Here is a 55,571-nt window from a genome sequence, read left to right on the forward strand (position 1 = left end):
CCATGCCCCTTGAGGGTGAGAGGCTCCCAGTAGACCACTGGGTCGATAGGCCGGATGTGGAAGCGAGGACGAAAGACTCGTGAAGCTGACCGGTACTAATAGCCAATGACTTGATACAACAATTTCTGCTTGCGTCCACTGTGCGGTTCCCGGGTCATCACCGGTGTGTTGATAACCCAATAGAGTTACGGCAGTCATAGCGTGAGGGAAACGCCCGGTCCCATTCCGAACCCGGAAGCTAAGCCTCACAGCGCCGATGGTACTGCCCTGGTGACGGGGTGGGAGAGTAGGACGCTGCCGGACATTCATTCGCGAAGGCCCACCCCGTACCGGGGTGGGCCTTCGTCGTTTCCCCCCGTTCAGGTGGCGACTCACGTGATGCGCCCTCGGCTTGCGAGCGCTCCTGTCCGCACTGGGCTGCCGGGGAGAGGTGACGTGCCTGACGACACCGGATCACCACGCGACACCCGCGTGGATGAGACAATGGAACGACAAGTCCATCGTGGAAGGAACCGACCAACGTGAACGATCAGCAGGGTGGCGGCGAGCGTCAAGACCGACGCTCCGAACGCGACGACCGCAACAGCCGCGGGAACCGCGACCACTCCGGACGCGAGGGTCGGTCCAGCGGGCGTCCGAGCGAAGCTCGAGATGCCGGACGTGGTTCGTACGGTCAGCGCGACGGAGGCCCTCGCGGCAACCGCGAGAGCGGTCCTCGTGAGGGTGGCTTCCGTGGCGGCCGCGATGGTGGAGAGCGTCGTTACGGCGACCGGCCCGCCTTCGGCCAGCGCGACGGCGCTCCCCGCGAAGGTGGTCAGCGTGGTGGCGGACAGCGAGACGGTGGGCGCCCGCCCTACGCTTCCCGTGAGGGTGGCTTCCGTGGCGGCCGCGATGGTGGAGAGCGTCGTTACGGCGACCGGCCCGCCTTCGGCCAGCTAGACGGCGGCTCCCGTGAGGGTGGACGCCCGGCCTATGGGCAGCGTGACGGCGGTCCCCGTGAGGGTGGCTTCCGTGAGGGTGGCTTCCGCGGTGGACGGGACGGCGCGGCTCGCGGAGGTGCCCCCCGAGAGGGTGGCTTCCGCGGTGGACGCGATGGCGCGGAGCGTCGGTCCGGAGAGCGCCCTGCCTTTGGCCAGCGTGACGGAGCTTCCCGTGAGGGTGGTTTCCGTGGTGGCCGTGATGGCGGAGAGCGCCGCTACGGGGACCGGCCCGCCTTCGGCCAGCGCGATGGCGGCTCCCGTGAGGGTGGGCGCCCCGCTTTTGGACAGCGCGATGGCGGTCCCCGCGAGGGTGGCTTCCGCGGTGGACGGGACGGCGCGGCTCGCGGAGGTGCCCCCCGAGAGGGTGGTTTCCGTGGTGGCCGTGATGGCGGAGAGCGCCGCTACGGGGACCGGCCCGCCTTCGGCCAGCGCGATGGTGCCCCGCGTGAGGGTGGCTTCCGCGGTGGACGCGATGGCGCGGCTCGCGGAGGTGCCCCCCGTGAGGGTGGACGCCCCGCCTATGGTCAGCGTGATGGTGCCCCGCGTGAAGGTGGCTTCCGTGGCGGCCGCGACGGAGCCGGCCGCGATAGCAGCAGCCGACCCAGCGTAGGCCGGCACGACAGCGGTGCCCGCGACAGTCGTGCCCGCGACGGCGGTTCCCGTGAGGGTGGCTTCCGTAGCGGACGGCCCGACAGCGGCGCTGTGCGTCGGGATGGACAGGACGACTCACGTCGCGATGGCTTCCGTGAGGACCGTCGCGAGGTTCCGGTCGGCCCGGAGATCCCCGACGAGGTGACGATCAGTGACCTCGACCGTGAGGCACGGGCCCACCTGCGTTCGCTCTCCAAGCAGAACGCAGAGACCGTCGGACGCCACCTCGTCATGGTCGCGCGTCTCTTCGACGCTGACCCCGAAGCCGCCTACGAACACGCCCAGGCGGCCGTCGCTCGCGGCGGACGTGTCGACATCGTGCGCGAGGCAGCAGGCCTCGCGGCCTACCGCACCGAGCGCTACGCCGAGGCGTTGCGCGAGCTGAGGACGGTCCGCCGCCTCAACGGGTCCTCCGAGCACCTGCCCGTCATGGCAGACTGCGAGCGCGGCCTCGGTCGCCCCGAGCGTGCCATCGCCCTCGCCCAGACACCCGAGGCAGAGTCCCTCGACGTCGAGACGAAGATCGAGCTCTCGATCGTCGTCGCGGGTGCGCGCATGGACCTCGGCGAGTCCGACGCGGCACTCGTGACGCTCCGCGAGATCGACGTCACCGGAGTCTCTCGCGTCCAGCACGTCCGCGTGCTCCAGGCGCAGGCCGACATCCTCGAAGCCCTCGGACGCGACGACGACGCAGCGGCCATGCTCGAGGGCGTCACGCCTGCCGAGCTCGCCGCCGCGGTCGGCGAGATCGAGGTCGACGAAGAAGTTCTCGTCGTCGACCTCGACGACGTCGACATGCCCGACGACGAGGAGCCAGCCGAGTCGGAGTCCGACGAGGAAGGCTCCAACGACGAGGGCTCCGACCGGAAGGAGCTCGCCGTCGAGGACGCGCCGGGCAGCGACTCGGACGACGTCGTAGCGGATGCCGAGCCGACGGACGACGTGGCCGACAGCGCCGAGACCGACGCCGCGGTCGCCGAGGGGGCGCTCGACGCCTCGGCCACGGCCGAGGTGACCGACGCGGTCGCCTCCGACGCACAGGCATCGGACTCGGGTGACGACGCGGAGGAGCGTGCATGAGCGCGGGCCTCATCGGTTCGGACGCGCCGCTCGCTGAGGCATTCGACCTCGCACTGGTCGACCTCGACGGCGTCGCCTACCGCGGTCACGAGCCCATCGACCATGCGGCAGAGGGCCTCACGGGTGCGCGGGAGCGCGGGATGCACCTCGTCTTTGTGACGAACAACGCCTCTCGCGAGCCCGAGGACGTCGCAGGGCAGCTCACGGCCCTCGACATCCCGACCGTCGCCAGCGACGTCATGACGGCGGCCCAAGCCGCCGCCCAGGTCCTTGCGTCCCGGCTCCAGCCGGGCGCGAAGGTCCTCGTCGTCGGGGGCGCTGGCCTACGCACTGCGGTGCTCGGGGTCGGCATGACGATCGTCGAGTCTGCCGACGACAAGCCGGACGCGGTCGTTCAGGGCTTTGCCCCCGACCTCGCGTGGCGGGACCTTGCCGAAGCGGCCTACGCGGTCGGCGCAGGTGCCTGGTTCGTCGCGTCCAACCGCGACCTTTCGCTCCCGACGGCGCGAGGCTACGCGCCCGGCAACGGCGCCCTCGTGGGCGCCGTCGTCGCCGCGACGGGCGTCGAGCCCGACTCCGCGGGCAAGCCGTCCCCGCGGATGTACGAGCTCGCCGTCGAACGTGTCGGTGGCGCGCGGCCGCTCGTCGTCGGCGACCGGCTCGACACCGACCTCGCGGGAGCACGCTCGGGCGGGTACGTCGGGCTGCACGTGCTCACGGGCGTGAGCACCGCGCGCGACGACATCCTCGCGGAACCGCACCTCCGTCCGCACCTCATCGGGGAGGACCTCCGCTCCCTGCTCGTCGCACACCCGGAGCCCGTGCTCCACGACGGGTGGTGGACGAGCCGCGGGATCGCAGCACGCGTGAGCGGCGGAGCCCTCGAGCTCGACGACACGCACCCAGAAGCAGGCGCCGAGCCGGTCGACCTCGTCCGCGCGGCATGCGCAGCGGCCTGGGCATCGGCCGACGCCGGCGCCCCGCTCGACCCGGCCGCCGTGCCCGACCTGCCCGTCGGCAGCCACTAGACGCGACGATGACGGCCCTGTACCCACAGCATCGCGGGTGCAGGGCCGTTTCTCGCGACGTCCGCTAGCGTGGACGCGCGAGACACGCCACGCGCGAGACACACCACGCGAGAGGACACCCAGACGATGAGCGACGGCCCCACCGGCGACGCGACGGTCGACGCTGCGCTCGCCCCGCTCGTGCACCTTGCGCAGCGCCCCCTCGCCGACCACCCCGACGTGCTCGACGATCTCCACCAAACCTTGCACAGCCACCTCGTCGACGAGCCCACGGACGAGGCGCACCCCCAACCGTGAACGCCCCCGAGAACACGCCCCGTGCGATCGCACCGGCCCCCGACGGTCCCGCCCCCACGACCGGTGCCGCACCCCTCGTCGACGCCCGGCTCGACGTCGCGCTCGTCGCCCGCGGACTTGCCCGCTCGCGAGCCCGCGCGGTCCAGAACATCAGGGACGGCCGCGTGCGCGTCGACGGCATGATCGCCTCGCGGCCCGCCCAGCTCGTCGCACCGCACGCACAGGTGACGGTCGACGACGCACCCGACGACGAGCTCGTCTCCAGGGCGGGCGGTAAGCTCGCCGGTGCGCTCGCCGCCCTCGACCGTCTCGCCGCAACAGGCGTGCCGACACCGGATCCTCGCGACCTCGACTGCCTCGACGTCGGTGCCTCGACGGGCGGCTTCACGCAGGTTCTCCTCGAGCGAGGAGCGCGCGCGGTCGCCGCAATCGACGTCGGCCACGATCAGCTCGTCCACGAGCTGCGAACCGACCCCCGCGTCACGGTGCGCGAAGGCCTCAACGCGAGGGAGCTGAAGGCCGCCGACCTCCCGTTCGCGCCGGGCCTCGTCGTCGCTGACCTCTCGTTCATCTCGCTCACCCTCGTCCTGGCCGCGATCCGTCAAGCAGCTCCGGACGCTGACCTCCTGCTCATGGTCAAGCCCCAGTTCGAGGTCGGGCGCGGCCGGGTCGGCCGCGGCGGCGTCGTCCGGGACCCAGCGGCTCACGTGAGCGCGGTCCTCGACGTCGTCGAGTGCGGCGCTCGCCACGGTGCGCGACTGCGCGGCGTCGTCGCCTCTGCCGTCCCAGGACCTGCAGGCAACCGAGAGTTCTTCTGCTGGTTCGCTCCCGACGCACCTCACGACCCGGCCGCGGCGCGCGCGGACGCGGAGCCGTCGGTGAGCGCCGCAGTGGCAGACTCGACCGCGACGACCGTCCACACGGTCCCCGTACCTCCCACGACCGAAGCTGGACGGTGAGCACATGACCCGCACCGCGATCGTCGTCGCCCACGGAGGGCGGCCCGAGGCGCTCGTCGCACTGCGTGAGACGCGCCACGAGCTCGAGGCCGCAGGCTTTGACGTCGTCCTTCACGACGACCACGAGCATCTGCCGGTCCACGGCGACCTCGAAGGCAGCCGGGGCGAGAACGTCGCCGACGCCGAGATCGTCGTCGTGCTGGGCGGCGACGGCACGATCCTGCGCGCCGCCGAGCTCACCCGCGGGACGACCGTGCCGATCCTCGGCGTCAATCTCGGCCACGTCGGGTTCCTCGCGGAGTCTGAGCGCGAGAACCTCCGGGCTGCGGTGCAGCGCATCGGAGCGTGCGACTACGAGGTCGAGGAGCGGGGGATCGTCGAGGTCGCCGTCCGCACCCCGCAAGGCGAGACCCTGACAGGGTGGGCGCTCAACGAGGCGACCGTCGAGAAAGCCGACCGTGAACGCATGATCGAGGTCGTCGTCGAGGTCGACGGACGGCCCCTGTCGTCGTTCGGGTGCGACGGGGTCATCGTCGCGACCTCCACCGGGTCGACCGCCCACGCCTTCTCCGCCGGCGGTCCCGTCGTCTGGCCCGACGTCGACGCGATGCTGCTCGTCCCGCTCGCCGCCCACGCACTGTTCGCGCGCCCGCTCGTCGTCGGACCACGCTCCGCCTTCGCGATCGAGGTCGTCCCCGCGTCCCAGGCCTCGGGAGTGCTCACGCTCGACGGGCGCCGACGCGTCGACGTCGCACCCGGGTCCCGCATCGAGGTCACGCTCGGGAGCGAACGCGTGCGCCTCGCTCGTCTCACCCATGCGCCCTTCAGCGACCGGCTCGTCAACAAGTTCGACCTGCCCGTCGTCGGCTGGCGTGGAGCCGCCCGCGCCGCGGCCGCCTCGCAGCGCGCCACGAGCCCCCGCACAGCCCACCAGGAGGCATGAGCGTGCTCGAGGAGATCTCGCTCGAAAACATCGGCGTCATCACGCACGCCCGCATCCCGCTCGCGCCCGGCCTCACAGCCATCACGGGCGAGACAGGAGCCGGCAAGACCATGCTCCTCACGGGCCTCGACCTGCTCATGGGTGGCAAGGCCGATCCCGGCCGCGTGCGCACGGGAACAGAGCGAGCCGCCGCGGAGGGCACCTTCGTGCTCGCCCCGGGCGCGCCTGCGCGCGAGCGCGTCGCCGATGCCGGCGGAGAGCTCGACGACGACGGCACGCTCGTCGTGCTGCGCACGGTTGCCGCAGCCGGCCGCTCCCGCGCGCACCTCGGCGGACGCACCGTGCCCCAGACCGTCCTCGCCGAGATCGCGGGCGAGCTCGTCACCGTCCACGGGCAGGCGGACCAGCTCCGGCTGCGATCACCACGCCGGCAGCGCGAAGCCCTTGACGCCTACCTAGGACGCGACCACCTCGCGCTCCTCGAGCGCTACCGCGACGCCTGGGCGGAGCGCACCGCGGTCGGGGAAGAAGCCGCACGCCTCGTGGCCGAGCGGGACGACCGGGCCCGCGAGGCCGAGCTGCTCCGCCTGGGCCTCACCGAGATCGAGCGTGTCGAACCGCGTGCAGGCGAGGACACCGAGCTCGACATGCTCGTCGAGCGACTGAGCAACGTCGAGGAGATCCGAGCCGGCGCAGCCGACGCGCACGCGACGCTCGTCGGCGACGACAGCGGTGACGACCGCCCCCACGTCATCTCGCTCGTCGACCACGCGCGCCGGGCCCTCGAGCACGCGGGCGAGCACGACCCAGCCCTCGCGGACCTCGCCGAGCGGATCGCCGAGGCCGGCTATGCGCTCGCCGAGGTCGGAACGGAACTCTCGTCCCACCTCGCGGGACTCGAGGCCGACCCCGCCGCGCTCGAACGCGCTCATGAGCGGCGCGCCCAGCTCACGGGCCTCACCCGGTCGTACGGGCAGGATGCGGCCGCAGTGCTCGAGTGGGCGTCCCACGCGGGCCTGCGCCTGCTCGAGCTCGAAGGAGGCGACGAGCGGCTCGTCGCGTTGCGCGAACGACGCGACGCGCTCGACGCGCTCCTCGCCGACATGTCCGCTGACCTGGGCGAGGCACGGCGACGCGGCGCGAACGTCTTCGCAGACGACGTCACAGCCGAGCTCGACGGGCTCGCGATGGCAGGCGCGAGCCTCCTCGTCGACGTCGCCGACACCGAGCTGGGGCCCTACGGCGCCAACGAGGTGACGATCTCGCTCGTCCCGCACGCGGGCGCCCCCGCGAGCCCCTTGGGCCGCGGTGCCTCGGGCGGTGAGCTCTCACGCGTCATGCTCGCGGTCGAGGTTGTCCTCGCCGCGAGCCGCTCGGGAGAGACCCCGTCATTCGTCTTCGACGAGATCGACGCAGGGATCGGCGGCCGCGCTGCGCTCGAGGTCGGAGCACGACTGGCCCGGCTCGCTCGCGACGCACAGGTCATCGTCGTCACCCACCTTGCGCAGGTCGCGGCATACGCCGACCAGCACGTCGTTGTGACAAAATCGACAGCCGCCGACGGCGACGTCGTCACCCAGTCCGACGTCCGCACGGTCGTCGGGGACGAACGCCTCGCCGAGCTGGCTCGCATGCTGTCGGGGCAGGACTCTGACACGGCGCGCGCACACGCGGCGGAGCTTCTCCGCAGCACTGTCGTGGGATGATGACCGCGATGAAACTCAGCTTCCGTCGGGGTGAGCCCCCCGAAATCGCCCCCGGCATCTACGGCCCCGTTCGCGTCGATGCGCGCACGAAGGACCTCACGAAGCGCCTGCGCCCCGGCGACATCGCGGTCATCGACCACCTCGACATCGACCGCGTCGCCGCCGAGGCGCTCGTCGCCGCGCGCCCGTCAGCAGTTCTCAACGCCGCGCGCTCAATCTCCGGCCGTTACCCCAACCTCGGCCCCGAGATTCTCGTCGCCGCCGGGATCCCGCTCATCGACGATCTCGGCCCCGACATCATGTCGATGCCCGAGGGACGCAAGGTCCGCGTCGAGGACGCCTCGGTCTTCCTCGGCGACGCCTTCGTCGCCGAGGGCGTGGCGCAGGATGGCGAGAGCATCACGGCGGCCCTCACGGAGGCGCGCGAGGGACTGTCCTCGCAGCTCGAGTCGTTCGCGGCCAACACGATGGACTACCTGCGTCGCGAGCGCGAGCTTCTGCTCGACGGCGTGGGCGTTCCCCAGATCCGCACGTCGATCGAAGGCCGCCAGGTCCTCATCGTCGTGCGCGGGTACCACTACCGTGAAGACCTCGCGACGCTCCGGCCCTACGTCCGTGAGTTCCGGCCGATCCTCATCGGTGTCGACGGGGGCGCCGACGCGATCCTCGACGAGGGCTGGAAGCCCGACCTCATCGTCGGGGACATGGACTCGGTCTCGGACAAGGCACTGACGAGCGGCGCCGAAGTCGTCGTGCACGCCTACCGGGACGGGCAGGCGCCCGGTCTCGACCGCGTCGAGCGGCTCGGCGTCCAGCACGTCGTCTTCCCCGCGACCGGAACGAGCGAAGACGTCGCCATGCTGCTCGCCGACGACAAGGGTGCCGAGGTGATCGTCGCAGTCGGCACGCACGTCACACTCGTCGAGTTCCTCGACAAGGGACGCTCCGGCATGGCCTCCACCTTCCTCACGCGGCTGCGTGTCGGCGGCAAGCTCGTCGATGCCAAGGGAGTCTCACGCCTCTATCGCCAGCGCATCTCCAACGCGCAGCTGACGATGCTCGTCGTCGCGGGCCTCGTCGCGCTCGTCGTCGCCCTGCTCTCGACCGCCGCCGGCCAAACCCTCTTCGGACTCGCCGGCGCACGCGTCGACGACGTCTGGAGCTGGTTCGTCGGGCTCTTCGCCGGGCCCTGAGCCCACCCCGCCGTGCCGCACCGCCCATCGACCCGAGGACTCCTCCCGCTGTGATCGACTTCCGTTACCACCTCGTCTCGCTCATCTCTGTCTTCCTCGCGCTCGCCGTCGGGATCGTCCTCGGCGCGGGACCGCTCAAGGAAGCGATCGGCGACCAGCTGACCGGGCAGGTCGAGACGCTGCGCGCCGACAAGGAGAAGCTGCGCGACCAGCTCTCGACCGCCGAGAGCGATCTCGTCACCCGTGACGCGTTCCTCGCCGCAACCGCTCCGCAGCTGACCGCAGGGACGATCACGGGCCGTCGGGTCGCCTTCATCGAGCTTGCTGATGTCGACGACGCAACGGTCGACGCACTCTCGACGCACCTCGTCGCTGCAGGCGCACAGATCGCCGGCACGGTCCAGGTCTCCGAGCAGTGGACGAGCGAGAGCCAGGCGCGCTACCGCCAGGCCCTCGTCCCCTCGCTCACCGACTACCTCCCCAACCGGAGCACCGGCGGCTCGCACGACGCCGACCTTGCGCGCGCGCTCGTCCTCTCGCTCGTCCAGCTCGCTCCCGAGGGCGACGTGTTCTCGCCCGACGCGCTCCAGCTCCAGCGGCTCCTCGCAGCCGGCGACTTCGTCACGTACTCCGAGGGCGTGCAGCCCGCCGACATGATCGTCGTGCTCGCTCCGGGGACGGTCGACCCCGACGTGACCCCGACATCACCGAGCTCGCAGGACGCCACGACCCTGCTCATCCAGCAGGAGCTGCCGCGTGCGGCAGCCGAGCTTGCGGAGGGCTCCCTCGTCGCCGGCGCAGGCGATGCGCCTCTCGTGCGCGCGATCATCGAGGGCGACGACGCGGACCTCGTCACGACCGTCGACGACATGAGTGCGATCACCGGCCAGATCTCGGTTCCGCTCGCTCTCGCGGCGCGCGCGGCAGGGACGGTCGGGCACTTCGGGACCGGGCCGGGGGCCACAGCGGTCGCCCCAGCGGTTGTGCGCCTCGCCGAGATCGACCGGACGGCGCGCCGAGCAGCCGCGCCCGAGGTGCCCGCGGATGACGAGGCCGACGGCTCCGAGGACGGTGCAGTCGGAGGCGCTGAGGCCGACGCCGACGCTGACGCTGACGCCGACGCCGGGGCAGACGCCGAGGCAGGCGACGAATGAGTGCCCGCAGGATTCTCGGCGCCGTCGCCGGCGGCATCGTCGGCGCGGTGAGCACGCGAGTCGCCCGCTCCGGCCTCGACGGCGTGAGCAACGACCTCGATCCCACGCTGTGGCAGCGCACGAACTACGCCGGTCGTCGGGTCGACCTCAAGGCGGGCCCCGCGCTCGCCGTCGGTCTCGCCGATGCGGCCTTCGCTGCGGGCGCCGTGGGCGGCGCACCCCGTACGGCGGCGGCGAGCATCGTGGCGACGCTCGGCGCCGGCGCAGCGGGCCTCAACGACGACCTGCGCGAGTCGCCCGAGGACAGGCGCAAGGGGCTTCGCGGCCACCTGGGTGCGCTGCGCGAAGGCCGTGTGACGACGGGCCTCGTCAAGATCGGGGGGATCGGCGCGTCCGCACTAGTCGCCGCACTCGTCATCGACGCGGGCCGTGGTCCCCGCGCAGGCGGCCGACGACTCTGCGAGATCACGCTCGACACGGCCCTGATCGCAGGCTCGGCGAACCTCGTCAACCTCCTCGACCTTCGGCCCGGACGAGCCCTCAAGGCGTCGATCGGCTCGAGTGTCCTTCTCGCGTCCGTCGGACAAGGCCTGAGCGCCCTTCCCGCTCTCGGTCCCGTCGCGAGCGCGCTCACCGGCGACCTCGAAGAGGACGACATGCTCGGTGACTGCGGCGCCAATGCTCTCGGCGCACACCTGGGGGTCGCCGCGACCGGTCTCCCACGACCCGTGCGCGCCGTGCTTCTCGCGGGCGTCGTCGGACTGACGCTCGCCTCGGAGCGGGTGAGCTTCTCTGCGGTCATCGAACGGACTCCGGCGCTCGCCGCGGTCGACGCCTGGGGTCGACGGCGGTGACGACGAGCTCGCACCGACGGCTCTCGGGGAGCCTCGTCGGCGCGGCAGCCCTCATCACGGCCGTCACCGCGCTCTCGCGCGTCCTGGGCTTTGTCCGGTGGGTCGCGCAAGCGGGGACCGTCGGCTACGACTCCGTCGGCACGGCGTACGCGTCGGCCAACACGATTCCCAACGTGCTCTTCGAGATCGTCGCCGGCGGCGCGCTCACGGGGGCGCTCGTCCCATTGCTCGCGCTGCCGCTGGCCCGCGGGCTGCGCGCCGAGACGAACCGCACCGCTTCCGCAGCGCTCACCTGGGCTCTCGCAGCCCTCGTTCCCCTCGCCGTGCTCGTCGTCGTGCTGGCCGGGCCCGTGGCCCGCCTGCTCGCACCGGACGACCCCGCGACGGTCGAGCTCACCGCGACTTTCCTGCGGATCTTCGCCATCCAGATTCCGCTCTACGGGGTCGGGGTAGTCCTCTCCGGAATCCTCCAGGCGCAGAAGAAGTTCTTCTGGCCGGCGTTCGCCCCCGTCCTGTCCACGCTCGTCGTCCTCGCGAGCTACGGAGCGTTCGCGCTCACTGCCGAGGGCCTCCACAACGACCCGGCTGCTCTACCGGATGCCGCGATCGCGTGGCTCGCGTGGGGCACGAGCGCGGGCGTCGCAGCGATGAGCCTGCCGTTGCTCGTCCCGGTCCTGCGCTCGGGCGTGAGCCTGCGGCCCACGCTCTCGTTCCCCGACGGTGTCGCACAGCGCGCCCGTCGTCTCGCGGGGGCAGGAGTGGGTGCGCTTCTCGCTCAGCAGCTCGCCGTCGTCGTCACCTTGCGGCTCGCGGGGACGTTCGGCGGGACAGGAACCTGGCCCGTCTTCCAGTACACGCAGGCCGTCTATCTTCTGCCCTACGCCGTGCTCGCGGTTCCTCTTGCGACGAGCGTCTTCCCGCGCCTGGCCGAGAAGGCGGGGGAGTCCGACACTCATGCGTTCTCCGCGCTCACGGCGGGCACGACGCGCGCGGTCGCGGCGCTCGCCGGACTCGGCGGTGTCGCTCTGATCGCTGCAGCCCCCGCCGTCGCGGTCGCCTTCAGCAGGGTCGGGCACGGTGAGGAGGGCGTCGTGCTCGCCATGGGCCCGGCTCTCACGGCGATGGCCCCCGGGCTCGTCGGGTTCTCCGTGCTCTATCTGGCGACCCGTGCGCTGTATGCGCTCGAGCGCGCGCGGTCGGCGATGGTCGCCGGGTCGCTCGCGTGGGTCACGGCGGCGCTCGTCTCGTTTGTGCTCGTCCAGACGACGACGGTCGGGGCCTCGGACGCACCGGGGACCCTGCTCGCCCTCGCGCTGAGCCACGCGATCGGCATGACGTGCGGTGGGATCGCCGCGCTCGTCGCGCTGCGCCGGGTCCTCGGACCACCGGCACTGGCGGGAGTGATGCGCACGACGGGAGCCGTCGTCGTCGGCGGAGCGGTTGCAGCCGTGGCCGGACGGGCGACGGTCGACGCAGTCGTGGGAGCGCAGTCGGGTCTCGCCATCGCGATCGGCGGCGGTGCGCTCGGTGGCCTCGTCGGGATCGTCATTCTCGGGTGCGTCCTCGCGGTCGCTGACCGTCGGACGTTGCGCGCGGCCCTCGGCCGCGCCGGTCGTGGCAGGCTGAACGCATGACGGAGCGTGACGACACCGGTGTGCGGGGGAGGCGAGTTCTCCAGGTGCTCGGGACGAGTGCGGGTGGCGTCGTGCGGCACGTGGCGCAGATCAGCGAGGAGCTGCGCGCCGCGGGCGCGCTCGTCCGTGTCGCCGGGCCCGCCTCGGTAGCTGACGGGCTGGCTGACCTGCCCTGGACCGACGTGCCGATCGCCGCACGTCCCGGGTTCGGTGACGCGCGTGCCTGGGCCCGGCTCCGTGCGGTGACCGGGAGCGCTGACGTCGTCCATGCGCACGGTCTGCGGGCCGGGGCGTTCGCGGTCCTGGCAGCGCGCAGCCGCGTGCGACGTCCGCGCATCGTCGTGACGCTCCACAACCGTCCTGTCGGCGGGGCGCGCGTGCAGCGGGTCGCGCACGTGCTCGAGCGCATCGTCGCGCGCGGCGCGGACGTGGTCCTTGGTGTGTCGAGCGACCTCGTCGCGAGCGCGTCGGAGCGCGGGGCACGGTGCACCGAGCGAGCCCTCGTCCCCGCGCCGCCGCGTGCGACGGCGCCCGGGGACCACGCACCTGCCGACCAGGCGACGGCTCGTGCGCGTCTGGGGCTCGAGCCGAGCTCCGTCGTCGTCCTCACGGTGGGGCGCCTTGCGCCCCAGAAGGGGCTCGGAACACTCCTTGACGTCGCCGGGCTCCTCGTCGCGGACGACGCCGTACGCGGCTTCACGTGGTTCGTCGCCGGGGGAGGGCCGCTCGAGGGTGAGCTCGCACGCGACATCGCCGCGCGTGGCCTGCCCGTCCGGCTCCTCGGCGCACGGGACGACGTGCCGCAGTGGTACGCGGCAGCCGATGTGGTCGTCTCGACTGCGGTCTGGGAAGGCCAGCCGATCGCGCTCCAGGAGGCTCTGCGTGCCGGCGCGCCCCTCGTCGTCACCAACGCGGGCGGAACGTGTGACGTCGTCGGTGACGCAGCGATCGTCGTCCCGGTCGGCGATGCGCGCGCGATCGCCGACGGTGTCACGACCGTTCTGCTCGACCCCCGCAGGCGCGAGACGCTGCGGAATGCCGCGCGTGAGCGCGCTGCGACGCTCCCCACGCCGGTCGACGTCCTCGACCAGCTCGTGCGCCTCTATGCGAGCACATCACCAGCAGTGTGAGATCACTCGCACCGCGCGTCGTCCTGCGAAGTGGCAGGACGTTGTTAGAGTGGAGTTCCGTGGCAGAGCATGCGAATCGACTCTCCGGGCGGTCGGAATCAACGACCCGGCACATCTTCGTTACGGGAGGCGTCGCCTCCTCTCTCGGTAAGGGGCTGACCGCCTCGAGCCTCGGTCGTCTGCTCCGTGCACGCGGTCTCAGGGTCACGATGCAGAAGCTCGACCCGTACCTCAACGTCGATCCCGGAACGATGAACCCGTTCCAGCACGGTGAGGTCTTCGTCACCGAAGATGGCGCCGAGACCGACCTCGACATCGGTCACTACGAGCGCTTCCTCGACGTTCCTCTCTCCGGCAAGGCCAACGTGACGACGGGCCAGGTCTACTCGCACGTCATCGCGAAGGAGCGTCGCGGGGAGTACCTCGGCGACACGGTCCAGGTGATCCCGCACATCACCGACGAGATCAAGTCGCGCATGCGGGCGCAGGCGAGCGACGACGTCGACGTCATCATCACGGAGATCGGTGGCACGGTCGGTGACATCGAGTCGCAGCCGTTCCTCGAGGCCGCACGCCAGGTGCGTCACGAGCTCGGTCGCGACCTCGTCTTCTTCCTGCACGTCTCGCTCGTGCCGTACATCGGTCCGTCGGGCGAGCTCAAGACGAAGCCGACGCAGCACTCCGTGGCGGCCCTCCGCTCGATCGGCATCCAGCCGGACGCGCTCGTGCTGCGCGCCGACCGCGACCTTCCCGTGGGCATCAAGCGCAAGATCGCACTCATGTGCGACGTCGACAACGAGGCGGTCGTCACGTGTGCCGACGCCCCGAGCATCTACGCGATCCCGCGCGTCCTGCACTCCGAGGGCCTTGACGCGTATGTCGTGCGCCGCCTGGGTGTGCCGTTCCACGACGTCGACTGGGCCGAGTGGGACACGCTCCTCACGCGCGTCACGCAGCCCGACCACCAGGTCGAGGTCGCGCTCGTCGGCAAGTACATCGACCTTCCCGACGCCTACCTCTCGGTGACCGAGGCCCTGCGCGCAGGCGGCTTTGCCAACAACGCGAAGGTGACGATCCGCTGGGTCGCGTCCGACGAGTGCCAGACGCCGCAGGGCGCTCAGGAGGCGCTCGAGGGCGCCGACGCCGTCCTCGTGCCCGGAGGCTTCGGCGTCCGCGGCATCGAGGGCAAGATCGGCGCGCTGCGATGGGCCCGCGAGAACAAGGTCCCGACGCTCGGCATCTGCCTCGGACTGCAGGCCATGGTCATGGAGTACGCCCGGACGGTCGTCGGCCTCGAGGGCGCGTCGTCGTCCGAGTTCGATGTCGACACCCTCCACCCCGTCGTCGCGACGATGGAGGAGCAGCAGGCGTTCGTCGACGGCGCAGGCGACCTGGGCGGCACGATGCGCCTCGGCGCCTACGACGCGGTCCTCGCCGAGGGCTCCGTCATCGCGGGCGTCTACGGCTCCACCGAGGTGTCCGAGCGTCACCGTCACCGCTACGAGGTCAACAACGCCTACCGCGACCAGATCGCCGAGGCCGGCCTCGTCTTCTCGGGAACGTCGCCTGACGGTGCCCTCGTCGAGTTCGTCGAGCTTCCGGCCGACGTGCACCCGTACTACGTCGCGACGCAGGCGCACCCGGAGTTCAAGTCGCGTCCCACGAATGCCCACCCGCTGTTCGCGGGGCTCATCGCCGCGGCCCTCGTGGTGCAGGACTGACGTGGACGACCCGCTGTTCGACCGCCCGGCCCCCCGTCCGACGACCGGGAGCCGGGCGGTGCACCGCGGTCACGTCTGGGACGTCGTCTCCGAGGATGTCGACCTCGGTGACGGCGTCGTCGTCACGCGCGAGGTCATCGACCACCCCGGGGCTGTCGCTGTCATCGCGCTCGACGACGAGGGGCGTGTGCTGCTGCTCAGCCAGTACCGCCACCCGGTGCGGGCCGAGCTGTGGGAGCCACCTGCTGGGCTCCTCGACGTCGACGGCGAGGACGCGTGCGCCGCTGCGGCGCGCGAGCTCTACGAAGAGGCGGACCTGCGAGCCGCACGGTGGGACGTCCTCGTCGACTATTACACGACCCCGGGTGGGTCGAACGAAGCCCTGCGCGTCTTTCTCGCCCGGGACCTCACGGTCGTGCCGGAGTCCGAGCGCCACGAGCGTGAAGACGAGGAGCGCGACATGGTTCCCGTCTGGGTGCCGGTTGAGGACGCCGTCGACGGTGTCCTCGCGGGGCGCTTGCACAACCCGTCGGTGGTGGTTGGAGTGCTTGCCCTCAACGCGGCCCTCGCCTCGGACCTGACGACGTTGCGCCCGGCCGACGCGCCGTGGCCCCAGCGGCGTCTGGGCCCGGTTCCGGGAACCCGTTCGCTGCCCTGACTCGGGCCCTCTGACTCGGGCCCGCTGACTCGGGCTCGCGCGCGTCAGACCGCGTCGCGGGCCGGTGCGGGGATCTGCGCCCGCACGTCGTCGCGCGTGCGCGTCGCGAGCACGAGCCGCACGACGACGACGGTCGTGAGAGCCGCACCGAGCATGTGGGCGAGCACGAGCACGACGGGAAGTCCGGTGAAGAACTGGAGGTAGCCGATGCCCGCCTGCGCGAGGATCATGGCACCGACCTCGCCGAGGGCGCGGCGGACAGCGGCGCCCTCGGCGAGGGAGCGAGCACCCCACACGACGAGCAGCGCGACGACGACGACGGCTGCGACGTAGACCCACACGCTGAGCCCGTGGAGCTTGGCGGCGTGCGCCGGGTCGATCGCAAAGCGGTACCCGACGGTCGTGTCGCCGGAGTGAGGCCCAGCACCCGTCGTGACGACACCGAGGACGAGCATCGGGACGGCGAGCCAGCCCGTGATGATCGCGACGGTGCGGACCGCGCGCGGCACGACGAGCCGTACGGGACCGTCGCCCTCGGAGAAGCGCACGAGGAGGTAGGTCGAGACTGCGACGAGCCCGAGCGAGATGACCATGTGCGACCCGACGATCGCCGGGTGCAGGTCGACGAGCACGGTGATGCCGCCGACGACGGCCTGGACGAGCACGCCGATGATGGGCCACAGACCGAGGCGCCGGAAACCGGGGGAGCGGTCGCGCATGCGCCAGACGGCCAACGCCGCGAGGCCAGCCGAGATGCACAGCACGAACGTGAGCGTGCGGTTCCCGAACTCGATCGCCGAGTGGTAGGTGGCCTCGGGGTGGTAGACGGGTGTGAACCGGCCGGGCTCGCACTGGGGCCACGTCGAGCAGCCGAGGCCTGACCCGGTGAGCCGGACGAGCCCGCCCGAGACGATGATCCCGATCTGCGTGACGAGGTTCGCCACGAGAATGCCTCGCCGGTGGGAGTCGACCCACGCGAGGATGCGTCGGAGCCGAGTCGGGCTGGCGAGCGTCGGGCGGGAGTCAGTCGTGGGAGCAGGCGTCGTCACGGGCCCTACGGTATGCCCGCGCGCACGCGTGAAGCCACTTCCGCCCCGACCGGGTGGGTCACGTCACGCACGGGAGCTCGTGGCTCACGACCAGCGGAACGTCCGCGAGGTCGCCCAGGTGAGCAGGCCTGTCCAGCCGAGGAGCACGGCGACGTCGCGCCACGCGACGCCGTCCCCGAACGCGCCGCGCAACGCCTCGCCGAGTGCACCGGAGGGAAGGAAGCGGGCGATCTCCGAGCCGATCCCGGGGAGCCAGTCGGTCGGGACGAGCACGCCTCCGACGAGCGTGAGCGCGAGAAGCAGCAGGTTGGCGAGTGCGAGCACGGCCTCGAAACGCAGCGTGCCCGCGATGAGCATCGCGAGCGCGGTGAACGCGGCCGTGCCGAGGACTCCGACACCCGCGGCCGCGACCAGGTCGAGGGGTGCGGGGCGCCATCCGAGCCCGAGTGCGACGCCCCCGAGGCCGACGGCCTGGATGACGAGTACGACGAGCACGGCACAGATCTTGCCGCCGAGCAGCCCGACGCGGCCCAGGGGCGTCGTGGCCATGAGACGCAGGACCCCGCCTCGGCGGTCGAAGGACGTGGCGATCGCCTGGGACGTGAAGGCGGCGGCCATGACGCCGAGCGCGAGGGCGCCAGGTGCGACAAGGTCGACACGGGGACCTTCGGCGCGCTCGAGGCCGACGACGTCGGTCGCGGCGAGCGCGACGAGGGCGATGAGCGGCATGAGGATCGTCACGAGGATCTGTTCGCCGTTGCGCACGATCGAGGCGAGCTCGAACTCGGTCTGCGCGCGCAGCCGCGCGAGCGCGGGGGCTGCGCCGCGGCGCGCGTCGACGGACGTGGGGGCCGGTCCGGGGGTCATCGCATGGTCCGTCCGGTGAGGTCGAGGAAGTAGTCCTCGAGCGAGCGGGTACCGAGGTCGAGCCGCGTGACGAGAACGTCCTCCGCGGCGCAGAACGCGAGGATCGCCGCGAGCGAGCGGGGATCGAGGGCTCCGTCGATGCGGAGCGACTTCGCGTCGGGAGCAGTGACGTCCCAGCCCTCGCCGCCGAGGTGCTCCCGCAGCCGCGCGGGAACCGTCGGGTCGAGCGGCGCTGCGGTCGACATCGTCGCGACCTGGCCCGCGCTCTGGGCCGTGAGGACGGCGGGCGGACCTTGTGCGACGACGCGCCCGTGGTCGACGACGATGACGTCGTCGGCGAGCTCGGCAGCCTCGTCCATGAGGTGCGTCGTGAGGATGACGGAGGTGCCCTGAGCGCGCAGTGCGCGTGCGAGGTCCCACACGGCGAGCCGGCTCTGGGGATCCATCCCCGCGCTCGGCTCGTCGAGGAAGACGACCTCCGGACGGCCGACGAGCGCGCAGGCCATGGCGAGGCGCTGCCGCTGGCCGCCCGAGAGCCGGCGCACGGACGTCGCCGCGAAGGACCCCAGCCCGAGGCGTTCGGTGAGGTCGGCGACCGGCCAGGGGTCGCGGTACATGCGCGCGACATGGGCGAGGACGTCGCCCGCGCGCTTCTGCGCCGGGAGCCCCGAGTCCTGCAGCATGACGCCGACGCGTGGACGGAGGGCGACCGCGTCGGTGTGCGGGTCGAGCCCGAGGACCCGGACGCTTCCCGCGTCGGGGATGCGAAGGCCCTCGCAGCATTCGATCGTCGTCGTCTTTCCGGCGCCGTTGGGCCCGAGGACGGCCGTGATGGCGCCACGGGCCGCGCTCAGGGTGAGACGGTCGACGACGGTGCGGCCACCGTAGGTCTTGACGAGGTCGCGTATCTCAACGACGGGATCTGCGGTCACGGATGGCAAGTCTAGGTGTGCGCTGCGGGGCGGCTCGTGCGACAGGCCGCCGACACGCCCGAAGGCGGATGTGTCTCACGACACTCAGCGTGGTTGTGCGTCGTGGCGACCGATCGATTCGGCGCCGCAGCCGCAGGATCCTGCCGTTCGACGACGGGACCTAGGTCCCCAGGTGAGGTAGGCCTTCCTTGCGGTCAAACATTTAGGGCAGGAGACTGTTCCCTATATCGCAGCCGATCGGTGGAAGGAGTGTGCGCATGACCGTCGAACCCGACGCGCGGGCTCTCACCCCTGCCGCCGAGCACAGCACCCGTGACCGGGTCCTCGAGCTCGTCGTGTCCGACGGACCGGTGAGCGCAGCGGACCTCGGCCTGCGGCTCGACCTCACGTCGGCCGCGATCCGACGACACATCGCGAGCCTCGAGAGCGAAGGCCTCGTCACCGTTCACGAGTCCGGTCACACGGGGCAGCGCGGCCGTCCCGCGCGGCGTTACGTCGCCACGGGATCCGCGCAGGACTCCCTTGCGGCCGGGTACTCCCGGCTCGCCCTGCAGCTCATGGACCATGTGCAGGCCGTCGGGGGAGAGGCCGCCGTCGAGCAGTTCGCGACGGCGAACGTCGCGGAGCGTGAGGCGCGCTACGCAGCTGCTCTCGACGCGACCGACGCCGCCGCGCGCGTCCAGCAGCTCGCCGACGCGCTCACCGACGACGGCTTCGTCGCCTCGGTTCGCCCCGTACCGGGCACGCACATGGTCCAGCTCTGCCAGGGCCATTGCCCCGTGCAGCACGTCGCGGCGCGCTTCCCCCAGCTGTGCGACGCCGAGGTCGCCGCGTTCTCGCGGCTCCTCGGGACGCACGTGCAACGGCTGTCGACGCTCGCAGGAGGTGCACACGTGTGCACGACGAACATCCCGGTGGGGCCGCCGCCCGGCGTCCCGCCGGACGACACGGGGGCGGCCCAGGCCGCCCCCGTCACGACCACCACCGGGACCCACACCCGGCCGACCGGCCGGACCGCGGAAGGAATGAGATGACCGCACCCACCGAGAACGTCGCGGAGCAGGACGCTCGCGCGAGCGACGACGAGATCATTGCCTCGATCGGCGCGTACGAATACGGCTGGCACGACGACGACGCCGCCGGCGCCCTCGCCCAGCGAGGCCTTTCGGAGGCCGTCGTGCGCAACATCTCGGCGCTCAAGAACGAGCCCGAGTGGATGCTCAAGACGCGCCTCAAGGCACTGCGTCTCTTCGACCGCAAGCCGATGCCGTCGTGGGGTGCTGACCTCTCGGGCATCGACTTCGACAACATCAAGTACTTCGTCCGCTCGACCGAGAAGCAGGCGACCTCGTGGGAGGAGCTCCCGGAGGACATCAGGAACACCTACGACCGCCTCGGCATCCCCGAGGCTGAGAAGCAGCGTCTCGTCGCAGGCGTCGCCGCCCAGTACGAGTCCGAGGTCGTCTACCACCAGATCCGGGAGGACCTGGAGGAGCAGGGCGTCATCTTCGTCGACACCGACACGGGCCTGCGTGAGTACCCCGAGATCTTCGAGCAGTACTTCGGCTCGGTCATCCCCTCGGGCGACAACAAGTTCGCAGCGCTCAACACGGCCGTCTGGTCGGGCGGCTCGTTCGTCTACGTCCCGCCGGGCGTCCACGTCGAGATCCCGCTGCAGGCCTACTTCCGCATCAACACGGAGAACATGGGCCAGTTCGAGCGGACGCTCATCATCGCCGACGAAGGCTCGTACGTGCACTACGTCGAGGGCTGCACGGCGCCGATCTACTCCTCTGACTCGCTGCACTCTGCGGTCGTCGAGATCATCGTCAAGAAGAACGCCCGCGTGCGCTACACGACCATCCAGAACTGGTCGAACAACGTCTACAACCTCGTGACCAAGCGCGCCACGGCCGCCGAGGGCGCCACGATGGAATGGGTCGACGGCAACATCGGCTCCAAGGTGACGATGAAGTACCCGGCGATTTACATGCTCGGCGAGCACGCCCGCGGCGAGACCCTGTCGATCGCGTTCGCTGGCGAGGGCCAGCACCAGGACGCCGGCTGCAAGATGGTCCACGCGGCGCCCAACACGTCGTCGTCGATCGTCTCGAAGTCCGTCGCCCGTGGCGGCGGCCGCACCTCCTACCGCGGCCTCGTCCAGGTCCTCGAAGGAGCCAAGCGCTCGGCGTCGACCGTGCTGTGCGACGCGCTCCTCGTCGACCAGATCTCGCGCTCCGACACGTACCCGTACGTCGACGTCCGCGAGGACGACGTCTCCATGGGCCACGAGGCCACCGTGTCCCGCGTGAGCGAGGACCAGCTCTTCTACCTCATGTCGCGTGGCATGGAAGAGACCGAGGCCATGGCGATGATCGTCCGCGGCTTCGTCGAGCCCATCGCGCGTGAGCTGCCGATGGAGTACGCCCTCGAGCTCAACCGCCTCATCGAACTCCAGATGGAAGGTTCCGTCGGCTGATGACCACCGCTACCCCCACCCCCCTGAGCACGGACCACTCGCGCGCGACCGCCGACGGCGCGCACTCGCACGGCGTGGTCGTCCCGCAGGGTTCGCGCGCCGAGCGTGCCACGTCCTTCGACCTCGCGGACATCCCCGTTCCCACGGGCCGCGAGGAAGAGTGGCGCTTCAGCCCCGTCGCACGCCTCCAGCCGCTCTTCGTGGAGACGATCGACGGCCACGGCGTCCAGACGACGGTCGTCGCCGCACCCGAGGTCACGGTCGAGATCGTCGGCCGCGACGACGCACGGCTCGGCAAGGCGGGACGCCCCGGCGACCGCGCCGCCGTCGCCGCGTGGAACACGTTCGCCGAGGCCACCGTCGTCACCGTCCCGGCCGAGGCCGTCGCGTCCGCGACGACGTCGATCCGCGTCGAGGGCATCGAGGGCCAGGGCGACGTCGCGACGTCGAACCACCTGCTCATCCGTGCCGAGCACCACGCCGAGGCAGTCGTCGTCATCGACCACGTCGGAGATGCTCTGCTCAACCAGACCGTCGAGATCGAGGTCGGGGACGGCGCGCAGCTCACGGTCGTCACCGTGCAGGATTGGGCCCGCGGCGCCGTCCACGCGTCCTCCCACCGCGCACGCCTCGGCCGCGACTCGCGCCTCAAGCACGTCGTCGTGACGTTCGGCGGCGACGTCGTCCGTGTCACGCCGGACGCGGAGTTCACGGGCGAGGGAGGCGAGGTCGAGATGATCGGTCTCTACTTCGCGGACACCGACCAGCACCAGGAGCACCGCCTCTTCGTCGACCACGCCGTGCCCCGCTGCACGTCGCGCGTCACGTACAAGGGCGCCCTCCAGGGCGCGGGTGCCCACACCGTATGGGTGGGCGACGTCCTCATCCGCGCCGCCGCCGAGGGCACCGACACCTACGAGCTCAACCGCAACCTCGTCCTTACGGACGGCGCGCGCGCGGACTCCGTGCCGAACCTCGAGATCGAGACCGGTGAGATCGAGGGCGCGGGCCACGCGTCCGCGACGGGCCGCTTCGACGACGAGCAGCTGTTCTACCTCCAGGCGCGGGGCATCCCCGAGACTGACGCGCGTCGCCTCGTCGTGCGCGGCTTCTTTGCCGAGCTCATCCACGAGATCGGCGTGCCCGAGGTCGAGGAGCGTCTGCTCGCGTCGATCGACGCCGAGCTCGAGAGCTCCATGGCCGCGATCGAGGCTGGCACGGCCCAGGCATGACCGCACAGCTCGCATGCCTCGCACAGGACGTCCCCGTCGAGGGAACGTTCCGTGTCGAGCTCGAAGATGCAGCCGGACGCACCGTCGAGGTCGCGGTTGCCCGCGACTCCGACGGTGAGCTTCACGCCGTCTCCGACATCTGCTCTCACGGGGCGGTCTCGCTCTCCGAGGGAGAGGTCGACGGCTGCCACATCGAGTGCTGGCTCCACGGGTCGCGTTTCGACCTGCGTACGGGCCAGCCCGACTCGCCGCCTGCCGTGCGACCCATCCCCGTCTATCCCCTGACCCTCGACGGTGACCGCGTTCTCGTCGACGTCGACACCACCGTCTAAAGCCTTACGAGGAGAACAATGTCCACTCTTGAGATCCGCGACCTGCACGTCAGCGTCGAGACGAAGGAAGGCCCCAAGCCGATCCTTCGCGGCGTCGACCTCACCATCAACGCCGGCGAGACCCACGCCATCATGGGCCCCAACGGCTCGGGCAAGTCCACGCTCGCGTACTCGCTCGCCGGCCACCCGAAGTACACGATCACGAGCGGCACGGTGACGCTCGACGGCGCCGACGTCCTCGCGATGTCGGTCGACGAGCGTGCCCGCGCAGGCATGTTCCTCGCCATGCAGTACCCCGTCGAGGTTCCCGGCGTCTCGGTGTCGAACTTCCTGCGCACCGCGAAGACCGCGATCGACGGTCAGGCGCCCGCGCTGCGTCACTGGGTCAAGGACATGAAGTCCACGATGGCCAACCTGCGCATGGACGACTCGTTCGCCGAGCGCTCGGTCAACGAGGGCTTCTCCGGTGGCGAGAAGAAGCGCCACGAGATCCTTCAGATGGAGCTCCTCCAGCCGAAGATCGCCATCCTCGACGAGACGGACTCCGGCCTCGACGTGGACGCGCTGCGCGTCGTCTCCGAGGGCGTCAACCGCGTCACGGCGGCGGGCACGGTCGGCACGCTCCTCATCACGCACTACACGCGCATCCTGCGTTACATCAAGCCGGACTTCGTCCACGTCTTCGTCGACGGCCGGATCGCGGAGGAGGGTGGCCCCGAGCTCGCCGAGCGTCTCGAGAACGAGGGCTACGACCGCTTCCTCACGAACGCGTGAACTCTGCCGGGCACAGCCCGGCACCCGTGCGGCGGGGCGTCGTTGACGCCCCGCCGCACGCCCCCCGCAACTTTTCGGGCCGCGCCGCGGCCCACGACCACGAGGCGGTAGGACATGCTCAACGACGTTGAGCTCGCGGCTGTGCGCGCCGACTTCCCGTTGCTCGCGCGCACGCTGCGCGACGGGCGACCTCTCGTCTACCTCGACTCCGGGGCGACCTCGCAGAAGCCCGACCCGGTGCTCGACGCCGAGCAGGACTTCTACCTGCAGCGCAACGCCGCAGTGCACCGCGGCGCGCACCAGCTCGCCGAGGAGGCCACCGAGGCCTTCGAGCTCGCCCGCGAGGCCGTTGCTCGGTTCGTGGGAGCCGACGACGACGAGATCGTGTGGACGTCCGGCGCGACCGCAGCCCTCAACCTTGTCGCCTACGCGATCGGCAACGCGAGCGCGGGCCGTGGGGGGCAGGCGGCACGCCGCCTCGCCGTCGGCCCGGGCGACGAGATCGTCGTCACCGAGGCCGAGCACCACGCCAACCTCGTCCCGTGGCAGGAGCTGTGCGCCCGGACGGGCGCGACCCTGCGCTGGCTCGGGGTCGACGACGACGGCCGCATCCGCATCGACGAGGCCGCGACCGTCATCACGGAACGCACCAAGGTCCTCGCGTTCACGCACGTCTCCAACGTCACGGGCGCGATCACGCCCGTGGCGCCGCTCGTCGCACGAGCACGCGAGGTCGGCGCGCTCGTCGTTCTCGACGCGTGCCAGTCAGTCCCGCACCTCGCCGTCGACGTCCACGCGCTCGACGTGGACTTCGCCGCATTCTCCGCGCACAAGATGCTCGGCCCGACGGGAGTCGGGGCGCTCTACGGCCGGCGCGAGCTGCTCGAGATCATGCCCCCGTTCCTCACGGGCGGGTCGATGGTCGAGATGGTGACGATGGAGGCCACGACCTTCATGCCGCCGCCCCAGCGCTTCGAGGCGGGGACGCAGCCGGTTGCCCAGGCCGTCGCCACGGGCGCGGCCGCCAACTATCTGCGCGAGCTCGGCATGGATGCCGTCGCCGAGCACGAGAAGGTGCTCACCCGCGCCATGCTCGAGGCGGTCGACCTGCCCGGCGTGCGCGTCATCGGCCCGACGGACACGACCGACCGCCTCGCGGTCGTCTCGTTCGTCGTGGACGGCGTGCACGCGCACGACGTCGGGCAGGTGCTCGACGACGCGGGCGTCGCGGTCCGAGTGGGCCACCACTGCGCGCAGCCGCTGCACAGGCGCTTCGGCGTCGCGGCGACCGCGCGCGCCTCAGCATCCGTGTACACGACGCTCGACGACATCGCGGCACTGCGGGAACACCTCGCAGGGGTCCGGACGTTCTTCGGTCTGTCCTAGGAGGAACTCATGTCTGCCAGCGCGATGGAACAGCTTTACCAGCAGGTCATCCTCGACCACTACAAGTCCCCGAACGGCCGCGGCCTGCGGGACGCACCGACCGCGCACGCGTGTGGCGAGTCGCACCAGCTCAACCCGACGTGCGGTGACGAGGTGACGCTGCGCGTCGTCGTCGAGCCGTCCGAGGCCGGACCCACGATCGAGTCGATCAGCTGGGACGGTCAGGGGTGCTCGATCTCCCAGGCGTCGCTCTCGGTCATGACCGAGCTCGCCGAGGGGTCCCCGGTCTCCCGTGCCGAAGAGCTCGGGGACCTGTTCCGTGACCTCATGGCGACGCGCGGCAAGGGCCTCGACGACGATGACGCGGAGGATCGCCTCGGCGACGCGACGGCCTTCACCGGCGTCTCGAAGTTCCCGGCGCGCATCAAGTGTGCGTTGCTCGGCTGGGCGGCGTTACGCGACGCCCTCGTGCGCACCGGAACCGTCGGCGAGGCGCTCGCGACGGCGTCCTCGTCTCACACCACTCCTACCACTACGAACTCGACCTCCGAGGAGCAGTCATGACGACTCCCAGCCCACTGAACGCCGCCGATGTCGAGGAGGCGATGCGTGACGTCATTGACCCCGAGCTCGGCATCAACGTCGTCGACCTCGGCCTCGTCTACGGCATCACGATCGACCAGAACAACCACGCGGTCATCGACATGACGCTCACGTCTGCGGCGTGCCCGCTCACGGACGTCATCGAGGACCAGACCGGCCAGGCGCTCGACGGCCTCACCGACGGCTACCGCGTCAACTGGGTGTGGATGCCGCCGTGGGGTCCTGAGAAGATCACGGACGACGGCCGTGACCAGCTGCGCGCGCTCGGCTTCAACGTCTGAAGTCCTCTGCTCCGCGTGCCACGAGGGCCGCACCCCGGATCCGGGGTGCGGCCCTCGTGCTGCGTGTGGCTCAGAGCCGACTGCCGCTCACCGCGAACGTGTCGCACGCGCCCGCGCCCTTCTCGAGTCCGGTGGTGAACCAGCGCTGGCGCTGCTCGGAGGAGCCGTGCGTCCACGACTCGGGGCGGACGGAACCGGACTGGCCTTGGATCGCGTCGTCGCCGATGGCCGAGGCCGTATCGAGGGCGTCGGCGATCTCCGCCTTCGTCGGCGGCTTGAGGAACGTCGTGCCCGCGTCGTCCTTCGTCGTCGCAGCCGCGCCGACCCACGCGCCCGCGAAGCAGTCCGCCTGGAGCTCGATGCGCACGGAGTCGCTCGTCGGGCCGGAGTCGCCGCGCTCCGCGGCGGCCATCGCACCCGTGAGCGTCGAGATGTGGTGACCCCACTCGTGCGCGACGACGTACATCTGCGCGAGGCTGCCGCCGTCAGCGCCGAGCTGCGAGCGCAGTGTCCGGTAGAACGACGTGTCGAGGTAGATGTCCTGGTCGCCGGGACAGTAGAAGGGGCCGACGGCCGACGACGCGCTTCCGCACGCGGTCGAGACTGAGCCCTCGAAGAGATTGACGTGCGGGGTCACGTACGTGCCGGAGGCGAGGCTCGGGAACTCCGCCGCCCAGAACGCATCGAGGGAGTTGGCGGCGCCGACGACCCGACACTCGTCGTCCTGGTTCGCAGCCGCGCCCGTCGCACAGCGGGACAGGTCGCCTGTCGGTCCGGGGTTGACCGCAATGTTCGACGTCCCGCCGCCGACGAGCCCGGACAGGTCGACGCCGAACTGCTGGGCCACGACGACAAGGAGGACGACGACGAGCCCGCCGCCACCACCGATCGCGAGCCCCTTGCCGCCCGAGCGCTTGCTCACCTTGCTCGTGTCAAAACGCGCGTCGTCGTTGAAGGTCATGAGCACACGGTAGCGCTGCTCCCGCTTCTCAGCCCTGGGAGCGGGGGCGAACGGGTGAGGAATCGTCGAGCAGCCCACGGGCGTGGATCGCCTCGCCCGTGCGCACGGCGTGCCCGACGGTTCGCAGGAGCGTCGGCAGCAGCCACGCCCGGGTTCCGCGCGCGCCGCGGGCCCGTGCGGCGTCCCGTGCGCCGTGCGCGACCGCGAGCAGCGTGGGGACGGTCCGCAGGACGAGCGCCACGGCGAGCGCGAACGCCTCGGGCCGGACGACGCGACCGAGCACGGGGACCCGGGTGAGCCCGCGCAGACCTCGGACGAGGACGCTCACAAGGTCGTCGCTCGGCGTCGTCGCCGTGACGATCGCTGCCGCGAGGACGACGGACGCGAGGCCGGCGACCATGCCGATCGCCTCGCCCGGTCCCGCGTGCCACCAGCGAAAGGCTCCGAGCCCCAGCAGGAGCAGGCCGATCGACCTCACCTGCCGCAGGGCGCGCAGCGGGAGGCGCGCGAGCGCCCACGCACCGAGAAGGACCGTGAGCAGAGCGAGGGCCGGCAGAGGCGCGCGCACGAACGCGACCGCCGCGCCGAGCAGGGCGAGGACGACGAGCTTGAGGCCCGCCGGAGCGCGGTGCAGCAGCGTCGTCCCGGGGACGTGCAGGCCGAGCGGGGTCGAGACCCGGACGCGGCTCATCGCGTCCCCGTCACGTCGCTGACGAGGGGGGAGGGGCCAGCCGCGAGCTCGGGAGGTGGGCCCGTCATGAGGTCCCGGTAGGCGGCGATCGCGTCGGCCGGGGTCCCGTCGGCGACGACGCGGCCCTGGTCGACGACGAGGACGCGCTCGGCGAGCGCAGCCGCAGCAAGATCGTGCGTCACCGTGAGGACCTGCTGCGGGAGGGCGTCGAGCAGAGCCTCGACGTGGACCTTCCAGCGCAGGTCGAGGAGCGTCGTGGGCTCGTCCGCCAGCAGGACGGAAGGGGAGGCCGCGATGACGGACGTGAGCGCAAGCAGCTGCTTCTGCCCACCTGAGAGGGTCGTGACCGGCTGGTGGAGGTGCGAGCCGAGCCCGACGTCGGTGAGGAGTGCCGTCGCGCGACCGGTGCGCTCGCGCCGCGGCAGGTGCCGCAGGGACAGCGCGACGTCCTCGAGCGGGGTCGGCATGAGCAGCTGCGCCTCGGGGTCCGCGAAGAGCAGCCCGACGAGCCCGCGCACCCGCGTCCCGTTGCGGCGGGTGTCGTGACCGTGGACGCGCACGGCACCCGTCGTCGGGACGAGCAGCCCGACGAGCAGCCGCACGAGCGTCGACTTGCCCGAGCCGTTCGCGCCGATGATCGCGATACGGCGCTCGGTGAGCGTGAGCGTCGTGGGGTGCAGGAGCGTGCGCGTGCGTCCCGTGCCGTCGTCGACGACGACGCTTGCGCCGTCGAGCTCGAGCGACCGTGGCCCCGCGTCGGTGTCCCTCACGCGGCCGACGCCTCCGCGAGTGTCGTCGCGCGCGGTCCCCGGCCGTCGAGAAGCGCCGGGAAGGCGCGGAGGACCGCGGGCGCTGCCACGACGACGAGCCCGGCCTTGACCGCGTCGAACGGGACGAAGACCCAGTTGAAGGTCCAGGCAGCCCCGAGGTCCATCGCGGTGCGGCTGGCGAGGACGGGTACACCGACGGCGTACGTCACGACGGTCGCGACGAGCGCGCCGAGCGCGACGGCGACGCCGGTCCGTACCGAGCCGCGGTTGCCGGCGGCACGGACCGTGAGGCCGATGACGAGCGCCGCGAGCGGGAACGAGAGCAGGTACCCGGCCGACGGGCCTGCCACGGCTGCGAGGCCGCCCGTGCCGCCCGCGAACACCGGCAGACCCGCCGCGCCCACCGCGAGGTAGAGAGCGACCGCGGCCGCTCCGCGCCACGGACCGAGCACCGCCCCCGCGAGCAGGACCGCGAAGGTCTGGAGAGTCACGGGAACGGGGACCGCGGAGAACGCGACCGACGTGAGGGCACACACCGCGACGAGCGCAGCGAACGTCGCGACGAGCGCTAGGTCGCGCGCACGCTCGGCCTGGGTACGGTGAGCGGTGCGCTGAGCGTGTTGCTGGGCCACGGGGTCCTCCAGAGTCGGCGATATCACGTCGTCTCGAACGCTACGCACCGGTAAGATCGAGGGCGTTTGTGCCGTCATACAGGGCGGGCCACGTGAGTTCGGAGGAAACCTGCAGTGATCACCGCCCAAGGTGTCGAGATCAGGGTCGGAGCGCGCCTCCTGCTCGAGCCGACCACCTTCCGTGTGGCGTCAGGCGACAGGATCGGGCTCGTCGGTCGTAACGGCGCGGGCAAGACGACGCTCACCAAGACGCTCGCGGGGGAGACCCAGCCGACGCGCGGGACGATCACTCGCTCGAGCGAGGTCGGCTACCTTGCGCAGGACCCGCGCACGGCCGATCCCGAACAGCTCGCGATGGACCGGGTGCTCTCCGCACGCGGCCTGGGCGACATCATCCGTGCGATGCGCGACGCCGAGGGTGAGATGGCCTCGGCGGACCCCGCGACCCAGACGGCAGCTCTCGAGCGCTACCCGCGCCTCGAGGAGCGCTTCCTCGCCGCCGGCGGCTACGCGGCCGAGTCCGAGGCCGAACGCATCACCGTCAACCTCGGCCTCGACGAGCGTGTGCTCGCGCAGCCGGTCGGCACCCTCTCAGGCGGTCAGCGCCGTCGCGTCGAGCTCGCCCGGATCCTCTTCTCGGGCGTCGACACGCTCCTGCTCGACGAGCCGACCAACCACCTCGACCACGACTCGATCGTGTGGCTGCGCGAGTACCTGCGCACCTACTCAGGTGGCCTCGTCGTCATCTCCCACGACGTCGAGCTCCTGCGCGTCGTGTGCACGAAGGTCTTCTTCCTCGATGCGACGCGCTCGACGATCGACCAGTACAACCTCGGCTACGAGGCGTACGTCAAGCAGCGTGAGACCGACGAGAAGCGTCGGCGCCGTGAGCGCGCCAACGCCGAGAAGAAGGCAGCGACCCTCTCCGCCCAGGGCGAGAAGATGCGCGCCAAGGCGACGAAGGCCGTCGCTGCGCAGAACATGCTGCGCCGCGCCGAGAAGCTCCTCGAGGGCCTCGAGGGCGAGCGCGTCTCCGACAAGGTCGCCAAGCTGCGCTTCCCCAAGCCGGCAGCGTGCGGGCGTACCCCGCTCACGGCGGAGGGCCTCACCAAGGCGTACGGCTCGCTCGAGGTGTTCACGGGCGTCGACCTCGCGATCGATCGTGGCTCACGCGTCGTCATCCTCGGCCTCAACGGTGCGGGCAAGACGACGATGCTGCGCATCCTCGCGGGCGTCGAGAAGCCCGACACGGGTGCGGTCATGCCGGGGCACGGGCTCAAGATCGGCTACTACGCGCAGGAGCACGACACCCTCGACCTCTCGCTCACCGTGCTCGAGAACCTGCGCCACGCGGCTCCGGACCTCTCGGACACCGAGGTGCGCTCCGTGCTCGGCTCCTTCCTCTTCTCAGGAGATGACGCCGACAAGCCCACCAAGGTGCTCTCGGGCGGTGAGAAGACGCGCCTCGCTCTCGCGACGCTCGTCGTCTCCTCCGCGAACGTCCTGCTGCTCGACGAGCCGACGAACAATCTCGACCCCGCGAGCCGCGAGGAGATCCTTGGCGCGCTGCGGACGTACGAGGGTGCGGTCGTCATGGTGACGCACGACGAGGGTGCGGTCGACGCGCTCACCCCCGAGCGTGTCCTCCTCCTGCCCGACGGCGACGAGGACCTGTGGAACGACACCTACCGGGAGCTCGTCGCGCTCGCCTAGCCGGACCGGCGGGTTCAGCGACCGAGACGCTCCGCCTCGGCGTCCTCCACGTCTTCGTCGGTGAGGCGCGTCCGCGCCTTGCGGACGCGCCCGGACGCCGTCTGGCGCTCCGGACTCAGCCACGCGGCAACCTGCGCAGGCGTGTCCTCGGGGAGCGCGATCGGCCCTGCGGCCTGCGCGGCGCGCGCGGCGGACTCCCGGCGCTCACGGCGAAGCAGGAGGAGGAACCCGCCGATCGCGCCGATCGCGAAGACGAACCACTGGAACGTGTACGACAGGTGGGAACCGAGGTCGAGGTCGGGGTCCGGAAGGCCGAAGAGACCCCGTGCCGGCTCGCCGTCCTCGACGATCAGCGCGCCGTACGCTCCCACGGTCGGTGTCGTCGCAGCCAGCCCCGCGGCGGCGAGGACCTGAGCGACGTTGATCCGCTGCACCTGGCCCGTGGGCGCTCCACGATCGCTCGGGTCCTCGCCGTGCCGGAGCCGCACGAGAGCGGATACCTCACCCGCGGGTGCAGCCGGGACCGCCTCGGGCGCGGTTCCGTCGGTCCCCATCGGAACGAAGCCGCGGTCGACGATGATCGTGACCGCGGGGTCGCCTGTGACCTCGAACGGGGCGAGTACGTGATAGCCAGGTGTCGACCCGACCGGACGATTGCGCAGCAGCACCTCGGCACCCGGGACATAGGAGCCGACGAGCGCGACGGGGCGCCACTGGTCGCGCGCCTCAAGAACGCTGCCCGCCGCGGGAAGAACCGCACCGAGCGGTACGGGCGCCGCCGAGAAGTTCGCCTGGATCGTCTCGACGCGCTCCTTCTTCGACTCGTAGCGGTGCCACTGCCAGCGGCCCGCCGCGACGCACAGCGTCGCCACGACGAGCACGCCGACGAGCAGCACCAGCCACTCGCGCAACGTCCGGGTGCGCTGCACCTCGGTGGGCGTCGTGGTCATCCGTCGGTCGGCCCGAGATCATCGACCGACACGGTCGCGAGGCGGAAGCCGCGCAGGTCGAGGAACGTCTCGAGGTGCTCGCGATGGTCCGAGCACGCGAGCCACACCTTGCGTCGCTCAGGCGTGTGCAGCTTGGGGTTGTTCCACAGGACCGCCCACACGGCCTCCGCGCGGCAGCCCTTGCCCGAGCAGATGAGCTCGGCATCCGTCCCGGGACCGTCAGGGGTGGGCGTCGTCATGAGTTCTCCGATGTGTTGGGCGGACCCTCGCCGTCCGCCGTGCCGCCGGGACCGTCGGCGTCATGGGGAGCGTACGGCAGTGCGCGTGGGTCGAGCACGACCGATGTCGTCGTCCGCCGGTCGCGTCCCGCGTTCGCCATGAGAACTGCCGTGTACGGCAGGACCACGGCCGCGGCGATGCACACCCAGCGCAACGGCCACGACGGCACCGCAGCAGCAACGGCGATGCACACGATGCGGACGCCCATCTGAACGAGATAGCTCCGCACGCGGCGCGCCTGCTCGACCGCGAGGGGCTCGGGCGCGTCACTCACACGGTGCACCTGCTCCGACCCTCGACGTCCCACACACCGAGTCTAGTCACCTCCGCAGCGGGGGAACTTGTAGGAATCCCACAACCGGACGCGATGGGTCCGTGCGTGCGCCGTGCACAGGCGCACGCACCCCTCGCGGGTAGCGTCGACCATGCGCGACCTTGCGACCCCGACCCCTCAGGAGAAGCCCACGTGAGCGAACCCCGGACCGTCCTCGTCACCGGCGCCAACCGCGGCATCGGCCGGGCGATCGCTGAGCGCTTCGTCGCGAGCGGCGACCGCGTCGCGACGATCTACCGCGGCGGCGACCTCCCCGACGGCGTCGTCGGCGCAATCGCCGACGTCACCGACACCGCGGCGGTCGATGCGGCATTCACGGAGATCGAGGCGCAGCTCGGACCCGTCGAGGTCCTCGTCGCGAACGCGGGCGTCACCAAGGACCAGCTCCTCATGCGCATGACCGACGAGGAGTTCGAGCAGGTGATCGACGTCAACCTCACGGGCACGTTCCGCTGCGTGCGCCGCGCCTCCAAGGGAATGATCCGGCTGCGTCGCGGTCGCATCGTCCTCATCTCCTCGGTCGTCGGGCTCTACGGAGGCCCCGGCCAGGTGAACTACGCCGCGTCGAAGGCAGCGCTCGTCGGCATGGCGCGATCGATCACGCGTGAGCTGGGTGGTCGCGGCATCACCGCGAACGTCGTCGCCCCAGGCTTCATCGAGACCGCGATGACCGACGCGCTCCCGGCCGAGCGCCAGGCGCAGTACAAGGCGTCGATCCCCGCGGGTCGCTTCGCGCGACCCGACGAGGTTGCGGGCGCCGTCCACTTCCTCGCGTCCGACGACGCGGCCTACATCTCGGGTGCGGTCGTACCCGTCGATGGCGGCCTCGGCATGGGCCACTGACCACCGATATCCTCTTTTGCGGACCACACCGCGCAAGGAAGCGCACGGCCACGGCCGCCGCAGCCACGCGCGCGACGAAAGGATCTAGACCATGGGCCTCCTCGAGGGCAAGAAGCTGCTCATCACGGGCGTTCTCACCGACCACTCGATCGCGTTCCACGTCGCGCGTCTCGCGCAGCTCGAAGGCGCCGAGGTCATCCTCACGTCCTTCGGCCGCCAGATGCGCCTCACGCAGGCGATCGCCAAGCGGCTCCCGGCGCCCGCGCCGGTCATCGAGCTCGACATCACCAACGACGAGCACCTCGCTTCGCTCGCCGACCAGATCCGCGAGCACACCGATCACCTTGACGGTGCGGTCCACTCGATCGGCTTCGCCCCGCAGTCCGTCATGGGCGGCAACTTCCTCTCGGGCGAGTGGGCCGACGTCGCGACGGCCCTCGAGGTCTCGGCGTTCTCGCTCAAGTCGCTCGCCGTCGCGGTCAAGCCGCTCATGACCGGCGGCGGCTCGATCGTGGGCCTCACCTTCGACGCGTCGTTCGCGTGGCCCGTCTACGACTGGATGGGTGTCGCCAAGGCGGCGTTCGAGTCGACCTCGCGTTACCTCGCGCGGGACCTGGGGCCCGACGGCATCCGCGTCAACCTCGTCTCGGCCGGCCCCATCCGCACGACGGCGGCCAAGTCCATCCCCGGTTTCGAGAAGATGGAGGGCGGCTGGCCCGAGCGCGCGCCCCTCGGCTGGGACCAGACCGACCCCGAGCCGACGGCCCGCGCGGTCGCCGCGCTGCTGAGCGACTGGTTCCCCGCGACGACCGGCGAGATCGTCCACGTCGACGGCGGGGTCCATGCCATGGGACTCTAGGGCCATGCCCACGACGACGCGGACGCTAGTCGTCCTTCGCCACGCCAAGGCCGAGCCCGCCAAGGGCGGGTCTGACGAGATCCGCCCCCTCGCCCTCACGGGTCGCCGCCAGGCCACCTCCGTGGGGCATCACCTCCAGGACGCGGGCCTCCTGCCCGAGGTCGTCCTCGTCTCCACGGCGCTGCGGACGCGGCAGACGTGGGAGCTTGCGCGCGCGGGACTGCGTGAGCTCGACCCCGACGTCGACCTGCGTGACGAGCTGTATGCGGCGTCGTCTGGTGACCTGCTCGACGCTGTCCGCGGCGTCGACGCGCGAGTGCGCACGCTTCTCGTGGTCGGCCACGAGCCCGCGGTGTCGGGTCTGGCGGCCTACCTCGCGGGTGAGGGGTCAGACTCGGCTGCGGTGGCGCAGGTGCGTGCCGGGGTTCCGACCGCGTCGCTCAGCGTGCTGCGCGGGGAAGGCCCGTGGGAGGCCTGGGCGCGCGGGGGCGCCCGTCTCGAGGGTGTCTTCCGTCCCCAGGTGTAGCCGCACGTGTCGTTCGACGAGGGCCTCCCGCCATGTGGCGGGAGGCCCTCGTTGTGTGGGTCGACGTGCGCGTGACGGACTGCGATCCGCGGTGCCTCACGGGTGGGGCCTAGCGGGTGGGGGCCGCCGCGATCTCGCGGTCGATGATCTCGAGCGCCGCGTCGAGACGCGGACCGTCGATGGTGAATGGCGCCTGCTCGCGGACGACGGGCTTCGCGTCGAACGCGATGCCGATCGCGGCGGCGCTGATCATGGCAAGATCGTTCGCGCCATCGCCGATCGCGATCGTGCGTGACATATCGATCCCGAGCTCGGCCGCGAACGCGCGCAGCGTCTCTTCCTTGACCTCGCGGTCGATGACCGGCCCGACCGTGCGCCCTGTGAGCACGCCGTCGGCCACCTCAAGACGGTTGGCGCGGACGTGCGTGATGCCGACGCGAGCCGCGAGCGGTTCGACGATCTCGGCGAAACCGCCCGAGACGAGACCGACGACCCAGCCACGTCGCTGCGCCTCGGCGACGAGCTCGACGGCGCCGGGAGTTGGCGTCACCTCGGCGAGCACGGCGCCGAGCGTCGTCTTGGGAAGGCCTGCGAGCAGCGCGACGCGCTGCTCGAGGGACTGGCCGAAGTCGATCTCGCCGCGCATGGCGGCGCCCGTGATCTGAGCGACCTCGTCGAGCACGCCGGCGTGCGCCGCGATGAGCTCGATCACCTCCGCAGTGATGAACGTCGAGTCGACGTCCATGACGAGGAGCCAGCGGTCGGTGGGAGTCGTGGTCACGGCCCAAGAATAGGTGGGCGCGACGCCCGCCGTCCGGATGACCGTCACGCGGACGTCGCGCCGTCGTGCATCGGCGGCCGCCGATGCCGCGTCAGGCCCGGACGATCGCGCCCTTGGGAATGACCGTGATCCCAGACTCCGTCACCGTGAAGCCACGTCCGCGGTCGGCCTCGGGGTCGAAGCCCACGCGCGCGTTCTCTTCGATGACGACGTTCTTGTCGATGATGCAGCGGTTGACCTGCGAGTACCTCTCGACCGTGACGTCGTCGAGGAGGACCGAGTCGGCGATCATCGACCACGAGTGCAGCCGGGACCCGGGCGAGATGATCGAGCCCGAGACCTGCGCGCCCGAGACGATGACGCCGGGGGAGACGACCGAGTCGACCGCGTGCCCGAGCCGGCCCGCGCCTGCGTGGACGAACTTTGCGGGCGGGAGCCCGACGTAGCCGGTGTACAGCGGCCAGTCGCCGTTATAGAGGTTGAACACCGGCCGCGTCGCGATGAGATCCATGTTGGCGTCGTAGTAGGCGTCGAGGGTCCCGACGTCGCGCCAGTAGTCGCGGTCGCGGTCCGTCGAACCCGGAACGTCGTTGCGGATGAAGTCGTAGACCGCGGCGGTCCCGCGCTCGACGAACGCCGGCACGATGTCGCCACCCATGTCGTGACGGCTTGCCGCGTTGTCCGCGTCGCGCGTGACCGCGTCGACCAGAGCGTCTGCCGTGAAGACGTAGTTGCCCATCGACGCGAGAACCTCACCGGGGGAGTCGGCGAGACCGACGGGGTCGGTGGGCTTCTCGAGGAAGGCGCGGATCTTCGTCGGGTCTGACGGCTCGGTGTCGATGACACCGAACTGGTCGGCGAGCGAGATCGGCTGGCGGATCCCCGCGACCGTGAGCTCGGCGCCCGAGGCGACATGGGCGTCGACCATCTGCGAGAAGTCCATGCGGTAGACGTGGTCCGCGCCCACGACGACGACGATGTCGGGCTTCTCCTCACGGATGATGTTGAGGCACTGGTAGATCGCGTCGGCGCTCCCGAGGTACCAGTGCTTGCCGACGCGCTGCTGCGCGGGGACGGGCGCCACGAAGTTCCCGAGCAGGTGCGACATGCGCCAGGTCTTCGAGATATGTCGGTCCAGGCTGTGCGACTTGTACTGCGTGAGCACGACGATCTGCAGGTAGTGCGAGTTCACGAGGTTGGACAGCGCGAAGTCGATCAGGCGGTAGATGCCGCCGAACGGCACCGCGGGCTTGGCCCGGTCCGCCGTCAGTGGCATCAGCCGCTTTCCTTCTCCGCCTGCAAGGACGATTGCCAGGACCCGAGGAGCAGCCATGACGAAACCCTAGTGGCAGTGAGCCGTTTCGGGGACCACTGGCGCGGATGTTGTCGCGCGTCGGACATCTGACGTCCACCTGGGCCGGGACACCGCGCGTGCCGGTGCCATGTCTTGTCGCTCGGACCGCTAGCGTTCGTCATGTGAGAGTTGACCTTCTGACCCGTGAGTTCCCGCCCTACGTCTACGGCGGTGCCGGAGTGCACGTCGCCGAGCTCTCGGCTGTCCTGCGTGCACACGCCGACGTACGCGTGCACTGCTTCGACGGGCCGCGTGACCCGCTCGAGCAGCCCGGCGTCACCGGCTACACCGCGCCCGAAGAGCTTGCGGCGGCGAACCCCGCGCTCTCGACGTTCGGCGTGGACCTTGAGATGGCAGGGGGAGTCGCCGGCACCGACCTCGTGCACTCCCACACGTGGTACGCGAACCTCGCGGGTCACCTCGGCTCTCTCCTGCACGGTGTCCCGCACGTCATCTCGGCCCACTCGCTCGAGCCGCTGCGCCCGTGGAAGTCCGAGCAGCTCGGGGGCGGGTACGCGCTGTCGTCATGGGCGGAACGGACCGCCTACGAGTCTGCGGACGCGATCATCGCGGTCTCCGGCGGTATGCGCGCTGACATCCTTCGCTCCTACCCGGCGATCGACCCGGCACGCGTGCACGTCGTCCACAACGGGATCGACCTCGATGCATGGCAGCGCCCGACGGGCGAGGCGGCGCGCATCGGCGACGACGCTGTCCGTGGTCTCGGCGTCGACCCGGGGCGTCCCGCGGTCGTCTTCGTCGGACGCATCACCCGTCAGAAGGGCCTGCCGCACCTTCTGCGCGCGGCCGAGCAGCTCCCCGCCGACGTCCAGCTCGTGCTGTGCGCCGGGTCGCCCGACACGCCGCAGATCGCCGCCGAGGTCGCCGACGCAGTGGCCGGGCTGTCCAGGCGCCGCTCGGGCGTCGTCTGGATCGAGGAGATGCTGCCGCGCGAGACGCTCGTCGCGCTGCTCGCCGCGTGCACGGTCTTCGTCTGCCCGTCGATCTACGAGCCCCTCGGAATCGTCAACCTCGAGGCCATGGCCGTGGGCCTGCCGGTCGTCGGCTCGGCCACGGGCGGGATCCCGGAGGTCATCGTCGACGGCGAGACCGGCCTGCTCGTGCCGATCGACCAGGTGCCGGGCGGAACAGGTGACCCGGTCGACCCCGACCGCTTCGTCGCCGACCTTGCCGCGGCGCTCATCGCGGTCGTGGGGGACCCGCAGCGTGCGGCCGCGATGGGCGCCGCATCCCGGCGCCGGGTCGAGGAGCACTTCGCCTGGGAGGCGATCGCCGAGCGCACGATGGAGATCTACCGCGCCGTCCTCGCGGGCTGAGCGCGCGTCACACCCCGAGGAAGCGCAGCACCGCGAGCACCCGGCGGTTGTCGGCAGAGTCCTGCGGCAGCCCGAGCCGCTCGAAGATCGACGTGACGTTCTTCTCGACGGCGCCCGCCGACAGGAACAGCGCGGCCGCGATCGCCGCATTCGAACGGCCCTGCGCCATGAGACCGAGCACCTCGTGCTCGCGCGGGGTCAGCACGGACAGCGCCGCCTCCCGGCGTGACGCCCCCATGAGCTGGTGGACCACCTCGGGGTCGAGCACCCTGCGCCCCTCGGCGACCTGGTCGAGAGCCGTCATGAACTCGCCCACGTCCGCGACCCGGTCCTTGAGCAGGTAGCCCACGCCCCGCGCCCCCGAGGCAAGGAGCTCGGACGCATAGCGCGTCTCGACGTGCTGCGAGAAGACGAGCACCCCGAGGTCGGGGTGCTCCGCCCGGAGATCGATCGCGGCGCGCAGCCCCTCGTCCGTGAAGGTCGGCGGCATCCGCACGTCCGTCACGACGACGTCGGGCAGCGTGCCCGCGAGCGCGTGGTGGCGGACGTGCGCGCGCAGCGCCGCGGCGTCGGGAACCGCGCCGATGACGTCGTGGCCGCGGCGGGTCAGGAGCGCGACGAGACCGTCACGCAGGATCGCGGAGTCCTCCGCGACGATCAGACGCACGTGCTCTCCTCCGGGTGGCGCGGGGCCCCCGCGCGCGGGGACGTCACCCTGCGCGGACCGGCAGGGTGGCCCGCACCACGGTAGGGCCTCCGACGGGGCTGTCGAGCGTGAGCGCGCCGTCGACCGAGCGGACGCGCTCGGCGAGCCCCGCGAGGCCCGTGCCGCTCCATCCCGGACCGTCGGCAGCGGGGACGACGGCGGCGCCGCCTCGGCCGTCGTCGCGCACCACGACGCTCAGGGCGTCGTGTCCGACGTCGACCGTGACGTCCACGCGGGACGCGCTCGCGTGCTTGGTCGCGTTCGTCACCAGCTCCGCGACGCAGTAGTACGCGATCGTCTCGGTCGCCGGGGAGGTGGCCGTTGCGGCGGTGCGCGTGAACGTGAGCCGCGTAGGGACGCCTGCCCGCGCCGTCAGGGTCTCGAGCGCGACCTCGAGGCCGGTGTCGAGCGCCGGCGGGTGGATGCTGCGGGCGATCTCACGCAGCTCCGCGAGCGCCTCCTTCGTCGCGACGTGCGCGGTCGCCAGGAGCTCGGACGCTTGGTCCGGCTGCGCGGCGAGCAGCTCCTGGGCCTCGCCCAGCTGCATCGCCACCGCGACGAGCCGCGCCTGCGTCCCGTCGTGCAGGTCCCGCTCGATCCGCCGCAGCCGCGCGTCCCCGCCCTCGACCGTGCGGCTGCGCGACTCCTCGAGCGCGGCCACCCGCAGCTCGGTGTCCGTCGGCGCGAGCATGTTCGCGGTCAGCCAGCGCCACACGTCCGCAGCCGCGCGGTTGATCACGACCCAGGCAAGCAGGGCCAGGACCCCGATCGCAGCGAGCAGCAGCTGGCGCAGCGGAGTGTCGACAAACCAGCCGTTGCCGAGCTGCGCACCGCGGTGGATCCGCCCGTCCGACCCGAGCTGGGCCGGCAGCGACCACGACCACGCCCAGTGGGTGAGCCCACCGACCCCGATCGCGAGGAACGTCCACGAGAATGTGAAGGTGACGATCGCGACCGGCAGCGAGAGGAACCCGAACAGCTGCGAGCGCCAGCCCGGCGCGTCGATCAGCATCGCCACGAGGTTGCGCAGCACACCGCGCCGTCGCCCGAACGGCGGCGGTGCCTGCACCTGCCGCCCGAGCAGGCCGCGCGCGAGCGCCCGGTACATCGCGCCCCACCCTCGGCTCGCGACGACCATGCTCGCCGGCACGACGAGGCCGAGGACGGTCACGAGCAGCCCGGGCACGAGCGAGACGGTCAGCGCGGTCCAGGTGAACGCGAACGGCGCGAGGATCATCTGGACGTTGAGGTAGGCGAACTCTCGCCAGGTCTCGCGGTGCGCGACGGCCCGCCACACGGGGACGTGGCTGTGACGGTCAGCTGCTCGGGTGGTCATGACGTTCTCCTCGCTCGGGTACCACCATCGTCATGACCGCAAGGGGGACGGCGACATCCGGGAGTCACCCGCGCCGGCGGGGGAAAACCCGACGCTCTCACAGGTGCCCGACGCCGTCGTCGTCCGCAGCGAGGAACGTCGGTCACGCGGCCAACCTACTCTCGACCGCCGCACCAGCCGATAGGCTCGGGGACTATGACCGAGGTTCTCGCCCTGCACGACGTCAGCGTCCGCCGCTCCACGACCATGATCCTCGACCGCATCAGCTGGACCGTCCAGGACCAGGACCGGTGGGTCGTGCTCGGCCGCAACGGCGCCGGCAAGACGACTCTCGTCCAGGTGGCTTCCGCGCGTATGCACCCCTCGTCGGGGACCGTGGACATCCTCGGGGCACGGCTCGGGCGCGTCGACGTGAGCGAGCTCCGTCCGCGGATCGGTCTGACGAGCGCAGCGCTTGCTGACAACATCTCCGCCGTCGAGATGGTCGAGGATGTCGTCCTCACCGCCGCCTACGGCATGACGGGTCGCTGGCGTGAGCGCTACGACGAGGTCGACCACGGCCGTGCGACAGACCTGCTGCGGCTCTTCGGGCTGTCCGGGTTCGAGCGTCGGACCTTCGGGACCCTGAGCGAGGGTGAACGCAAGCGCGTGCAGATCGCACGGTCGCTCATGGCCGACCCAGAGTTGTTGCTGCTCGACGAGCCGACCGCGGGTCTCGACCTCGGGGGTCGGGAGGAGCTCGTCGCGGCCCTCTCCGAGATCGCCGGGGATCGACGTTCGCCCGTCCTCGTGCTCGTCACGCACCACGTCGAGGAGATCCCGCCGAACTTCACGCACGCGCTCCTGTTGCGCGAGGGCAAGGCCTTCCTTGCTGGACCGGTCGACCAGGTGATCACGAGCGAGAACCTGTCCGACGCCTTCGGGCTTCCGCTCGTCGTCACACGCGACGGCGCGCGTTTCTCGGCCCGCGGCCGCTGAACGACGCGCGTGAGATGTCCGGACAGGCACCTCCGCACATGGTAAAGTCGCGGTAAAGCACTCCGCAGCGAGATCAGGGGGACGTTCGTGGACTGGTACTGGTGGATCGCGATCCTGCTCGCGCTCATCGCGATCGAGGCGCTGACGCTTGACCTGGTGCTCTTCATGTTCGCTGGCGGCGCGCTCGGCGCGGCCATCGTCGCTGCCGCAGGCGGCGATCTCGTCTGGCAGGTGATCGTCTTCGCGGTCGTCTCCACCATCCTGCTCGGCGCTCTGCGCCCCTTCTTGCTCAAGTCGCTCAAGAAGCGCGGGGAGAACCTCCCCGAGACGAACGCCGCCGCGCTCGTCGGGCGCGAGGCCATCGTCATTGACGAGGTCTCCGAGCATTCTGGTCTCGTCAAGCTCGCGGGTGAGGTCTGGACCGCGCGCACCGAGGGCGACGCAGTCCTCGCGGCCGGGACCGAGGTGCGCGTCGTGCGCATCGCGGGCGCGACCGCCATGGTCGCCCTCGCCGACGCCGGCCGCACCACCTCAGCCTGAACCCGCAGGGCAGGGCGCTGCCCCGCCCGTCTCGCAGTTCACCACCGCACCTCACGAGCCAGGGAGTCGCTCCATGCCAGACGACGTCACCATCAACTTCGGGATCATTCTCGCGATCATCATCGCGATCGTCGTCCTCATCGTCATCGGGAAGTCCGTCCGCATCGTTCCCCAGGCCCAGGCGTGGCTCGTGGAGCGCCTCGGCCGGTACTCGCACTCGTTCGAGGCCGGCCTGCACCTGCTCATCCCGTTCGTCGACCGCGTGCGCGCCCAGGTCGACCTGCGCGAGCAGGTCGTCTCGTTCCCGCCGCAGCCCGTCATCACCTCCGACAACCTTGTCGTGAGCATCGACACGGTCATCTACTTCCAGGTGACCGACCCGAAGTCCGCGGTGTACGAGATCGCCAACTACATCGTCGGAATCGAGCAGCTCACCGTGACGACGCTGCGTAACGTCATCGGCTCGATGGACCTCGAGCAGACCCTGACGAGCCGCGACCAGATCAACGGCCAGCTCCGCGGGGTCCTCGACGAGGCCACGGGCCGGTGGGGCATCCGCGTCAACCGCGTCGAGCTCAAGGCGATCGACCCGCCCGCTTCGGTCCAGGGCTCGATGGAGCAGCAGATGCGCGCCGAGCGTGACCGCCGCGCCGCGATCCTCACAGCCGAGGGTGTCAAGCAGTCGCAGATCCTCACGGCCGAGGGTGAGAAGCAAGCGTCGATCCTTCGCGCCGAGGGCTCGGCGCAGTCACGCATCCTCGAGGCCGAGGGTGAAGCGCGCGCGATCCTCCAGGTGTTCGACGCGATCCACACGGGCGACGCCGACCCCAAGCTCCTCGCGTACCAGTACCTGCAGAAGCTCCCCGAGATCGCCAACGGCAGCTCCTCGAAGCTCTGGCTCGTGCCGACCGAGTTCACGGCGGCGCTCGGCGCGATCTCCGCGGGCCTCGGTGGCACGGCGCCGTCGGTTCCGTTCAGCCCGTCCGAGAGCGACGAGGACGCGGCAGCGCGGCGTCGCGAGCGTCTCTCGTTCGAGTCGTCCGGCCTGCGCGACCCTGCCGAGGCGCTCGCCGAGGCACGCCGTGAGGCAGAGGCCGCGACCAAGGACGCCACGACCGCCGGCCAGCAGTCCGGGCGCCCGTTCGACCCGACTGCGACGCGCGGCCAGCAGCCGGGCGTGCCGAGGCAGACGGGATCGCACTCGGCCCCGCCCGCCCAGGCCGCGGTCCAGCCCCCGGTCCAGGCCCCGTCGGCCAATCCGTTCCAGACGCCCGGCCTGGGCGACGAGCAGCCGCCCGCGCCGCCCGCGCCGCCTGCCTCCTGAGGTCGCGCACTGGTGTGACTGCACGCTCGGCGCGTCCCGGCTCGGCCGGGGCGCGCCGCTGCTGTTATGGCCGGGGCTCGACGCCGTACCTGCGATGATCCTCACGTGACCAGCACTCCCACGACGTCTGTCCGACGCGACGGCTATACCCTCACGCACTACTCGGTGCTCGTCGTCTGGGGCTGGTTCATCTACTCCTTCAGCCCGGCGGTTCCGCTTCTCGCCGAGGATCTCGGCGTCTCCAAGGCGGTCGCCGGCATGCACGGCACCGCCATGGCCGTGGGTGCCGTGAGTGCGGCTCTCATCCTTCCGGCGCTCCTGCGCGCGCTCGGCCGATCCCGCCTGCTCATCGCCGGTGTCGTCACGGTCGCCGTCGGTGTCACTGCCTTCGTTCTCGGACCCGGGATCGCCGCGACGCTGCCGGCCCTCGCGGTCGTGGCCCTCGGCGGCAACATCGCGCTCTCGGTCGCCCAGCTCAACCTGTCACGGCGCCACGGTGCCGCGGCGCCCGCCGCCATCACGGAGGCCAACGGCGTGGGCTCGGGAATCGGGCTGCTCGGCCCGCTCGCGGTGGGCGGCGCGGTCGCGCTCGGCTGGGGGTGGCGGACGGCGGTCGCCGTGACGGTCGTCCTCGCGATCACGGTCGCGTGGGCGCTGTCGCGTCTGGGCCGCGAGCCTCACGTGCCTGCCGCGGACGGGGAGGCTCGGGCGGACGAGCCGCCGGCCCTCGTTGACAACCTCGCCGCGAGCGGGCCGGCGCCGTCGGCGGCGACCGGGCCGGACGGGTCGACGAGATCCCGGCGCCTCGCACCCGGGACGATGAGCCTGCTCCTCGCGCTCATCGCCGCGATGGCACTGGAGAACGCGACGACCTACTGGTCGACCTCGCTCGTCATCGAACGCACGGGAGCGGACGCGAGCATCGCGACCGCGACGACCGCTGGCCTCCTCGTCGGCATGACCGCCGTCCGCTTCCTCGGCACGACCCTCACGCGGCGGTTCGGAGCCGCGCGCGTGCTCGCCGCGAGCTTCTTCGTCGCCATCGCGGGCTGGGCGGTTCTGTGGACCGCGCACAGCCCCGCGACGGCGCTCGTCGGCCTCGTCATCGCGGGCCTCGGCTACGGCGCCCAGTACCCGCTGTCGATCGCGCTCGTGCTGGGGATCGCGCGTGAGGGCGCCGACCGGGCCCAGGCTGTCGCCACGTTCGCGGCGGGAGCGACAGTGGGTCTGGCCCCGTTCCTGCTCGGAGCCGCGGCGGATGCCGTCGGGACCCACACCGCGTTCCTGGCGATCCCCGTGCTCGCGCTCATCGGTGCGGCGGGTGCCTTCTTCGGCGCACGCACGGCCCGGGCGCACGGCCTGCTCTGAGCCGTCGGCGCACGCACCGCGCGCGTGCGGGACAATCAGACGTGCGCAACGCTCCAACCTCACCCGTCCTGCCCCCCGACGTCGAGCTCATCGAGATCGACGACGTCACGGCCCCCGGCCTAGAGGACTACGTCGCCCTCACCGATGTGCGGCTGCGGTCCCGCACCGAGCCGGGCAGGGGCCTCTACATCGCGGAGTCCTCGACGGTCATCCGTCGAGCCCTCGCCGCGGGCCACCGTCCGCGGTCGTTCTTCATGGAGCACAAGTGGCTCGCGTCGATGGCCGACGTCCTCGCCGAGCACCCTGGCGTTCCCGTCTACACGGGCAGCGCTGAGGTGCTCGAGCAGGTGACGGGCTTCCACCTGCACCGCGGTGCGCTCGCCTCGATGCACCGCCCGACGCTCGCACCCGTGTCCGAGCTGCTGGCTGCGGCCCGCGGCGGTGAGGGTGCCCGCAGGGTCGTCGTGCTCGAGGACATCGTCGACCACACGAACGTGGGCGCCGCCATGCGGGCGTGCGCGGCCATGGGCGTCGACGCCGTGCTCTTCACGCCCTCGTGCGCGGACCCGCTCTACCGGCGGGCGGTGCGCGTGTCGATGGGCACGGTGTTCCAGGTGCCGTGGACGCGCTTCGAGAGCTGGCCGACGGGCGCGGACGCTGCTCCTGCCGACGGCGTCGCGCTGCTGCGCGAGCTCGGCTTCACCGTGGCGGCGCTCGCGCTCGAGGACGATTCCGTGAGCCTCGACGTGCTCGAGCGCGAGACCCCTGACAAGCTGGCACTCGTCTTCGGCACCGAGGGCGACGGCCTCAAGCCGCGCACGCTCGCCGCGTGCGACCTCACGGTGAAGATCCCCATGGCCGGCGGGGTCGACTCGCTCAACGTCGCCTCTGCCGTTGCGGTCGCTGGGTGGGCGACGCGCGTGCGGTGAGCCCGGACGCGATCGCGGGTGCAGGACGAGCGTGACCCGCACCGTCGCCCCGGATCGGGCCGGTCCCGGCACGCGGGCGTCGCCGTCCAGGTCGCGCGCCTTCCAGTGCGCTGCGACGCTGGGCGGATGACGAGCACGAACACGAGGACGGTGGGCGTCGAGGAGGAGTTCCTGCTCGTCGACGAGGCCGGACGCCTGACCGCTGCCGCGGCCGCGGTGATCGACACCGCCCCACCCGAGCTGCGCGACGGACCTGCGGACGTCCCCGGGGGTGGGCTCGAGCACGAGCTCATGCTCGAGCAGATCGAGACGGGCACGCTCCCGTGCACCGACCTCGCGACGCTCGACGCCGAGATCCGTGCCGGCCGCGCCCGAGCAAACGATGCGGCGGCACCGCACGGTGCACGCATCGCTGCGCTCGGCACGAGCCCCGTCCACGTCCGTGGCACTCGCGTCTCCTCGCGCCGCTATGACCGCGCCGCGGCCCAGTTCGGGCTCACCGCCGACGAGCAGCTGACGAGCGGCTGCCATGTCCACATCGGCGTCGGCTCGCGCGCCGAGGGCGTCGGGGTGCTCGACCGCATCGGTCCGTGGCTCGCGCCGCTCCTCGCGATCTCCGCCAACTCGCCGTTCTGGCAGGGCGCCGACACCTCGTATGCGTCCTACCGGGCCCAGGTGTGGTCTCGGTGGCCCACCGCAGGACCAGTCCGGGCCTTCGGCTCCGTCGACGCCTACGACGACGCGGTCGCGCGGCTCCTCGAGACCGGGACGATTCTCGACGTCGGCCAGATCTACTTCGACGCGCGCCTGTCGGCCACGTACCCGACCGTCGAGATCCGTGTCGCCGATGTCTGCCTCGCACCTGCGACCGCGACCCTCGTCGCGGCGCTCGCTCGCGCGCTCGTCGAGACCGCGGCGCGTGAGCACGCCGACGGCACACCGCTGCCTGACCTGCACCCCGAGGTACTCCGCGTCGCCGCGTGGCGTGCGAGCCGCTCCGGGCTCGCTGACGACCTCGTCGACCCCACGACGTGGCGCCAGGCATCCGCGCACGACGTTGTCCGCAATCTCGTCGAGCACGTGCGCCCCGCACTGGCCGATGCGGGAGACCTCGATGCCGTCACCGAGCTGCTCGGCGGCCTGTGGGCACGCGGGGGAGGAGCCCGGCGACAACGAGCCTGGTTCGCGGAGTCCGACGACGTCCTCGACGTCACCCGTCGCGCAGCGGACGCGACCGTCGACTGACCCGGGCGCCCGTCAGACCGGTCGCGCGAGCACGACGTCGTCGTGCACGCGGCCGCCGACCCGCATGTGCCTCGTCCCGACGACCTCGAACCCGTGCTTGGCGTAGAAGCGCCGTGCGCGCTCGTTGTGCTGGTTGGCACCGAGCCACACCCCCGCAGCGCCACGTGCGCGACAGGCAGCGAGCACTGCGTCCATGAGGAGGGCCGTGGCCGGGGTGCCATGCGCGTCGGGGTGACCGTAGAACTTGGAGAGCATGCGCGACGTAGCCAGCACGGAGGCCGTCGACGGGGGCGTCTCGTCAACGACGAGCGCGTACGCCACCGGGGTGGTGGGCCGTGCGTCGTCGGTGACGAGCAGCACGTCGTGCGACGGATCGCTCGCGTGAGCCGCGAGGTGGGCGGACGTGAGGTGCGTGCGCACAAACTCGGCGAGGTCCGCGGGGTCGGTGCCGGGCGGGCATGCGAGCGGGAAGGTGAGGGCCGCGAGCGCCGCGAGCTCGTCCGCGTCGGACGGCGTCGCGGCACGGACCCGCAGCGTCATCGCTCGTACGTGACGGTGAGCGTCGCGCGCGCGATCGTGTGGAAGAGCGCAGTGAAGGCGACGGCGGTCGGGGATGCGTCGGAGTCGCGCTCGAGCGTCTCGATGTCGAGCGCATGAACTGCGAAGACGTAGCGGTGGACCCGGTCGCCCTCGGGAGGGGCCGCTCCCGTGTAGTCGTAGCCGCCGCCGTCGTTGCGGACGTGGAAGGCCGCTCCGTCGAGCATGAGGTCAGACTCGCCGAGACCTTCGTCGAGAGACGTCGTCGTCACCGGCAGGTCGACGACCGTCCAGTGCCAGAAGCCGGCAGGTGTGGGGGCGTCGGGGTCGAAGCACGAGACGACGAACGAGCGCGTCTCGGGAGGAAATCCGGTCCATGACAGGTGGGGTGAGGTGCTGCCGCCGTCGGCCGTGGCCGAGGCGGGCATCGCAGCACCCTCGACGAGCGAGTCGCTCGTCAGGGCGAAGGACGCGACTGCAGGGAGGGAGGCGTAGGGGTCCGGGGCGACGGGGCGCGTGAGATCCATGTGTCCATCATGGCCCCCGGCACCGGGAAGGTCACGCGCCGAACGCGTCGGGCCGCGGGATTCCCACGGCCCGACGCGTGCGATCGGGTTACGCAGTGACGAACTCGCGTGGCCGCTCCGCGACGACGCGCGCGGGTGCGGGCGCGGCCCGCAGCAAGCGCATCGCGTTCGCGATGACGAGCAGGACGGAGGCCTCGTGGACGAGCATGCCGATCGCCATCGTCACCCCGCCGGCGAAGACGCCCGCGAGCAGGACGGCCACTGTGAGGAGTGCGATCGCGATGTTCTGCCGCATGATGGCGACCGTGCGGCGAGCGAGGCGGATTGCGTCGGGAAGGCGCAGCAGGTCGTCCTGGACGAGCGCGATGTCCGCGGTCTCGACCGCGACGCCCGTGCCCCCCAGCCCCATCGCGACGCCGACGTCCGCCACCGCGAGCGCGGGAGCGTCGTTGACGCCGTCGCCGACCATCGCCACGACGAAGCCCTCGGCCCGGAGCTGCTCGACCGCGGCGAGCTTGTCCTCCGGCAGGAGCCCTGCCCGGACCTCGTCGACCCCGACCTCGGCTGCGACAGCCTCCGCGACGCGCTGGGCGTCACCCGTGAGCATGACGACCCGGCGCACGCCGCCTGCGTGGAGCCGGGCGACCATCTCGGCGGCATCGTCGCGGATGCGGTCCGCGACTCCGATGACACCGATCGCGACCCCGTCGAGCGCGATGACGACGGGGGTACGGCCTCGACCTGCGAGCTGGTCGACCTCGGCGGCGGCGGCGCCCCCGTCGACGCCCTCCGCCTCGAGCAGGGCAAGGTTGCCGACGATGACGCGGTGGCCGTCGACGGTCGCGACGATGCCCTTGCCGGGCACGGGCTCGGTGTGCTCGGGCAGACCCGAGATCGCGAGACCCTCGGCACCGGCCGCGTCGAGGATGGGACGGGCGAGAGGGTGCTCGGAGCCGGCCTCGGCGCGCGCCGCCCACGTGAGGACGTCGGCGCGGTCGGACGTCGGGCTGAGGACGGTCACGTCCGTGAGGACCGGACGCCCCTCGGTGAGTGTTCCCGTCTTGTCGAGAGCGACCGCCGTGATGCGCGCGCTCGTCTCGAGGTGATCGCCGCCCTTGATGAGCGTGCCGTCCTTCGCGCCGCGACCGATCCCGGCGACGACGGCGACGGGGATCGAGATGACGAGCGCACCCGGGCAACCGATGACCAGGAGGGTGAGAGCGAGGATGACGTTGCCCGTGACGAGCCCGGTGACGAGCGAGAGCACGATGATGCCCGGGGTGTACCAGGCCGAGAACCGCTCCATGAACGTCTGCGTGCGAGCCTTGGCGTCCTGAGCCTCCTCGACGCGGTGGATGATGCGCGCAAGCGTCGTGTCTGCGCCGATCCCGGTCGCACGCACCTGGAGGAACCCGCCGTGCGAGACCGTGCCCGCGAAGACGCGGTCACCCTCGGACTTCTCGACGGGGATCGACTCACCTGTGATCGAGGCTTCGTCGAGCGCTCCCGTGCCGCCGACGACGACGCCGTCGACGGGAACCTTCGCGCCGTTCTTCACGAGGACGACCTCGTCGGGCAGGACTTCTCCCGCTGCGACCTCGACCTGCTCACCGTCACGCAGGACGACGGCGACGTCGGGTGCGACCGCGACGAGCTCGGCGAGCGCCGACCGGGTGCGGTCGAGCGTGCGTACCTCGAGTGCGTGGCCGAGCGCGAACAGGAAGGTGACCGCGGCCGCCTCCCAGAACTCGCCGATGATGATCGCGCCGACGGCGGCGATCGTGACGAGCAGGTCGATCGCGACGACCTTGATGAGCAGCGCCCGCACGGCCGTGCGGGCGATGCGAGCCCCGGCGACCACGGCGGCGACGACCATGAGGATGTCCGAGATGACGAGCGCGGTGGGAACGGCGTGGGTTTCGCCGTGACCGCTTCCGAACGGGTTGACGCCGACAGAGAGCGACGCCGCGGCCGCGGCGGCGATGAGCAGCCCGGCACTCGTCGGGACGCCCCAGGGACCGCGCAACCACCAGGTCAGGGAGCTCATGAGCATTCCAATCTCTCAGGGTGGGTCCGCAGGGAGCGGGCCCGATCGTGGGTGGGACCGGCCGTGGCCGGAGCCGGTGGCCGGGCGCGGACGCCCGGCCAGGGCGCGCCTCAGAAGGCGGCCGGAACCGACGTGTAGCCGGCCTTGGCGACCTCGGCGACGAGAGCGTCGACGGTTGCGACGATGGGGTCGTGGTTGATCTCGATGCGCCCCGAGGCGAACTTCACGCTGACGTCGGCAACGCCCGGGAGGCGGCCGACCTGCTTCTCGATCTTCGTGACGCACGACGGGCAGCTGAAGCCTTCAGCCCGCAGGACGGTGCGGGTGCTGGTGGCGGGGGTGGTCGTCATGATGTGCCTTCTTTCGAACGGATCCAGCAGTGGCCCTCGCAAGTGGTTCTGCGAGGTACCACTGACGTTAGGCAGCGCCGCGCAGCAGTGGCATGACGGTCGTCAATCAGCCGCACACTTCCGCCTGACCTGCGGTGATGTCCGTCACAGCGGGGGTGTGGGATAACCTGACGACGCGCGCCTGCACGGGTGGCGCCCCCGCGACGTCGGCGCGCTCGCGCTGCTGGGCCGTCGGATCGGAGAACGCATGACCTCCCGGGTGGGCAACGAACCGCGGCCACCGGCCGTGGGAGCACGACGCACGATCCCGCTGCACGAGATCACCCTTCCGCACGAGTGCCCGCGCCCCGTGCGGCTCGACGTGCTCTCGCGCGCCCCGTACTTCGTCGGGCTGGGCGAGGACGCGCTCGACGCGGTCGACCGTCGTATGCGGACCCGGACCTATGCGGCCGACGAGACCATCTACCACGCGGGTGAGCCCGCCGATGCCCTCTACGTCGTCGCGGAGGGGCGCGTCCGGGTCTCGCAGGTGACGGCCGAGGGCACCGAGACCGTGACCGACGTCCTCGTTCCCGGAGAGCTCTTCGGCGCGATGGGCACGCTCGGTGAGCCCGCTCACCTGCAGTCCGCGTCGGCGCTCGTGGGCTCGTGCATCCTGCGCATCGGCCAAGGAGACTTCCGTCAGGTGCTTCTCGAGCAGCCGGGCGTCGCGCTCAAGGTGCTCGACGATGTCTCGGCCCGGCTCTCGCGCGCGCACACCGACATCGGCGGGCAGGGGACCGAGACGGTTGCGCAGCGTGTGGCCCGCGCGCTGCTGCGGCTCGCCGACAAGCTCGGGGAGGACCGCGGTGCTCAGGGCGTCATGCTCGAGGTCCCGTTGTCGCGGGCCGATCTCGCGGGGCTTGCCCGCTCGACACCCGAGTCCGTCTCGCGTCTCATGAGTCGGTGGAAGAAGGACGGCGTCGTGGACTCGGGGCGTCGCTGGACCGCGTTGCGCGACCTTGCGCACCTCGAGGAGGTTGCCGCGGGGCGCGTCTAAGCCCTCCGCGCACCTGTCGGCCTCACCTCTGTCCGTCCTTGTCCGTCCCTCGGGGTACGGTCCCAGTATCGAACATCTGTTCGATATGATGGAGGGGACGGAAGGACGACGATGGCGACTGCATCTGCTGCCCGCGCTGAGGGCGGGGCAGACCGCGCGGTGCGCGCGCTCGCGGCGCTTCGCGCAGCCGAGGCGCGCACGGGGGCGCGACGTGTGACGCTGACGGAGGCGCCGGCTGCCGTGGCGGCTCCGGCGGCTCCGGCTGCGGAGCGACCCGCGCAGGCAGCGCCTCGTTCCGCGACACCTCGTCCTGCGACAGCTGATCCTGCCGTGCCGCGCCCTGCGGCGCCGAGCGGGGTGCGGACCGCAGAACGGCCGCCGTTCTCCGTGCCGCACGAGCTCGCAACGGTGCTCCCCGAGGGGCTCCGGCGCGGGGCGGTGACACAGGTCACGGGATCGACCGCGCTCGTCCTCGAGATGCTCGCGCACATCGAGATGCAGCGCGCGGCTCTCGGTGACGAGCCCTGGATCGCGGTCGTCGGCTGCCCGACGCTCGGCCTCGTCGCAGCTGCGGAGGCCGGTGTCAGCCTCGACCGACTTCTTCTCGTCCCCGAGCCCGGGGTTGATTCCGCGATGGTCCTTGCTGCCCTCATCGACGGCGTCGACGTTGTCGTCGTGGGTGACACGGGCCTCTCGACGACCGACCGTCGTCTTCTCATCGCGCGTGCGCGTGAGCGCGGGGTTGCGCTCATCGCCACGAGTCCCTGGCCCGGCGCCCGCGTCGTCGTGCGCGTCGCGGGCGTGCGCTGGCGTGGCATCGGCGTCGGTGAGGGTCGTCTGCGGTCGCGGGAGCTGCTCGTCGAGAGGCTCGAGGCAGGGGAGACCCGGCGCGCTCACGTCGCCCTCGTGCTTCCGGCGCCGGGCGACGGGTACGACGCACCGGAACCGACGCCGGGAATGATGCCTGCCTCGGGATCGGCTGCCTCGGGATCGGCGGCGTCGGGCGTCGAGCAGCCGGAGCGCGACCTCCGCCCGCTGCGACTCGTCGGGCGGGTCGCATGAGTGCGCTCGCGCCTTCGCTGCGCGCCGGCCGAGAACCTGCTGCGGCCACGCGGACAGCGGTCGTGTGGGTTCCTGACTGGCCCGTTGTCGCGGCGACGGCCGCAGCTGGGCTCTCGCCCGCGGTCCCCGTCGCGGTCCAGGATGCCCGGGGCATCGTTGCGGTCGGAAGCGCGGCCCGCCGCGCGGGCGTCCGGCGCGGAATGCGTCGCCGTCACGCGCAAGAGATCTGCCCCGGGCTCGTTCTCGCCCCCGTCGACGACGGCCGTGACGCGCGGAGCTTTGAGCCCGTCGCGACCGCGGTAGAAGACGTCGTCGCCGGGATCGAGGTCGCCCGGCCCGGCCTCCTCGCGCTGCCAGCCGACGGCGCGGCACGCTTCCACGGTTCCGAGGCAGAGCTCATCCGGCTGCTGGTCGAGCGCGTTGCGGATGCGACGGGGCATGAATGCCGCGTCGGGGTCGCCGACGGCATGTTCGCTGCCGTCCTGGCCGCGCGCGACGACCGGATGATCGAGCCGGGACGCAGCGCGGAGTACCTCGCGCCGCGTCCGCTGCGCGACCTTGTGCACGTCGCGGTCACGCCCGAGCGTGCATCCGTCCTCCTCGAGCTCGTCGACCTGTGGGACCGGCTCGGCGTGAGGCTCCTCGGCGACCTCACGTCGCTCGACCCTCACGCGGTCGCCTCCCGCTTCGGGGCCGAGGGCGTCTGGGCGCATCGCGTGGGTCGCGGCGAAGACCTCCGGCCACCCACCCGGCGTCGGCCCGAGGCAGATGTGGAAGCGATGTGCGAGCTCGACCCGCCCGCCACGCGCGTCGACACCGCAGCCTTCGCTGCGCGTCGGCTCGCCGCAGAGCTGCACGCCTCGCTCGTCGCACGCGGTGCGACGTGCGCGCGGCTGCGGATCACCGCGCGCCGCGGCGACGGCCGCGAGCACGTGCGGACGTGGCGCACGGACGATGCCGCGCTCGGTGGGCTCACAGCCGCGCGCATCACCGACCGGGTCCGCTGGCAGCTCGAGGGCTGGCTCACGGCCGACGCCTCCGACGCAGACCACGAGGACGACACCGCGGGCATCGTTCAGCTCACGGTGACCGCAGAGGACCTCCTCGACGCGGGTCAGCATCAAGAAGGGCTGTGGGGCTCGGCCCAGGGATCATCGTTGCGTGCGCTGCGGGCGCTCGACCGTGTTCAAGGTCTGCTCGGTGCTGACGGTGTCCTTTCCGCGCGTCTGCAGGGTGGTCGCACCGCGCGCGATCGCGTGAGCCTCGTCCCCTGGGGCGAGGAGCCACCTCCGCTGCGCCCGCTCGATCGGCCCTGGCCCGGCGCCCTCCCCGCGCCCGCACCCACGCGGGTCCTGGCGACACCCGTCGAGGTCCGGCTCCTTGACGAGGCCGGTCGGCCTGTCGTCGTGGACCGGCGCCTGGGCACGTCCGGCGAACCCCGCCACGTACGAGCCTGCCCTCCGGCCCCCGACGGCTCCGTGAACCCGGACCGCCCCACCGGGGTGGCCGCAACCCCGCGCCCGTCGGCGCAGCAGCCGGCTCCTCGGCACGAGACCCCCGAGGGGGAGGTCGTGGCGTGGGCTGGGCCGTGGCCGCTCGCGCAACGGTGGTGGCGCGAGGACGCCGAGAGACGCGTTCACGTCCAGGTCGTCGTGCGTACCGCCCACGACGAGACCCCCGCCGTGCTGCTCGCCGGATCTGCCGGCCGGTGGTGGTGGGAGGCGAGCTATGACTGACGCTGCCCGTGCCCGGTACGCGGAGCTCCACGCACACTCGGCGTTCAGCTTCCTCGACGGAGCGAGCCAACCTGAACAGCTCGTCGCCGAGGCCGCGCGTCTCGAGCTCGAGGCCCTTGCGCTCACCGATCACGACGGCCTCTACGGGGTCGTGCGGTTCGCGCAGGCAGCACGGCGTGCGGGCCTCCCGACGGTCTTCGGCGCCGAGCTCCACCTGCCCGCGCGCCCTCAGAACGGCCCACCCGTGCTCGACGACCCGACGGGCATCCCGGACCCGCGGGCCGAGCACCTGCTCGTCCTCGCCCGCGGCGCCGACGGCTACACGGCGCTGTCAGCGGCGATCGCTGATGCGCACCTGGCCGCAGGGTCCAAGGGGCTCGCGCGTTACGACCTTGAGGAGCTCGGTGCTCGGGCCGGTGGCCAGTGGCTCATCTTGTCGGGATGCCGCAAGGGAGCCGTGCGCACGGCTCTCGAGGCCGACGGGCCCGCGGGGGCTCGTCGGGCGCTCGACCGCCTCACCGGGGTGTTCGGGCACGACAACGTCGCCGTCGAGATCACCGACTCGGCCGACCCTCGTGACCCCGAACGCAACGCTCTTCTTGCCGAGCTCGCCGCGAGCGCGGGCGTGCCGCTCGTCGCGACAGGGGCGGTGCACCACGCGACGCCGGCCGAGGCGCCGCTCGCCGCAGCGCTCAGCGCGATCCGCGCCCGCTCCTCGCTCGATGCGATGGATGGGTGGCTTCCGGGAGCTCCCGCCGCGCACCTGAGGTCCGCACGCGAGATGCTCGCGCGCCATCGCGCGCACCCGCAGGCCGTCGCTACGGCGGCCGAGCTCGGGCGTGAGTGTGCTTTCGACCTCAGCCTGGTCGCGCCGTCGCTCCCGCCGTACCCCGTGCCTGCGGGGCACGACGAAGCCTCCTGGCTGCGTGTGCTCGTCGACCGCGGCGCACGCGAACGGTACGGCGAGCCAGGCACGGAACGCGCCGAGAAGGCGCGGATCGTCATCGAGCATGAGCTTGAGGTCATCACGGCCCTCGGCTTCCCGGGGTACTTCCTCATCGTTCATGACATCGCGGCGTTCTGCCGTGAGCGGGGCATCCTCGCGCAGGGGCGGGGGTCGGCCGCGAACTCGGCGGTCTGCTACGCGCTCGGCATCACCGCGGTCGACGCGGTCGCGCACGGCTTGCTCTTCGAGCGCTTCCTTGCGCCCGAGCGCGACGGTCCGCCAGATATTGACGTCGACATCGAGTCCGGGCGTCGTGAGGAAGTCATCCAGCACGTCTACGAGCGTTTCGGTCGACGTCACGCGGCGCAGGTGGCCAACGTCATCTCCTACCGGCCGCGTTCAGCCGTGCGGGACGCGGCGCGTGCCCTCGGTCACGACGTGGGCCGGCAGGACGCCTGGAGCAAGGGCATCGAACGGTGGGGGAGCCTGCGCGGCCCCGAGGACGAGAGCTCGTGGTGGACCGTGAGCCGCAGTGGCCCGGTCGCGCCGTCGTCCTCGTCGTCCCCCGTGCTGAGTGATGACGGCCGTGACGTCGTCCCCGCGGTGCGTCCGCCGTCGGCCGCGAGCGAGGGGTCGATCCCCGAGGACGTCATCGATCTTGCCGAGCAGCTGCTGCGATTGCCACGGCACCTCGGCATCCACTCGGGCGGCATGGTGCTGTGCGATCGTCCCGTCGTCGAGGTCTGCCCGGTCGAATGGGCGCGCATGCCGGGCCGCACCGTCCTCCAGTGGGACAAGGACGACTGCGCAGACGCGGGTCTTGTGAAGTTTGACCTTCTCGGCCTTGGCATGCTCACCGCGCTGCGGCTCGCGTTCGAGCAGGTCGCTGAGCACGAAGGGGTCGAGCTCACGCTGCACGGGCTGCCTCAGGACGATCCAGGGGTCTAT

The 55,571-nt window shown here is 71.5% G+C and carries 56 protein-coding genes and 2 rRNA genes (1 of these 58 running past the window's edge); 39 read left to right on the forward strand and 19 right to left on the reverse strand.

From position 1 onward, the window contains the following. The 3 genes from ACTVCO_RS08185 to ACTVCO_RS08195 all read left to right on the forward strand — a co-directional run. Positions 1 to 118: ribosomal RNA gene (locus ACTVCO_RS08185) — 23S ribosomal RNA — on the forward strand; the annotation flags it as partial. A 68-nt stretch (positions 119 to 186) separates the two neighbouring features. After that, a 5S ribosomal RNA gene (gene rrf, locus ACTVCO_RS08190) occupies positions 187 to 303 on the forward strand. 234 nt (positions 304 to 537) lie between these two features. After that, a complete protein-coding gene (locus tag ACTVCO_RS08195; protein ID WP_443727935.1) occupies positions 538 to 939 on the forward strand; it encodes a hypothetical protein in 402 nt (133 codons plus the stop codon). On the opposite strand, the gene ACTVCO_RS08200 is transcribed toward ACTVCO_RS08195, so the two are convergent. Next, positions 936 to 1,598, reverse strand: a complete 663-nt coding sequence (locus tag ACTVCO_RS08200) for a hypothetical protein (protein ID WP_443727936.1) — start codon at positions 1,596 to 1,598, stop codon at positions 936 to 938. The two genes, ACTVCO_RS08195 and ACTVCO_RS08200, sit on opposite strands and share 4 nt — an antisense overlap. Positions 1,599 to 1,682: 84 nt before the next feature. Here ACTVCO_RS08200 and ACTVCO_RS08205 point away from each other — a divergent pair, with 84 nt between their 5' ends. The 13 genes from ACTVCO_RS08205 to ACTVCO_RS08265 all read left to right on the forward strand — a co-directional run bounded on the left by ACTVCO_RS08205 (position 1,683) and on the right by ACTVCO_RS08265 (position 15,988). Continuing rightward, a complete protein-coding gene (locus ACTVCO_RS08205; RefSeq protein ID WP_443727937.1) occupies positions 1,683 to 2,711 on the forward strand; it encodes a hypothetical protein in 1,029 nt (342 codons plus the stop codon). Then, a complete protein-coding gene (locus tag ACTVCO_RS08210; protein ID WP_443727938.1) occupies positions 2,708 to 3,739 on the forward strand; it encodes an HAD-IIA family hydrolase in 1,032 nt (343 codons plus the stop codon). Before ACTVCO_RS08205 ends, ACTVCO_RS08210 begins: the two co-directional genes overlap by 4 nt. A 126-nt stretch (positions 3,740 to 3,865) precedes the next feature. Beyond that, the gene (locus ACTVCO_RS08215) at positions 3,866 to 4,036 is read left to right on the forward strand and encodes a hypothetical protein (protein WP_443727939.1); all 171 of its coding nucleotides are present in this window, start codon (positions 3,866 to 3,868) and stop codon (positions 4,034 to 4,036) included. Continuing rightward, entirely contained in the window at positions 4,033 to 4,995 is a 963-nt protein-coding gene (locus ACTVCO_RS08220; RefSeq protein ID WP_443727940.1) for a TlyA family RNA methyltransferase, read from the forward strand. Before ACTVCO_RS08215 ends, ACTVCO_RS08220 begins: the two co-directional genes overlap by 4 nt. A gap of 4 nt (positions 4,996 to 4,999) precedes the next feature. After that, positions 5,000 to 5,938 (forward strand): NAD kinase, encoded by a 939-nt coding sequence (locus ACTVCO_RS08225; RefSeq protein ID WP_443727941.1) that lies wholly within the window; start codon positions 5,000 to 5,002, stop codon positions 5,936 to 5,938. A 2-nt stretch (positions 5,939 to 5,940) separates the two neighbouring features. Then, the gene (gene recN / locus ACTVCO_RS08230) at positions 5,941 to 7,644 is read left to right on the forward strand and encodes a DNA repair protein RecN (protein WP_443728298.1); all 1,704 of its coding nucleotides are present in this window, start codon (positions 5,941 to 5,943) and stop codon (positions 7,642 to 7,644) included. Positions 7,645 to 7,652: 8 nt separating this feature from the next. Continuing rightward, positions 7,653 to 8,837: a putative cytokinetic ring protein SteA gene (gene steA / locus ACTVCO_RS08235; RefSeq protein ID WP_443727942.1), complete on the forward strand. Its 1,185-nt coding sequence runs from the start codon at positions 7,653 to 7,655 to the stop codon at positions 8,835 to 8,837. Positions 8,838 to 8,887: 50 nt separating this feature from the next. Next, a complete protein-coding gene (locus ACTVCO_RS08240) occupies positions 8,888 to 9,991 on the forward strand; it encodes a copper transporter (protein ID WP_443727943.1) in 1,104 nt (367 codons plus the stop codon). After that, positions 9,988 to 10,845 carry a hypothetical protein gene (locus ACTVCO_RS08245; RefSeq protein ID WP_443727944.1) on the forward strand — a complete coding sequence of 286 codons (858 nt, stop codon included), beginning with the start codon at positions 9,988 to 9,990 and terminating at the stop codon, positions 10,843 to 10,845. Before ACTVCO_RS08240 ends, ACTVCO_RS08245 begins: the two co-directional genes overlap by 4 nt. Continuing rightward, positions 10,842 to 12,479, forward strand: coding sequence for a murein biosynthesis integral membrane protein MurJ (gene murJ / locus ACTVCO_RS08250; RefSeq protein ID WP_443727945.1), 1,638 nt, complete (start codon positions 10,842 to 10,844; stop codon positions 12,477 to 12,479). The genes ACTVCO_RS08245 and murJ overlap by 4 nt, the downstream gene beginning before the upstream one ends. Next, the gene (locus ACTVCO_RS08255) at positions 12,476 to 13,609 is read left to right on the forward strand and encodes a glycosyltransferase family 4 protein (RefSeq protein ID WP_443727946.1); all 1,134 of its coding nucleotides are present in this window, start codon (positions 12,476 to 12,478) and stop codon (positions 13,607 to 13,609) included. Before murJ ends, ACTVCO_RS08255 begins: the two co-directional genes overlap by 4 nt. 59 nt (positions 13,610 to 13,668) lie before the next feature. Then, positions 13,669 to 15,330: a CTP synthase gene (locus ACTVCO_RS08260; RefSeq protein ID WP_443727947.1), complete on the forward strand. Its 1,662-nt coding sequence runs from the start codon at positions 13,669 to 13,671 to the stop codon at positions 15,328 to 15,330. A gap of 1 nt (position 15,331) precedes the next feature. After that, positions 15,332 to 15,988 (forward strand): NUDIX domain-containing protein, encoded by a 657-nt coding sequence (locus tag ACTVCO_RS08265; RefSeq protein ID WP_443727948.1) that lies wholly within the window; start codon positions 15,332 to 15,334, stop codon positions 15,986 to 15,988. Positions 15,989 to 16,032: 44 nt separating this feature from the next. Here the strand turns inward: ACTVCO_RS08265 and ACTVCO_RS08270 are convergent, their stop codons facing one another. The 3 genes from ACTVCO_RS08270 to ACTVCO_RS08280 all read right to left on the reverse strand — a co-directional run bounded on the left by ACTVCO_RS08270 (position 16,033) and on the right by ACTVCO_RS08280 (position 18,836). Then, positions 16,033 to 17,037, reverse strand: coding sequence for a COX15/CtaA family protein (locus ACTVCO_RS08270; protein ID WP_443727949.1), 1,005 nt, complete (start codon positions 17,035 to 17,037; stop codon positions 16,033 to 16,035). An 84-nt stretch (positions 17,038 to 17,121) separates the two neighbouring features. Beyond that, complete coding sequence (locus ACTVCO_RS08275; protein WP_443727950.1) at positions 17,122 to 17,904, reverse strand: ABC transporter permease; 783 nt, start codon at positions 17,902 to 17,904, stop codon at positions 17,122 to 17,124. Beyond that, positions 17,901 to 18,836 (reverse strand): ABC transporter ATP-binding protein, encoded by a 936-nt coding sequence (locus ACTVCO_RS08280; RefSeq protein WP_443727951.1) that lies wholly within the window; start codon positions 18,834 to 18,836, stop codon positions 17,901 to 17,903. Before ACTVCO_RS08280 ends, ACTVCO_RS08275 begins: the two co-directional genes overlap by 4 nt. 257 nt (positions 18,837 to 19,093) lie before the next feature. On the opposite strand from ACTVCO_RS08280, the gene ACTVCO_RS08285 reads away from it, so the two are divergent. The 8 genes from ACTVCO_RS08285 (at position 19,094) to ACTVCO_RS08320 (ending at position 25,923) form a co-directional block, all read left to right on the forward strand. Then, on the forward strand, positions 19,094 to 19,870 hold the full coding sequence (locus ACTVCO_RS08285) for a helix-turn-helix transcriptional regulator (protein ID WP_443727952.1): 777 nt from the start codon (positions 19,094 to 19,096) through the stop codon (positions 19,868 to 19,870). Next, the gene (gene sufB, locus ACTVCO_RS08290; RefSeq protein WP_443727953.1) at positions 19,867 to 21,315 is read left to right on the forward strand and encodes a Fe-S cluster assembly protein SufB; all 1,449 of its coding nucleotides are present in this window, start codon (positions 19,867 to 19,869) and stop codon (positions 21,313 to 21,315) included. Before ACTVCO_RS08285 ends, sufB begins: the two co-directional genes overlap by 4 nt. Continuing rightward, complete coding sequence (gene sufD / locus ACTVCO_RS08295) at positions 21,315 to 22,547, forward strand: Fe-S cluster assembly protein SufD (protein ID WP_443727954.1); 1,233 nt, start codon at positions 21,315 to 21,317, stop codon at positions 22,545 to 22,547. Before sufB ends, sufD begins: the two co-directional genes overlap by 1 nt. After that, positions 22,544 to 22,879: a non-heme iron oxygenase ferredoxin subunit gene (locus ACTVCO_RS08300; protein ID WP_443727955.1), complete on the forward strand. Its 336-nt coding sequence runs from the start codon at positions 22,544 to 22,546 to the stop codon at positions 22,877 to 22,879. The genes sufD and ACTVCO_RS08300 overlap by 4 nt, the downstream gene beginning before the upstream one ends. Before the next feature lie 18 nt (positions 22,880 to 22,897). Then, positions 22,898 to 23,653 carry a Fe-S cluster assembly ATPase SufC gene (gene sufC / locus ACTVCO_RS08305; protein ID WP_443727956.1) on the forward strand — a complete coding sequence of 252 codons (756 nt, stop codon included), beginning with the start codon at positions 22,898 to 22,900 and terminating at the stop codon, positions 23,651 to 23,653. 114 nt (positions 23,654 to 23,767) lie between these two features. Then, a complete protein-coding gene (locus tag ACTVCO_RS08310) occupies positions 23,768 to 25,039 on the forward strand; it encodes a SufS family cysteine desulfurase (protein ID WP_443727957.1) in 1,272 nt (423 codons plus the stop codon). A 9-nt stretch (positions 25,040 to 25,048) separates the two neighbouring features. Then, complete coding sequence (sufU, locus tag ACTVCO_RS08315; RefSeq protein ID WP_443727958.1) at positions 25,049 to 25,603, forward strand: Fe-S cluster assembly sulfur transfer protein SufU; 555 nt, start codon at positions 25,049 to 25,051, stop codon at positions 25,601 to 25,603. Further along, the gene (locus tag ACTVCO_RS08320) at positions 25,600 to 25,923 is read left to right on the forward strand and encodes a metal-sulfur cluster assembly factor (RefSeq protein ID WP_443727959.1); all 324 of its coding nucleotides are present in this window, start codon (positions 25,600 to 25,602) and stop codon (positions 25,921 to 25,923) included. The genes sufU and ACTVCO_RS08320 overlap by 4 nt, the downstream gene beginning before the upstream one ends. Before the next feature lie 70 nt (positions 25,924 to 25,993). Here the strand turns inward: ACTVCO_RS08320 and ypfJ are convergent, their stop codons facing one another. From ypfJ to ACTVCO_RS08340, 4 genes are read right to left on the reverse strand one after another with little or no spacing between them, the layout of a single operon-like run. Then, on the reverse strand, positions 25,994 to 26,884 hold the full coding sequence (gene ypfJ / locus ACTVCO_RS08325) for a KPN_02809 family neutral zinc metallopeptidase (RefSeq protein ID WP_443727960.1): 891 nt from the start codon (positions 26,882 to 26,884) through the stop codon (positions 25,994 to 25,996). A gap of 28 nt (positions 26,885 to 26,912) precedes the next feature. Beyond that, on the reverse strand, positions 26,913 to 27,575 hold the full coding sequence (locus ACTVCO_RS08330) for a CbiQ family ECF transporter T component (RefSeq protein WP_443727961.1): 663 nt from the start codon (positions 27,573 to 27,575) through the stop codon (positions 26,913 to 26,915). Then, entirely contained in the window at positions 27,572 to 28,345 is a 774-nt protein-coding gene (locus ACTVCO_RS08335) for an energy-coupling factor ABC transporter ATP-binding protein (RefSeq protein ID WP_443727962.1), read from the reverse strand. Before ACTVCO_RS08335 ends, ACTVCO_RS08330 begins: the two co-directional genes overlap by 4 nt. Further along, positions 28,342 to 28,977: a biotin transporter BioY gene (locus ACTVCO_RS08340; protein ID WP_443727963.1), complete on the reverse strand. Its 636-nt coding sequence runs from the start codon at positions 28,975 to 28,977 to the stop codon at positions 28,342 to 28,344. The genes ACTVCO_RS08335 and ACTVCO_RS08340 overlap by 4 nt, the downstream gene beginning before the upstream one ends. Before the next feature lie 114 nt (positions 28,978 to 29,091). On the opposite strand from ACTVCO_RS08340, the gene ACTVCO_RS08345 reads away from it, so the two are divergent. After that, entirely contained in the window at positions 29,092 to 30,690 is a 1,599-nt protein-coding gene (locus tag ACTVCO_RS08345; protein WP_443727964.1) for an ABC-F family ATP-binding cassette domain-containing protein, read from the forward strand. Between the two features lie 14 nt (positions 30,691 to 30,704). Here the strand turns inward: ACTVCO_RS08345 and ACTVCO_RS08350 are convergent, their stop codons facing one another. Genes ACTVCO_RS08350 through ACTVCO_RS08360 form a run of 3 tightly spaced genes read right to left on the reverse strand, consistent with a single transcriptional unit; the run spans position 30,705 to position 32,193 of the window. Continuing rightward, a complete protein-coding gene (locus tag ACTVCO_RS08350; protein WP_443727965.1) occupies positions 30,705 to 31,640 on the reverse strand; it encodes an SURF1 family cytochrome oxidase biogenesis protein in 936 nt (311 codons plus the stop codon). Then, positions 31,637 to 31,879 (reverse strand): hypothetical protein, encoded by a 243-nt coding sequence (locus ACTVCO_RS08355; protein WP_443727966.1) that lies wholly within the window; start codon positions 31,877 to 31,879, stop codon positions 31,637 to 31,639. Before ACTVCO_RS08355 ends, ACTVCO_RS08350 begins: the two co-directional genes overlap by 4 nt. Then, the gene (locus ACTVCO_RS08360) at positions 31,876 to 32,193 is read right to left on the reverse strand and encodes a DUF3099 domain-containing protein (RefSeq protein ID WP_443727967.1); all 318 of its coding nucleotides are present in this window, start codon (positions 32,191 to 32,193) and stop codon (positions 31,876 to 31,878) included. The genes ACTVCO_RS08355 and ACTVCO_RS08360 overlap by 4 nt, the downstream gene beginning before the upstream one ends. A 192-nt stretch (positions 32,194 to 32,385) precedes the next feature. Between ACTVCO_RS08360 and fabG the strand changes: the two genes are divergently transcribed. From fabG to ACTVCO_RS08375, 3 genes are all read left to right on the forward strand, one after another. Further along, the gene (gene fabG, locus ACTVCO_RS08365) at positions 32,386 to 33,096 is read left to right on the forward strand and encodes a 3-oxoacyl-ACP reductase FabG (protein ID WP_443727968.1); all 711 of its coding nucleotides are present in this window, start codon (positions 32,386 to 32,388) and stop codon (positions 33,094 to 33,096) included. 91 nt (positions 33,097 to 33,187) lie between these two features. Continuing rightward, positions 33,188 to 33,955, forward strand: coding sequence for an enoyl-ACP reductase FabI (gene fabI, locus ACTVCO_RS08370; protein ID WP_443727969.1), 768 nt, complete (start codon positions 33,188 to 33,190; stop codon positions 33,953 to 33,955). Between the two features lie 4 nt (positions 33,956 to 33,959). Then, entirely contained in the window at positions 33,960 to 34,481 is a 522-nt protein-coding gene (locus ACTVCO_RS08375) for a SixA phosphatase family protein (protein ID WP_443727970.1), read from the forward strand. A 109-nt stretch (positions 34,482 to 34,590) separates the two neighbouring features. Here ACTVCO_RS08375 and serB read toward each other — a convergent pair whose 3' ends face one another. Both serB and glgC read right to left on the reverse strand, forming a co-directional pair. Beyond that, the gene (gene serB, locus ACTVCO_RS08380) at positions 34,591 to 35,262 is read right to left on the reverse strand and encodes a phosphoserine phosphatase SerB (protein WP_443727971.1); all 672 of its coding nucleotides are present in this window, start codon (positions 35,260 to 35,262) and stop codon (positions 34,591 to 34,593) included. Between the two features lie 91 nt (positions 35,263 to 35,353). Next, positions 35,354 to 36,595 carry a glucose-1-phosphate adenylyltransferase gene (gene glgC, locus ACTVCO_RS08385; RefSeq protein WP_443727972.1) on the reverse strand — a complete coding sequence of 414 codons (1,242 nt, stop codon included), beginning with the start codon at positions 36,593 to 36,595 and terminating at the stop codon, positions 35,354 to 35,356. 143 nt (positions 36,596 to 36,738) lie between these two features. Between glgC and glgA the strand changes: the two genes are divergently transcribed. After that, on the forward strand, positions 36,739 to 37,953 hold the full coding sequence (glgA, locus tag ACTVCO_RS08390; protein ID WP_443727973.1) for a glycogen synthase: 1,215 nt from the start codon (positions 36,739 to 36,741) through the stop codon (positions 37,951 to 37,953). Between the two features lie 7 nt (positions 37,954 to 37,960). Here glgA and ACTVCO_RS08395 read toward each other — a convergent pair whose 3' ends face one another. Both ACTVCO_RS08395 and ACTVCO_RS08400 read right to left on the reverse strand, forming a co-directional pair. Continuing rightward, on the reverse strand, positions 37,961 to 38,620 hold the full coding sequence (locus ACTVCO_RS08395) for a response regulator (RefSeq protein ID WP_443727974.1): 660 nt from the start codon (positions 38,618 to 38,620) through the stop codon (positions 37,961 to 37,963). A gap of 43 nt (positions 38,621 to 38,663) precedes the next feature. Further along, the gene (locus ACTVCO_RS08400) at positions 38,664 to 39,995 is read right to left on the reverse strand and encodes a sensor histidine kinase (protein WP_443727975.1); all 1,332 of its coding nucleotides are present in this window, start codon (positions 39,993 to 39,995) and stop codon (positions 38,664 to 38,666) included. Between the two features lie 195 nt (positions 39,996 to 40,190). On the opposite strand from ACTVCO_RS08400, the gene ACTVCO_RS08405 reads away from it, so the two are divergent. The 6 genes from ACTVCO_RS08405 to ACTVCO_RS08430 all read left to right on the forward strand — a co-directional run bounded on the left by ACTVCO_RS08405 (position 40,191) and on the right by ACTVCO_RS08430 (position 46,379). After that, positions 40,191 to 40,973: an ABC transporter ATP-binding protein gene (locus ACTVCO_RS08405; protein ID WP_443727976.1), complete on the forward strand. Its 783-nt coding sequence runs from the start codon at positions 40,191 to 40,193 to the stop codon at positions 40,971 to 40,973. Positions 40,974 to 41,060: 87 nt separating this feature from the next. After that, entirely contained in the window at positions 41,061 to 41,513 is a 453-nt protein-coding gene (locus ACTVCO_RS08410) for an NfeD family protein (protein ID WP_443727977.1), read from the forward strand. A 73-nt stretch (positions 41,514 to 41,586) separates the two neighbouring features. Next, on the forward strand, positions 41,587 to 42,837 hold the full coding sequence (locus tag ACTVCO_RS08415) for an SPFH domain-containing protein (RefSeq protein ID WP_443727978.1): 1,251 nt from the start codon (positions 41,587 to 41,589) through the stop codon (positions 42,835 to 42,837). Between the two features lie 105 nt (positions 42,838 to 42,942). After that, complete coding sequence (locus ACTVCO_RS08420; RefSeq protein ID WP_443727979.1) at positions 42,943 to 44,205, forward strand: MFS transporter; 1,263 nt, start codon at positions 42,943 to 42,945, stop codon at positions 44,203 to 44,205. A 41-nt stretch (positions 44,206 to 44,246) separates the two neighbouring features. Beyond that, on the forward strand, positions 44,247 to 45,134 hold the full coding sequence (locus tag ACTVCO_RS08425; protein ID WP_443727980.1) for a TrmH family RNA methyltransferase: 888 nt from the start codon (positions 44,247 to 44,249) through the stop codon (positions 45,132 to 45,134). A gap of 126 nt (positions 45,135 to 45,260) precedes the next feature. Beyond that, positions 45,261 to 46,379 (forward strand): carboxylate-amine ligase, encoded by a 1,119-nt coding sequence (locus ACTVCO_RS08430; RefSeq protein ID WP_443727981.1) that lies wholly within the window; start codon positions 45,261 to 45,263, stop codon positions 46,377 to 46,379. A gap of 12 nt (positions 46,380 to 46,391) precedes the next feature. Here the strand turns inward: ACTVCO_RS08430 and ACTVCO_RS08435 are convergent, their stop codons facing one another. The 4 genes from ACTVCO_RS08435 to ACTVCO_RS08450 form a co-directional block, all read right to left on the reverse strand. Continuing rightward, on the reverse strand, positions 46,392 to 46,919 hold the full coding sequence (locus tag ACTVCO_RS08435) for a GNAT family N-acetyltransferase (protein ID WP_443727982.1): 528 nt from the start codon (positions 46,917 to 46,919) through the stop codon (positions 46,392 to 46,394). Beyond that, positions 46,916 to 47,443, reverse strand: a complete 528-nt coding sequence (locus ACTVCO_RS08440; protein ID WP_443727983.1) for a YbhB/YbcL family Raf kinase inhibitor-like protein — start codon at positions 47,441 to 47,443, stop codon at positions 46,916 to 46,918. Before ACTVCO_RS08440 ends, ACTVCO_RS08435 begins: the two co-directional genes overlap by 4 nt. Before the next feature lie 88 nt (positions 47,444 to 47,531). Continuing rightward, on the reverse strand, positions 47,532 to 49,490 hold the full coding sequence (locus ACTVCO_RS08445) for a heavy metal translocating P-type ATPase (RefSeq protein WP_443727984.1): 1,959 nt from the start codon (positions 49,488 to 49,490) through the stop codon (positions 47,532 to 47,534). 110 nt (positions 49,491 to 49,600) lie between these two features. Continuing rightward, the gene (locus ACTVCO_RS08450) at positions 49,601 to 49,840 is read right to left on the reverse strand and encodes a heavy-metal-associated domain-containing protein (protein ID WP_443727985.1); all 240 of its coding nucleotides are present in this window, start codon (positions 49,838 to 49,840) and stop codon (positions 49,601 to 49,603) included. A gap of 247 nt (positions 49,841 to 50,087) precedes the next feature. Here ACTVCO_RS08450 and ACTVCO_RS08455 point away from each other — a divergent pair, with 247 nt between their 5' ends. The 4 genes from ACTVCO_RS08455 to ACTVCO_RS08470 all read left to right on the forward strand — a co-directional run. Then, a complete protein-coding gene (locus ACTVCO_RS08455) occupies positions 50,088 to 50,879 on the forward strand; it encodes a Crp/Fnr family transcriptional regulator (protein WP_443727986.1) in 792 nt (263 codons plus the stop codon). Positions 50,880 to 50,990: 111 nt separating this feature from the next. Beyond that, positions 50,991 to 51,941, forward strand: coding sequence for a hypothetical protein (locus ACTVCO_RS08460; protein WP_443727987.1), 951 nt, complete (start codon positions 50,991 to 50,993; stop codon positions 51,939 to 51,941). After that, a complete protein-coding gene (locus ACTVCO_RS08465) occupies positions 51,938 to 53,677 on the forward strand; it encodes a DNA polymerase Y family protein (RefSeq protein WP_443727988.1) in 1,740 nt (579 codons plus the stop codon). Before ACTVCO_RS08460 ends, ACTVCO_RS08465 begins: the two co-directional genes overlap by 4 nt. Beyond that, a protein-coding gene (locus tag ACTVCO_RS08470) for an error-prone DNA polymerase (protein ID WP_443727989.1) crosses the window boundary here: on the forward strand, positions 53,670 to 55,571 show its 5' portion. It continues 1,392 nt past the right edge of the window; only the first 1,902 of its 3,294 coding nucleotides appear in the window; its start codon is at positions 53,670 to 53,672; its stop codon lies beyond the right edge, outside the window. Before ACTVCO_RS08465 ends, ACTVCO_RS08470 begins: the two co-directional genes overlap by 8 nt.

Source organism: Sanguibacter sp. A247, from assembly GCF_052324925.1.
In the GTDB taxonomy this organism is placed as follows: Bacteria; Actinomycetota; Actinomycetes; order Actinomycetales; family Cellulomonadaceae; genus Flavimobilis.

Bases quoted from the DNA above. Each gene is read 5' to 3' on its own strand.
- ACTVCO_RS08350 (WP_443727965.1), bottom strand. From the start codon at position 31,640: ATGACCACGACGCCCACCGAGGTGCAGCGCACCCGGACGTTGCGCGAG.
- ACTVCO_RS08310 (WP_443727957.1), top strand. From the start codon at position 23,768: ATGCTCAACGACGTTGAGCTCGCGGCTGTGCGCGCCGACTTCCCGTTG.
- sufD (WP_443727954.1), top strand. From the start codon at position 21,315: ATGACCACCGCTACCCCCACCCCCCTGAGCACGGACCACTCGCGCGCG.
- ACTVCO_RS08320 (WP_443727959.1), top strand. From the start codon at position 25,600: ATGACGACTCCCAGCCCACTGAACGCCGCCGATGTCGAGGAGGCGATG.
- ACTVCO_RS08445 (WP_443727984.1), bottom strand. From the start codon at position 49,490: ATGAGCTCCCTGACCTGGTGGTTGCGCGGTCCCTGGGGCGTCCCGACG.
- ACTVCO_RS08375 (WP_443727970.1), top strand. From the start codon at position 33,960: ATGCCCACGACGACGCGGACGCTAGTCGTCCTTCGCCACGCCAAGGCC.
- ACTVCO_RS08440 (WP_443727983.1), bottom strand. From the start codon at position 47,443: ATGGATCTCACGCGCCCCGTCGCCCCGGACCCCTACGCCTCCCTCCCT.
- ACTVCO_RS08435 (WP_443727982.1), bottom strand. From the start codon at position 46,919: ATGACGCTGCGGGTCCGTGCCGCGACGCCGTCCGACGCGGACGAGCTC.
- ACTVCO_RS08245 (WP_443727944.1), top strand. From the start codon at position 9,988: ATGAGTGCCCGCAGGATTCTCGGCGCCGTCGCCGGCGGCATCGTCGGC.
- ACTVCO_RS08210 (WP_443727938.1), top strand. From the start codon at position 2,708: ATGAGCGCGGGCCTCATCGGTTCGGACGCGCCGCTCGCTGAGGCATTC.
- ACTVCO_RS08275 (WP_443727950.1), bottom strand. From the start codon at position 17,904: ATGACCCCCGGACCGGCCCCCACGTCCGTCGACGCGCGCCGCGGCGCA.
- ACTVCO_RS08285 (WP_443727952.1), top strand. From the start codon at position 19,094: ATGACCGTCGAACCCGACGCGCGGGCTCTCACCCCTGCCGCCGAGCAC.
- ACTVCO_RS08215 (WP_443727939.1), top strand. From the start codon at position 3,866: ATGAGCGACGGCCCCACCGGCGACGCGACGGTCGACGCTGCGCTCGCC.
- ACTVCO_RS08255 (WP_443727946.1), top strand. From the start codon at position 12,476: ATGACGGAGCGTGACGACACCGGTGTGCGGGGGAGGCGAGTTCTCCAG.
- sufB (WP_443727953.1), top strand. From the start codon at position 19,867: ATGACCGCACCCACCGAGAACGTCGCGGAGCAGGACGCTCGCGCGAGC.
- ACTVCO_RS08355 (WP_443727966.1), bottom strand. From the start codon at position 31,879: ATGACGACGCCCACCCCTGACGGTCCCGGGACGGATGCCGAGCTCATC.
- glgC (WP_443727972.1), bottom strand. From the start codon at position 36,595: ATGGCTGCTCCTCGGGTCCTGGCAATCGTCCTTGCAGGCGGAGAAGGA.
- ACTVCO_RS08415 (WP_443727978.1), top strand. From the start codon at position 41,587: ATGCCAGACGACGTCACCATCAACTTCGGGATCATTCTCGCGATCATC.
- sufC (WP_443727956.1), top strand. From the start codon at position 22,898: ATGTCCACTCTTGAGATCCGCGACCTGCACGTCAGCGTCGAGACGAAG.
- ACTVCO_RS08405 (WP_443727976.1), top strand. From the start codon at position 40,191: ATGACCGAGGTTCTCGCCCTGCACGACGTCAGCGTCCGCCGCTCCACG.
- ACTVCO_RS08465 (WP_443727988.1), top strand. From the start codon at position 51,938: ATGAGTGCGCTCGCGCCTTCGCTGCGCGCCGGCCGAGAACCTGCTGCG.
- ypfJ (WP_443727960.1), bottom strand. From the start codon at position 26,884: ATGACCTTCAACGACGACGCGCGTTTTGACACGAGCAAGGTGAGCAAG.
- ACTVCO_RS08225 (WP_443727941.1), top strand. From the start codon at position 5,000: ATGACCCGCACCGCGATCGTCGTCGCCCACGGAGGGCGGCCCGAGGCG.
- ACTVCO_RS08300 (WP_443727955.1), top strand. From the start codon at position 22,544: ATGACCGCACAGCTCGCATGCCTCGCACAGGACGTCCCCGTCGAGGGA.
- ACTVCO_RS08430 (WP_443727981.1), top strand. From the start codon at position 45,261: ATGACGAGCACGAACACGAGGACGGTGGGCGTCGAGGAGGAGTTCCTG.
- ACTVCO_RS08455 (WP_443727986.1), top strand. From the start codon at position 50,088: ATGACCTCCCGGGTGGGCAACGAACCGCGGCCACCGGCCGTGGGAGCA.
- ACTVCO_RS08400 (WP_443727975.1), bottom strand. From the start codon at position 39,995: ATGACCACCCGAGCAGCTGACCGTCACAGCCACGTCCCCGTGTGGCGG.
- ACTVCO_RS08330 (WP_443727961.1), bottom strand. From the start codon at position 27,575: ATGAGCCGCGTCCGGGTCTCGACCCCGCTCGGCCTGCACGTCCCCGGG.
- sufU (WP_443727958.1), top strand. From the start codon at position 25,049: ATGTCTGCCAGCGCGATGGAACAGCTTTACCAGCAGGTCATCCTCGAC.
- steA (WP_443727942.1), top strand. From the start codon at position 7,653: ATGAAACTCAGCTTCCGTCGGGGTGAGCCCCCCGAAATCGCCCCCGGC.
- fabI (WP_443727969.1), top strand. From the start codon at position 33,188: ATGGGCCTCCTCGAGGGCAAGAAGCTGCTCATCACGGGCGTTCTCACC.
- ACTVCO_RS08460 (WP_443727987.1), top strand. From the start codon at position 50,991: ATGGCGACTGCATCTGCTGCCCGCGCTGAGGGCGGGGCAGACCGCGCG.
- ACTVCO_RS08450 (WP_443727985.1), bottom strand. From the start codon at position 49,840: ATGACGACCACCCCCGCCACCAGCACCCGCACCGTCCTGCGGGCTGAA.